Annotated in this window: 47 protein-coding genes and 1 pseudogene (2 of these 48 cut by a window edge); 43 read left to right on the forward strand and 5 right to left on the reverse strand. The window is 39.1% G+C overall.

Annotation, left to right across the window (positions count from 1 at the left end):
- The 18 genes from JK635_RS20065 to JK635_RS20150 all read left to right on the forward strand — a co-directional run.
- A protein-coding gene (locus JK635_RS20065; RefSeq protein WP_202655710.1) for an O-antigen ligase family protein crosses the window boundary here: on the forward strand, nt 1-232 show its 3' end. 1,097 nt of this gene lie to the left of the window's left edge; the window shows 232 of its 1,329 coding nt (coding positions 1,098-1,329); its start codon lies off the left edge, out of view; its stop codon occupies nt 230-232.
- Complete coding sequence (locus tag JK635_RS20070) at nt 229-1,542, forward strand: glycosyltransferase family 4 protein (protein ID WP_202655711.1); 1,314 nt, start codon at nt 229-231, stop codon at nt 1,540-1,542. Before JK635_RS20065 ends, JK635_RS20070 begins: the two co-directional genes overlap by 4 nt.
- Complete coding sequence (locus tag JK635_RS26170) at nt 1,539-2,702, forward strand: glycosyltransferase (RefSeq protein WP_202655712.1); 1,164 nt, start codon at nt 1,539-1,541, stop codon at nt 2,700-2,702. The genes JK635_RS20070 and JK635_RS26170 overlap by 4 nt, the downstream gene beginning before the upstream one ends.
- A 33-nt stretch (nt 2,703-2,735) precedes the next feature.
- Nucleotides 2,736-3,755 carry a glycosyltransferase gene (locus JK635_RS20080; RefSeq protein ID WP_202655713.1) on the forward strand — a complete coding sequence of 340 codons (1,020 nt, stop codon included), beginning with the start codon at nt 2,736-2,738 and terminating at the stop codon, nt 3,753-3,755.
- Complete coding sequence (locus tag JK635_RS20085) at nt 3,748-5,235, forward strand: lipopolysaccharide biosynthesis protein (protein WP_202655714.1); 1,488 nt, start codon at nt 3,748-3,750, stop codon at nt 5,233-5,235. The genes JK635_RS20080 and JK635_RS20085 overlap by 8 nt, the downstream gene beginning before the upstream one ends.
- Before the next feature lie 3 nt (nt 5,236-5,238).
- Nucleotides 5,239-5,760: a GNAT family N-acetyltransferase gene (locus tag JK635_RS20090; RefSeq protein ID WP_202655715.1), complete on the forward strand. Its 522-nt coding sequence runs from the start codon at nt 5,239-5,241 to the stop codon at nt 5,758-5,760.
- Between the two features lie 28 nt (nt 5,761-5,788).
- Nucleotides 5,789-6,700, forward strand: a complete 912-nt coding sequence (rfbA, locus tag JK635_RS20095; RefSeq protein WP_202655716.1) for a glucose-1-phosphate thymidylyltransferase RfbA — start codon at nt 5,789-5,791, stop codon at nt 6,698-6,700.
- Nucleotides 6,657-7,778, forward strand: a complete 1,122-nt coding sequence (locus JK635_RS20100) for a DegT/DnrJ/EryC1/StrS family aminotransferase (protein ID WP_235888254.1) — start codon at nt 6,657-6,659, stop codon at nt 7,776-7,778. Before rfbA ends, JK635_RS20100 begins: the two co-directional genes overlap by 44 nt.
- Nucleotides 7,735-8,775 carry a dTDP-glucose 4,6-dehydratase gene (gene rfbB / locus JK635_RS20105; RefSeq protein WP_202655717.1) on the forward strand — a complete coding sequence of 347 codons (1,041 nt, stop codon included), beginning with the start codon at nt 7,735-7,737 and terminating at the stop codon, nt 8,773-8,775. The genes JK635_RS20100 and rfbB overlap by 44 nt, the downstream gene beginning before the upstream one ends.
- A gap of 8 nt (nt 8,776-8,783) precedes the next feature.
- Nucleotides 8,784-10,526, forward strand: a complete 1,743-nt coding sequence (locus tag JK635_RS20110) for a M28 family peptidase (protein ID WP_202655718.1) — start codon at nt 8,784-8,786, stop codon at nt 10,524-10,526.
- Between the two features lie 30 nt (nt 10,527-10,556).
- Nucleotides 10,557-11,753 (forward strand): ATP-grasp domain-containing protein, encoded by a 1,197-nt coding sequence (locus tag JK635_RS20115; RefSeq protein WP_202655719.1) that lies wholly within the window; start codon nt 10,557-10,559, stop codon nt 11,751-11,753.
- A gap of 21 nt (nt 11,754-11,774) precedes the next feature.
- Entirely contained in the window at nt 11,775-13,106 is a 1,332-nt protein-coding gene (locus JK635_RS20120; RefSeq protein WP_235888255.1) for a type III PLP-dependent enzyme domain-containing protein, read from the forward strand.
- Nucleotides 13,107-13,143: 37 nt separating this feature from the next.
- Nucleotides 13,144-13,845, forward strand: a complete 702-nt coding sequence (locus JK635_RS20125) for a WbqC family protein (protein ID WP_202655720.1) — start codon at nt 13,144-13,146, stop codon at nt 13,843-13,845.
- Between the two features lie 91 nt (nt 13,846-13,936).
- Entirely contained in the window at nt 13,937-14,854 is a 918-nt protein-coding gene (locus JK635_RS20130) for a beta-1,6-N-acetylglucosaminyltransferase (RefSeq protein ID WP_202655721.1), read from the forward strand.
- Nucleotides 14,855-14,872: 18 nt separating this feature from the next.
- Nucleotides 14,873-16,123 carry a type III PLP-dependent enzyme domain-containing protein gene (locus tag JK635_RS20135; RefSeq protein ID WP_235888256.1) on the forward strand — a complete coding sequence of 417 codons (1,251 nt, stop codon included), beginning with the start codon at nt 14,873-14,875 and terminating at the stop codon, nt 16,121-16,123.
- 17 nt (nt 16,124-16,140) lie between these two features.
- Nucleotides 16,141-17,154: an ATP-grasp domain-containing protein gene (locus tag JK635_RS20140; protein WP_202655722.1), complete on the forward strand. Its 1,014-nt coding sequence runs from the start codon at nt 16,141-16,143 to the stop codon at nt 17,152-17,154.
- A 70-nt stretch (nt 17,155-17,224) separates the two neighbouring features.
- Entirely contained in the window at nt 17,225-18,301 is a 1,077-nt protein-coding gene (locus tag JK635_RS20145; protein ID WP_202655723.1) for a polysaccharide pyruvyl transferase family protein, read from the forward strand.
- Between the two features lie 23 nt (nt 18,302-18,324).
- Nucleotides 18,325-18,789 (forward strand): VanZ family protein, encoded by a 465-nt coding sequence (locus JK635_RS20150; RefSeq protein ID WP_202655724.1) that lies wholly within the window; start codon nt 18,325-18,327, stop codon nt 18,787-18,789.
- Between the two features lie 56 nt (nt 18,790-18,845).
- Here the strand turns inward: JK635_RS20150 and JK635_RS20155 are convergent, their stop codons facing one another.
- Nucleotides 18,846-19,898, reverse strand: a complete 1,053-nt coding sequence (locus JK635_RS20155) for a lactonase family protein (protein WP_235888257.1) — start codon at nt 19,896-19,898, stop codon at nt 18,846-18,848.
- Nucleotides 19,899-20,126: 228 nt separating this feature from the next.
- Between JK635_RS20155 and JK635_RS20160 the strand changes: the two genes are divergently transcribed.
- The gene (locus JK635_RS20160; RefSeq protein ID WP_202655725.1) at nt 20,127-20,831 is read left to right on the forward strand and encodes a DsbA family protein; all 705 of its coding nucleotides are present in this window, start codon (nt 20,127-20,129) and stop codon (nt 20,829-20,831) included.
- 1 nt (nt 20,832) lies between these two features.
- Complete coding sequence (locus JK635_RS20165) at nt 20,833-21,249, forward strand: disulfide oxidoreductase (RefSeq protein ID WP_202655726.1); 417 nt, start codon at nt 20,833-20,835, stop codon at nt 21,247-21,249.
- Between the two features lie 102 nt (nt 21,250-21,351).
- On the opposite strand, the gene JK635_RS20170 is transcribed toward JK635_RS20165, so the two are convergent.
- The gene (locus JK635_RS20170) at nt 21,352-22,209 is read right to left on the reverse strand and encodes an alpha/beta hydrolase (protein WP_202655727.1); all 858 of its coding nucleotides are present in this window, start codon (nt 22,207-22,209) and stop codon (nt 21,352-21,354) included.
- Nucleotides 22,210-22,283: 74 nt separating this feature from the next.
- Nucleotides 22,284-23,897 (reverse strand): PucR family transcriptional regulator, encoded by a 1,614-nt coding sequence (locus tag JK635_RS20175; RefSeq protein ID WP_202655728.1) that lies wholly within the window; start codon nt 23,895-23,897, stop codon nt 22,284-22,286.
- Nucleotides 23,898-24,109: 212 nt separating this feature from the next.
- Between JK635_RS20175 and fdrA the strand changes: the two are divergent.
- The 6 genes and pseudogenes from fdrA to JK635_RS20200 form a co-directional block, all read left to right on the forward strand.
- Nucleotides 24,110-25,834, forward strand: a pseudogene (fdrA, locus tag JK635_RS24465) (acyl-CoA synthetase FdrA); the annotation flags it as partial.
- Between the two features lie 63 nt (nt 25,835-25,897).
- Nucleotides 25,898-27,115, forward strand: a complete 1,218-nt coding sequence (locus JK635_RS24470) for a YlbE family protein (RefSeq protein ID WP_235888267.1) — start codon at nt 25,898-25,900, stop codon at nt 27,113-27,115.
- Complete coding sequence (locus JK635_RS20185) at nt 27,084-28,004, forward strand: oxamate carbamoyltransferase subunit AllH family protein (RefSeq protein ID WP_308077984.1); 921 nt, start codon at nt 27,084-27,086, stop codon at nt 28,002-28,004. Before JK635_RS24470 ends, JK635_RS20185 begins: the two co-directional genes overlap by 32 nt.
- Nucleotides 27,970-29,226: an MFS transporter gene (locus JK635_RS20190; protein WP_202655731.1), complete on the forward strand. Its 1,257-nt coding sequence runs from the start codon at nt 27,970-27,972 to the stop codon at nt 29,224-29,226. Before JK635_RS20185 ends, JK635_RS20190 begins: the two co-directional genes overlap by 35 nt.
- Before the next feature lie 46 nt (nt 29,227-29,272).
- Entirely contained in the window at nt 29,273-30,232 is a 960-nt protein-coding gene (gene arcC / locus JK635_RS20195) for a carbamate kinase (RefSeq protein WP_202655732.1), read from the forward strand.
- Nucleotides 30,233-30,412: 180 nt separating this feature from the next.
- On the forward strand, nt 30,413-31,678 hold the full coding sequence (locus JK635_RS20200; RefSeq protein WP_202655733.1) for a dicarboxylate/amino acid:cation symporter: 1,266 nt from the start codon (nt 30,413-30,415) through the stop codon (nt 31,676-31,678).
- A gap of 119 nt (nt 31,679-31,797) precedes the next feature.
- On the opposite strand, the gene JK635_RS20205 is transcribed toward JK635_RS20200, so the two are convergent.
- Nucleotides 31,798-32,244 (reverse strand): Dps family protein, encoded by a 447-nt coding sequence (locus JK635_RS20205; RefSeq protein WP_202655734.1) that lies wholly within the window; start codon nt 32,242-32,244, stop codon nt 31,798-31,800.
- A 462-nt stretch (nt 32,245-32,706) separates the two neighbouring features.
- On the opposite strand from JK635_RS20205, the gene JK635_RS20210 reads away from it, so the two are divergent.
- The 12 genes from JK635_RS20210 (at nt 32,707) to JK635_RS20265 (ending at nt 48,156) form a co-directional block, all read left to right on the forward strand.
- A complete protein-coding gene (locus JK635_RS20210; RefSeq protein ID WP_202655735.1) occupies nt 32,707-33,306 on the forward strand; it encodes a cell wall hydrolase in 600 nt (199 codons plus the stop codon).
- 353 nt (nt 33,307-33,659) lie between these two features.
- Nucleotides 33,660-35,015, forward strand: coding sequence for an APC family permease (locus JK635_RS20215; protein WP_374049111.1), 1,356 nt, complete (start codon nt 33,660-33,662; stop codon nt 35,013-35,015).
- Nucleotides 35,016-35,270: 255 nt separating this feature from the next.
- Complete coding sequence (locus JK635_RS20220; protein WP_202655737.1) at nt 35,271-36,557, forward strand: Glu/Leu/Phe/Val family dehydrogenase; 1,287 nt, start codon at nt 35,271-35,273, stop codon at nt 36,555-36,557.
- 22 nt (nt 36,558-36,579) lie between these two features.
- A complete protein-coding gene (locus tag JK635_RS20225; RefSeq protein ID WP_202655738.1) occupies nt 36,580-36,870 on the forward strand; it encodes an SAV0927 family protein in 291 nt (96 codons plus the stop codon).
- Nucleotide 36,871: 1 nt separating this feature from the next.
- Nucleotides 36,872-37,141: a biotin/lipoyl attachment domain-containing protein gene (locus JK635_RS20230; RefSeq protein ID WP_235888258.1), complete on the forward strand. Its 270-nt coding sequence runs from the start codon at nt 36,872-36,874 to the stop codon at nt 37,139-37,141.
- A 117-nt stretch (nt 37,142-37,258) separates the two neighbouring features.
- The gene (locus tag JK635_RS20235) at nt 37,259-39,385 is read left to right on the forward strand and encodes a sigma 54-interacting transcriptional regulator (protein ID WP_202655769.1); all 2,127 of its coding nucleotides are present in this window, start codon (nt 37,259-37,261) and stop codon (nt 39,383-39,385) included.
- 271 nt (nt 39,386-39,656) lie between these two features.
- Nucleotides 39,657-41,129, forward strand: a complete 1,473-nt coding sequence (locus JK635_RS20240) for an aldehyde dehydrogenase family protein (protein WP_202655770.1) — start codon at nt 39,657-39,659, stop codon at nt 41,127-41,129.
- A 50-nt stretch (nt 41,130-41,179) separates the two neighbouring features.
- Nucleotides 41,180-42,559 (forward strand): putrescine aminotransferase, encoded by a 1,380-nt coding sequence (locus JK635_RS20245; protein ID WP_202655771.1) that lies wholly within the window; start codon nt 41,180-41,182, stop codon nt 42,557-42,559.
- Nucleotides 42,560-42,657: 98 nt separating this feature from the next.
- The gene (gene gabT, locus JK635_RS20250) at nt 42,658-44,028 is read left to right on the forward strand and encodes a 4-aminobutyrate--2-oxoglutarate transaminase (RefSeq protein WP_202655739.1); all 1,371 of its coding nucleotides are present in this window, start codon (nt 42,658-42,660) and stop codon (nt 44,026-44,028) included.
- Nucleotides 44,029-44,032: 4 nt separating this feature from the next.
- Nucleotides 44,033-45,493, forward strand: a complete 1,461-nt coding sequence (locus JK635_RS20255; protein ID WP_202655740.1) for an NAD-dependent succinate-semialdehyde dehydrogenase — start codon at nt 44,033-44,035, stop codon at nt 45,491-45,493.
- Between the two features lie 141 nt (nt 45,494-45,634).
- Nucleotides 45,635-46,762: an HAD family hydrolase gene (locus JK635_RS20260; protein WP_202655741.1), complete on the forward strand. Its 1,128-nt coding sequence runs from the start codon at nt 45,635-45,637 to the stop codon at nt 46,760-46,762.
- A gap of 158 nt (nt 46,763-46,920) precedes the next feature.
- A complete protein-coding gene (locus JK635_RS20265; RefSeq protein WP_202655742.1) occupies nt 46,921-48,156 on the forward strand; it encodes a sensor domain-containing diguanylate cyclase in 1,236 nt (411 codons plus the stop codon).
- Between the two features lie 64 nt (nt 48,157-48,220).
- Here the strand turns inward: JK635_RS20265 and serA are convergent, their stop codons facing one another.
- Entirely contained in the window at nt 48,221-49,864 is a 1,644-nt protein-coding gene (serA, locus tag JK635_RS20270) for a phosphoglycerate dehydrogenase (protein WP_202655743.1), read from the reverse strand.
- 695 nt (nt 49,865-50,559) lie between these two features.
- Between serA and JK635_RS20275 the strand changes: the two genes are divergently transcribed.
- From JK635_RS20275 to JK635_RS20295, 5 genes are all read left to right on the forward strand, one after another.
- Nucleotides 50,560-51,852: a homoserine dehydrogenase gene (locus JK635_RS20275; protein ID WP_306792979.1), complete on the forward strand. Its 1,293-nt coding sequence runs from the start codon at nt 50,560-50,562 to the stop codon at nt 51,850-51,852.
- A gap of 2 nt (nt 51,853-51,854) precedes the next feature.
- On the forward strand, nt 51,855-52,928 hold the full coding sequence (gene thrC, locus JK635_RS20280; protein WP_202655773.1) for a threonine synthase: 1,074 nt from the start codon (nt 51,855-51,857) through the stop codon (nt 52,926-52,928).
- A complete protein-coding gene (gene thrB / locus JK635_RS20285; protein WP_202655744.1) occupies nt 52,915-53,850 on the forward strand; it encodes a homoserine kinase in 936 nt (311 codons plus the stop codon). The genes thrC and thrB overlap by 14 nt, the downstream gene beginning before the upstream one ends.
- Before the next feature lie 25 nt (nt 53,851-53,875).
- Complete coding sequence (gene serC, locus JK635_RS20290) at nt 53,876-54,970, forward strand: 3-phosphoserine/phosphohydroxythreonine transaminase (RefSeq protein WP_202655745.1); 1,095 nt, start codon at nt 53,876-53,878, stop codon at nt 54,968-54,970.
- A 209-nt stretch (nt 54,971-55,179) separates the two neighbouring features.
- Nucleotides 55,180-57,671: the 5' portion of a winged helix-turn-helix domain-containing protein gene (locus JK635_RS20295; protein WP_202655746.1), read on the forward strand. Its footprint extends 748 nt past the window's final position; the window shows 2,492 of its 3,240 coding nt (coding positions 1-2,492); its start codon is at nt 55,180-55,182; its stop codon lies beyond the right edge, outside the window.

A 57,671-nucleotide genomic window follows, 5' to 3' on the forward strand; every position in this document is an offset into this window, starting at 1 on the left:
ATTATTTGCAGCGATCTTTTTTAATTTCAAAAAACAATTAAAATTTTTTTCTAAACATCCCTATTACCGGTTTTTGTTGACGGCGCAAGCTTTATTTGTCCTCTTTGGATTTATCAATCCGATTACCTATATTTACCAAGTGGGATTTATTTTATTTGTTGTAGCACCAGCAGTTCCATTTTTACCGCAAGCATTTGTAAAAAGAAATTTAGAGAAAGGGAATAGGAAATGAAAATACTTTGGGTTACTAATATTCCTTTACCGGAGGCAAGTTTACTTATGAATGAAGAACCAGCCTCTTCCGGCGGTTGGTTAATAAATGCTGCGGATGCATTAGCAAGAGAAGAAAACATTAAACTCGAAATCGCCTTTCCTAAAACTGGAACTAAAAAGGTAGGTACATTAAAAGGTGAGAAAGTATGTTATTACTCATTTCCTTTTATTCATTATCGTAATCATCAATCGATAAAAGATAATACAAATCTGTTAAGAATTATTGATCAATCACAGCCAGATATTGTGCATATTTTTGGAACAGAATTTGCACATACTGCTTCGATGGTAAATGTATGTAGACAAAAAAGCAAAAAGTTTGTCATTTCTATTCAAGGTCTTGTATCAGAGATTGCAAAACAATATACAGTGGGACTACCGAGAAAAGTGCAGTACAAATTTACATTTAGGGATTTTATAAAACAAGATAGTATTAAACAGCAACAAAGGAAATTTGAAAAACGTGGAAAACACGAAATAGAGGCACTTCTGAAGGCTTCACATATTATTGGGCGTACCACATGGGATCGTGCGTGTACATCATACATTAACCAAAGTGCTGAATACCACCACTGTAATGAAACATTGCGAAGTGTTTTCTATCAACATCAATGGAATCTCAATAAATGTGAGAAATACTCCATTTTTTTTAGTCAAGGATCCTATCCAATTAAAGGATTACATTTTCTGCTTGAGGCTTTGCCGCTCATTCTAAATCGGTTTCCTGATACAAGGCTATATATTGGAGGTCCTGACATTACTAAGACGAATACATTGAAGGACAGATTTAAGATTTCCTCTTATGGAAAATACATTAAGGAATTGATAAAAAAATATCATTTACAAAATCATATCATATTTACTGGTATTTTAAATGCCGATCAAATGTGTGAACAGTATTTAAAATCTCATGTGTATGTATGCTCCTCTATGATAGAGAACAGCCCGAATTCTTTAGGTGAGGCGATGATTCTTGGAGTTCCATCTGTAGCAGCTGATGTTGGAGGGATAGCCGACTTATTAACTCATAAAAAAGATGGATTCATTTATCCTTCTAATGCGCCTTATATGATGGCTCATTATGTTAATGAAATATTTAGTAATAATCAACTTGCGCTAGAATTTTCGAAGAAAGCAAAAATAAAGGCTTCTATTATCTTTAACAAGGAGACAAACAATAGGGACTTATTGAGGATTTATCATCAAATTATCACTAATAATGCTGAAAGCTATGATAATGATCAATTAAAAGTGGGGTATTTGAAGTGAAAGTAACTTTTTTTTCCAACTTTTTAAACCATCATCAATTACCTTTATGTTTTGAAATGTATAGGTTGCTGGGGAATAATTTTAAATTTGTAGCAACTGAATATATTCATGAGGAACGATTGAAAATGGGTTACAAAGATATGAGTAATCAATATCCATTCACTTTAAATACTTATAAAAGCCACGAGGAATTTCTTAATGGATTAAAATTGGGAGATGAAAGTGATATTGTCATTATTGGTTCAGCACCGGACATTTTTATTAAAAATAGATTAAAAGAGAATAAAATAGTTTTTCGTTATAGTGAAAGAATATTTAAAAAAGGACAATGGCGAATTGTTAATTTAAGAAATACATTATCCCTAATAAAAAACCATACAAAATTTTCCGATAAGAATGTTTATATGTTATGTGCTAGCGCTTATACGGCAGCAGATTTCAACTTAGTTGGTGCTTATAGAAATAAAAGTTATAGATGGGGGTATTTCCCCGAGGCGAAAGAATATAATATTGAAGATTTACTATTAAGCAAGGAAAATATGCTTCCAAAGTTATTATGGGTAGGACGATTAATTAAGTGGAAGCACCCAGAATATGCAATCGAAGTAGCAGATAAACTAAAGCAACAAGGCTGGAAATTTACTTTGGATATTATAGGATCTGGAGAAATGGAAAGTGATATGAAGAAAATGATAAAAAGTAAAGGATTAGAGGATTGTATTAATCTACTAGGCAGTATGAGCCCAGATGAGGTAAGAATATATATGGAATCTGCAAATATCTTTGTATTTACTAGTGATTTTAATGAGGGGTGGGGGGCTGTACTGAATGAGGCAATGAATAGTGGTTGTGCCGTTATTGCCAGTCATTCAATTGGTTCAGCTCCATTTTTAATCAAAAATAATATAAATGGTTTAATTTATGAGAACGGAAATATCAATAGCCTATTAGAATGTGTTAGAAGGGTATTAGAGTCAAGTGAATTTCGCAAAGTATTGGGGGTAAATGCATATAATACCATTGTAAATGACTGGAACGCAAAAAAGGCAGCCGAAAGGTTTTTATATGTATCTGAAAACCTTTTAGCTGATAAAACTATCTTTTTTGATGACGGGATCTGTAGTAAGTCAGAAATATTAACTCAGAGATTTATTTATTAATTTTGGAAAGCTGTTAGTGGAGGTGAAAATACAATGGATATAAAAGTGAGTATTAACTGTATCACATATAATCATGAGAAATACATTGCAGATGCAATCGAAAGCTTTTTAATGCAGAAAACTAACTTCAAATATGAAATTCTTATTGGAGAAGATTGTAGTACTGATAACACTAAAAAAATTGTATCTGCATATGTAGAAAAATACCCGGATCTGATCAGATTGATAACATCTGAAAATAATGTAGGGGCGATGAAAAATTCACAAAGATTATTTGAGAATGCCAGGGGAAAATATATTGCTCTTTGTGAAGGTGATGATTTTTGGATTGATCCTTATAAGTTGCAGAAACAGATTGATTATATGGAGAGCAATCCTGAATGTACGATATGCTTCCATAACGCGGAGGTAAGAGATAAAAATAATGCTCCAATTGGAAAATTACATGTTCCTTGGTCAGTACATCAGCGGAAATATTATTATGGGAAAAATTACAGGTATTCAGCGGGAGAGATGGCACTACTGGACTTTATTCCAACTGCTTCAATCGTCTTTTTAAAGGAGTGCCTCAGTTCTCCACCTGATTGGATTAATCATTCTATAGTTGGAGATACCCCCTTGAGATTAATCGCTTCCAGTAAAGGATATGCTTTTTTTATAGATGAGGTCATGTCTGTTTATAGGCTTGGTGTAAATGGTTCGGAAACAGCAAGAGCAAATATTGAAAATATGGATAAAAAGAAATTAATTATCCGATTAAAAAAGCATATTGAGATTATAGATAACTTTAATGACTATACCAACTATCAATACGCTAATGAATTAAATAAAGCTAAAGTGTACTGGGAGGTGCCTTTATTATTACATACTCGTCAAATAGATAAATTGAAGAATCAAAAATATAAGGAGTATCTTAATAACTTAGGGTTCAAGGGTCTTACACACCTGTATCTCAGTTATTATTTCCCGAAGATTCATTCCAATATGACAAATTTAAAGCGGAAAATTAGAGGAATTTTTATAGAAGATGATTTGAGGGATACAAATGGTTAATCCAGAAACCTTAAAAGGAAAGACAATAAAAGGGGTGTTTTGGAGTTTTACAGATATTATGGCAAATCAGGGAGTACAATTTATAGTTTTAATGATTCTTGCTAGACAGTTACTCCCTGAGCATTTTGGAATTATTGGAATGATTACGATATTTATTTCCATATCCAATTCATTAATTGACAGTGGATTCACTCAAGCTTTGGTTCGAGAACAGGAGCCAACTCAAGAGGATTATTCCACTGCTTTTTATTTTAATCTCCTAATGGGGTTTATAATGTACGGAATTCTATTTTTTTCCGCAGGATTCATTAGTTTCTTTTTTAAAGAACCAAACCTCTCATCTATTATTAGAATACTTGCAATAGTAGTTATTATTAATTCTGTTACGATTATCCAAAGAGCAATCCTTATCAAAAAGGTTGATTTTAAGACACAAATGAAAATTAATATTATTTCTGGAATAAGTTCTGGAATTACAGCTATTATTTGTGCAGGGTTTGGATTAGGTGTGTGGAGTTTAGTTATTAAAACATTGTTAATGCAAAGTGTTACTTCCTTTCTGCTTTGGATTCATAATAAATGGAAACCATCCATAGTTTTTAATTTTAGTTCTTTCAAGCGCCTTTTTGGATTTGGATCAAAAATGATGATTTCTGGGATCATTGACACGATATATACGAATATTTATTATGTGATAATTGGAAAGTTCTATTCTTCTACTCAACTAGGTTATTATTCAAATGCTGTGAAATTAAGCGATGTGGCATCACAATCAATAACTTCTTCGATTCAACGAGTAACATATCCGGTTCTTAGTACTTTACAAAATGACCAAGAAAAATTGAAATTCGGCTATAAAAAGATAATGAAGGTCTCTGCTTTTATCAATTTTCCAGTAATGGCAGGATTGGCTGCAATTGCTGTCCCGTTAGTTAGTTTAATCTTAGGTGAAAAGTGGATACAATTGGTTCCATATTTCCAGCTATTATGTTTAGCATATATGCTTTATCCGTTTCATGTAATCAACTTAAATATTTTACAGGTTAAAGGGAGATCAGATTTATTTTTACTACTTGAAATAATAAAAAAAATAGTAACAACTATATTGATTGCACTTGCCATATTCCTACATTTAGGGATAATCGGTTTGATATGGGTGGCAATCATCAATTCATTTATTGCCCTTTTTATAAATTCCTTTTTCTCAGCAAAAGAAATATCTTATTCGATATCAAAACAAATTATTGATATACTTCCCCATTTTCTAATTTCTATATTTATGGGGGGAATAGTATACATCTTAGGAACTTTAATACAGGCTAATATAGCCATAAAACTAATTGTTCAAATAGGTTGTGGCGTATTATTGTATATCGCCTTTTGTTGGATGTTTAGGTTAAAAGAGCTCGAAATGGTGTTTCAGTTACTACTGCGGTTTTTCCAGAATCGAAAACAAAGATTAAAATCGGGAGGAATATAAAAAATGAAATTAATAAATAATAGTTTTCAAAAATATAAAGATATATTTCAGAAAAATGGATTAGATTTTATTTTACTTGATAAAGGAGAAAATGAAAAAGGCAGACTCGTAGCTTTTTTTAATAAACTTAATTCAGAATTTCTGTTTCCTATGGAACAACAAGAAGCTTTGAAGGTACACGTTATAAAATTACTAGATTATGCGTATAACTTTATTTTAGTCGATAAAGAAAATAATTGTGATGTAAGTCTTTTGTCCATTTATGCCAATGATTTTATTACAAAAACGGCTTTTGGGGGTAAAATTGGAATCTTGCCGTCATATCGTGGAGGGAGAACTGCATTTCATCTTGCTAACTTTTCGCTAGAGTTTGCTAAGGAATTGGGCATGGACTATTTTAGGGTCGAGGTAGATAAAAATAATACTCGCTGGCTGGCTTACTTGATGGAAAGGAAGAAATTCCAAATTGAAAGTGAAAACGACAATAATTCTTATATTCTTATTAGGGATTTAGAGGAAGTTTAATAAAAGTATTTTTTAAGAAGGTGATTTAATGAAGGGGATTATTTTAGCCGGTGGCAGTGGCACAAGACTTTATCCGATTACGCTTGCTGTGTCCAAACAACTGTTACCCATTTATGACAAGCCTATGATTTATTATCCGTTATCCGTTCTCATGCTTGCAGGAATTCGGGATATTTTGATTATTTCCACCCCAAAAGATGCACCCCTCTTTAAGAATTTATTAGGGGATGGTTCGAATTGGGGGATTTCACTTCAATACGCAGTACAAAAGCATCCGCGTGGTCTGGCGGATGCTTTTATTATTGGTGAAGAGTTTATCGGTAATGATAACGTATGCCTTATTTTGGGAGATAATATCTTCTATGGGCAAGGATTTACTCCTGTCCTGAAAAGAGCCGCCAGTATCAAAGACTGCGCGGTTGTGTTCGGTTACCAAGTGAAAGATCCGCAGCGTTTTGGTGTAGTAGAATTTGACCAAGAATTTAATGCCATATCGATTGAGGAAAAACCATCCCACCCAAGATCCAACTATGCAGTAACCGGTCTCTATTTCTACGATAACCATGTAGTGGAGATTGCCAAGAATGTCCAGCCATCTGTTCGGGGAGAACTTGAAATTACCGATATTAATAAAGAATATTTAAAACAAAAAAAGCTCAAGGTGGGGCTTCTCGGAAGAGGATTTGCCTGGCTTGATACGGGTACAGTTGAAAGTTTCTTAGCAGCAAGTCAGTTTGTCGAGACAATTGAGAAACGCCAAGGCTATAAAATTGCCTGTCTCGAGGAGATTAGCTATCGAAACCAGTGGATTTCTTCAGATGAGGTTTTGGCTAGAGCGATTCAGTATAAAAATGATTATGGCCATTACTTATATGACTTAGTGCATGGGAGGTTTCATGATGATTCCAGTTACACAGCCGTTTCTGCCTCCCAAGGATGAATATGATCACTTGATATCAAGGCTATGGGATTCCAAATGGCTAACCAATAATGGTGTCTATGTGAGACAATTAGAGGAGGAACTTGAAGAATATTTGAATGTTCCTTCTTGTTATTATGTAGGAAATGGCACGATTGCTCTTCAACTGGCCATTCAATCACTTAAATTGAAAAATGAAATTATCACTACTCCTTTTTCATTTGTGGCTACTACAACATCTATCCTGTGGGAAAATTGTGAGCCGGTATTTGTAGATATCGATCCCAATACATTATGTATCGATCCAAATAAGATCGAAGAGGCGATTACAAGTAACACAGAAGCAATCCTTGCCACTCATGTATATGGGATCCCTTGTGATGTTGAAAGAATTGAGGAAATTGCCAAAAAGCATCATCTAAAAGTAATTTATGACGCCGCACATGCTTTTGGTGTTCGTTATAAAGGAGAATCCTTGTTGCAGTTTGGTGATATTTCCACACTCAGTTTTCATGCAACCAAGCCCTTTCACACAGTAGAAGGCGGAGCCATTATCAATAATATGGGGGAAAGAGTTGATAACCAAATTGCGTTATTAAGAAGTTTCGGTTTTCGTGGTGATGATTATGTTACTGCCGGGATTAATGCGAAAAACTCAGAATTTCATGCTGCGATGGGTTTATGTAATTTGAAATATATCGATGACATTATCACAAACAGAAAGAAAACTTCAGAAACATACGATACATTATTAGAAAACAGGGTTGAAAGGCCATTTATTTCGGGGGATGTGCAATATAATTATGCTTACTATCCGGTTATTTTTGAAACGGAAGAGGAACTTCTTCATGCTAAGAGCCAATTAGAGAATAACGACATTGAATCCAGAAGATATTTCTACCCATCTTTAAATACAATGACATATTTAAAGAATACAATATCTTGTCCAATATCAGAAGACATGGCAAGAAGAATCTTATGTTTGCCCCTTTTTAGTGGATTAAATGATGAAGATGTTGAAAGAATAGCAAACATAATAATAGGAGAGAAGATCAATGAATTTGCTCATAACCGGCGGAGCCGGCTTCATCGGGTCTAACTTTGTTTCATATTTATTGGAGCAGCGAAAAGATATTCAGATTATAAATCTTGATCAATTAACTTACGCTGGGAGTCTTGATAATCTTAGGGAAGTGATCGACCATCCCCGCCATATCTTTGTGGAAGGCGATATTTGTAATCGCACCCTCGTGGAAAGGCTGTTTGAAGAGTATCAAATTAAAGGGGTTATTCATTTTGCAGCAGAATCCCACGTGGATAATTCGATTAAGAACCCAACCTTTTTTGTAGAAACGAATGTACTTGGTACATCTATCTTGCTTGAAGCAGCACGCGAATTTTGGATGGATGGGGAGGGGATTTACAAATCTGATTTTGAGAATGCCCGGTTTCATCACATTTCCACTGATGAGGTTTACGGAAGCCTTGGGACGGAAGGGTACTTTACGGAAAATAGTCCATATGCTCCAAACAGTCCTTACTCAGCTAGCAAAGCGGCTAGTGATATGATGGTACGCAGTTATTTTCATACTTATGGTATGAATGTTGTTACAACCAATTGCTCGAATAATTACGGACCAAAGCAGCATGCAGAAAAATTAATTCCAACTATTATTCGTAAGGCGATCTCTCTTGAGGAAATCCCTATTTATGGGGATGGCCAGAATGTTCGTGATTGGTTATATGTCCTTGATCACTGCCGTGCGATTGAAAAGGTATTTTTTGAAGGGCAATCAGGTGAGACCTATCTAATCGGCGGCCATAATGAGAAAAGTAATACCGAGATCGCTCATATTATTTGTGAAATCCTTGATTCGTATCAACCAGTTCCCAAGAATCAAAAAGGGGTTACAAAATATGAGCAATTGATAAGGTTTGTAAAAGACCGACCTGGGCATGATTTTAGATACGCCATTAATGATAGAAAATTACGAGATAGTTTGGGCTTTCAGAATGAATACGAATTTGAAGAAGGTATCGCGAAGACCATAGACTATTTTCTCAAGCAAGTAAAGGATAGTAATCCATCGCTATAAAAGATGTGTTGGGGGAATTAAAAATCGAGCCAAATGTTAATCTACATGCAAAAAGAAAAACGATATTTACAAAGACTTTTGCTTTTATTTTACTCATCCTAATCATTTTACTATTTATTTGGATAAGCTTTTTGCCATTTCAACCACCCCAATTCCTTACTTCAAAACAGGCGGGGGAAGATCAATTCTCTGCTGAAAGAGCTAGGGAATATTTAAAAGAAATAGCCGTCAAGCCTCATCCACTTGGTTCGGAAGAACATGATCGGGTAAGAGATTATCTATTTAACACTTTAACTGATTTAGGGGTTTCTCCTGAAATTCAAGTAACAGAGGTGAAGACTCCCTTATGGGAAAATGGTTATGTAGGGAAATTAGAGAATATTGTTGCTCGAATACCTGGAAAAGATTCTTCAATGGCGATTATGATTTCGGCGCATTATGATTCTGTAGAAAACAGCCCGGGAGCTTCCGATAATGGTTCTGGAGTCGCTGCTATACTGGAAACAGTAGATATTTTATCGAGGTCTGCACAATTAAAAAACGATGTCATTATCCTTTTAACGGATGGAGAAGAACATGGGTTATTAGGAGCAAGAGCTTTTGTCAATAGGCATCCATGGGCGAAGGATGTTGCATTGATATTTAATTTTGATACTCGGGGGAATACAGGTCCTTCTATTATGTTTCAGATCAATGAAGGGAATGAACGCTTGATATCCGAATTTATTAAAGCAGTACCCCATCCTGTTACACATTCCTTTATTTCAGAGCTTTATACTTATATGCCTAATGATACGGATTTTACAATTTTTAATCAAGCAGGAATGTACGGGTTGAATTTTGGCTTGGTAAAGGGATTATCTAGTTATCATACATCTCTGGATACAGTAGAAAATATGGATTTAGATAGCCTTCAGCATACTGGTGATAATATGCTTCACTTAGTTCAGCATGTTGGTAACATGAATTTAGTACTGAAAAAGGATGGAAATAAAATATTTTTTAATTTAATTGGAAATGAAGTCATCACATATCCAGAAAATTGGGTACTTCCATTTATGATAGTGGTTATTATTACCTACTTTTTATCATTTATCCATGGACTCAAATCGAAACAGCTAACCCTTGGAGGAGTTAGTTTAGGGTTTTTCCTTTATGTAGCCGTGATGTTTATAGCATTTTATATAGGGAAAGGTATTTGGAATTTGATCGTTCAATATTTTCCGGAAAATGTTTGGAGTTTAGAGACAAATTTAAACGAAAGTAATCCGATTTTTATAAGTTCTATTTTTGTCCTGATTTCAATCATGATCGTTCTTTACCAATTGGCTGCAAAAAAAATCCAACCATATGATCTCACAATGGGTGCATACTTCTGTTGGCTTTTGTTGACGATTGTTACGAGTATCTTTTACAAAGAATCAAGTTATATTTTTATATGGCCTCTCTTAGCGGGGTTACTTGGTATGAATATATTAATGAGATTGAAAAATGAATATTCAATTAGCGGTTATGTTATCACTTTAGCATTCACTTTACCGGGTGTACTAATTGCTGTACCGGCACTATATTTAATATATATTGCATTTACCTTAAAGATTATACATGTATTATTGCCACTAACTACGTTGTTGGCAGCGTTTATAATTCCTATTTTAAGTACTTTTAAATTCAGATCAATCTTTGTATTTCCAATAATTTTGGTTACTATTGGTGTAAGTATTGTTGCTATAAGTGCTGTTTTTTATTAGACAATCAATAAATAGCTGGAGATGTTACGAATGAAAAAAGTTATGTTTCTTGGCGGGGCTATGATGCAATTACCGGCAATTAAATATGCGAAAAAACAAGGGTATTATACGATCCTTTGTGATTATTTAGCTGATAATCCAGGACAATATTATGCAAATGAATATTATTGTGTCAGTACAACGGACAAAGAAGCTGTTTTAGCCATCGCTATAGAGAAGGAGATTGATGGAGTGTTTGCTTACGTGTCAGACCCTGCTGCTCCTACAGCTGCATATGTAGCAAATCAGTTAAATCTTCCTTCTAATCCATATGAATCAGTCGTAATACTGACGAAAAAAGATTTATTTAGGAAGTTTTTACAAGATAATGGATTTAATTGTCCCAAGGCGGATAGTTTCAAAACATTAAAGGAAGCACGAGAAAAAATAAAAGAATTCCATTTTCCAATAATAGTAAAACCTGTTGATACCTCTGCAAGCAGAGGTATTTCTTTGGTTAAAAGTATTGAGGAGATCGAACAAGCTTTTTTAAATGCTATTTCTCAATCAAAAGAAAAGAAGGTAATTATCGAAGAATATATTGAAATGTCACATGATTATCAGATAGGTGGTGATGTTTTTGTTCTTGATGGGAAACTGGCATTTTGCGGGTTTCTAAATTGTCATCGAAATAAACAGTTAAATCCATTAATACCGATCGGTAAAAGCTATCCAGTAATGATAGAGGATGAAAAAGCAGAACTAATTCGCCAAGAATTACAAAGAATAATTGATCTATTAGATATAAAAATGGGGGCAATGAATATAGAGGCTGTATTCGGTAAAGATCATAAACCATATTTTATTGAAATCGGACCGAGAAATGGGGGAAATATGATCTCTAATCTGTTGGAATTGATTACTGGAATTGACTTCGTACAAGCTTCAGTAGAGTGTGCTATAGGTAATCATTCTATTAGGATGGATTTCGAACCAAAAGAAGAATACTACTCTTCTTATACACTCCATTCAGCAAAACAAGGTATTTTAACGGATATTACTTTTAGTAAAGCAATAGAGGAAAACATTATTTCTAAATATATATATAAAGATCAAGGAACAGCTATTGATATCTTTACTGCTGGAAATAAAGCATTAGGATTTGTCTTTTTGAAATTTGATAGTTTAGAAGAACAATTATATAAAATGGATCATATGAATCAATACATTACCGTTAATGTTTTATGAAATTTTAGGGAGGAGGATAAATTGAGTAGATCCTTGAAGGTTAATAATGCAAATAGCGGAAAAGCTATTTTAGAAAAAGAACTATATTCCTATGAGACTATCGAAAAATTAGCCGAGGAATATGGCTCTTCGTTTTATATTATGAATGTAAATACATTAATAGAAAATTACAAACAAATGTATCATGCTTTTAAAAGCAGATATGATCGTTTTATTATTGGCTATTCTTATAAAACAAATTATATTCCACTTCTATGCCAAGAAATGTATAAATTAGGCGCATATGCTGAGGTTGTATCAAGATTAGAATATGACTTTGCCATTAAAATAGGTGTGGATCCGAAAAAGATTATCTTTAATGGCCCATTAAAGAGTCAAGATGATATTAACTATGCTCTGAAAAATGAAAGCATTATTAATCTTGACTCATTTTATGAAATTGACTTTGTAAAAAGCTATGCTTTTAATCATCCGAACAGCATAGTCAAAATTGGCTTAAGGGTAAACTTTGATATTACTGAAGATAGTATTACTCAGCTTGCAGACGGATTTGAAATGAGCCGATTTGGGATATGTGAAGAAAATGGTGATCTAAAGCGAGCAATCGATCTGTTGGAAAGTGTAACAAATATCAAAATTGTTGGTTTACATGGCCATTTTTCAACAACTGGAAGAAGAATAGAATCATATAAAAGAATCACTCAAGAATTGTGTCATTTTGTAAAAAAGTATAAATTGAACCATATCGAATATATTGATATTGGAGGTGGTATCTCAGGTAATGTTCCGAAATCGCTTAGAGAGTATTCCCCTACTTTTGATGAGTATGGAGAGGCAATCTGTGCCGTTATGAATCATGAATTTTCCCATTATGCTAATCCCCCTGCATTAATTTTGGAACCTGGAATATCGATGGTTGGCAATGTATTTGAATTTGTTTCAAAAGTTGTAGGGATTAAAAATATAAAAGAAAATTGTTTTGTTTTAGTGGACGGAAGTGTTCATAATATTAAGCCGACATTTAATAAAAAAAAACTGCCAATTAATTTTTTACGTCAGCATCATGAAGAAAAACAGGTAACGGAAAACTTTCACATAGTGGGGTATACATGTTTAGAAAAAGATTACCTGATATATGATGCGGTTGCCGAATTGCCTAAAATTGGTGATTACATTCTCTTTCAGAATGTTGGGGCATATACCATTGTCTACAATCCACCTTTTATAAAGGAACGCCCGGCTATTATTGGTATCGACAATCAGAAAATTTTTGAAGTTCGAAAAAAGGAAACGATTAAACAATTCTTTAATGAAGAGATATATTGCTTTGGGAAACAGGAAATTAGGTTGTAGAGTTAGTTTAGAGTGATAGGAGGTGTGTGAATCAATAATGAAAATAGCCATCATGCAGCCATATTTTCTTCCATATCTAGGGTATTGGCAACTAGTCAATGCAGCCGATTGCTTTGTTCTTTATGACAATATTCAATTTTCCAAAAGAGGATGGTTTCATAAAAATAATATATTAATGAATGGAGAAAAGAAGCTGTTTACCATCCCTTTAAAAAAAGACTCTGATTATCTAGATGTTAAGGAAAGATATTTATCGGATGATTCCGACAAGATGATAAGAAAGATCCTTGCACAAATTGAAAGCTCCTATGCTAAAGCACCCTTTTTTAATGAGGTCTTCCCTTTCATCAAGAAAATCTTTTTATACGATGATAAAAACTTATTTAACTATATTTACTTTTCAATAAATGAAATATTAAATTATTTAAATGTAGAAACACCACTCATTATTTCCAGTAAAATTGAAATTGACCATTCCTTAAAAGGGAAGGACAAAGTTATTAAGATTGTCGAAACATTGGGAGGGGATGAATATATCAATCCGATTGGTGGTGTAGATTTATATAGTAAACAGGAATTCGGGGAGGCCAATATTCAATTATCATTTTTAGAGTCGGATGTTCCAGTCTATCAACAATTTAAGCAAGACTTCGTTTCGCATTTATCAATTATAGATATTTTAATGTTTAATTCAAAGGAAAAAGTTATTTTAATGTTAGAAGAATATCAACTGAGATAGGTTATCAAATTGTGTGTTTATAGCATTCTTTTTACTTGGATGTTCGTTATTAAGAATATGGTGATGCTATTTTAAGTTAAGAAGGGATAAAATGGATCATAATCCACGTACTGCTTATATGTTACAAGTTCACAAGAATCCTGAACAAGTGAATGCATTTATTACCCAACTTGTTTCTGGAGGGCAGGCAGACGTATACGTTCATATTGATCAAAAAAGTTATAAAAAAATGCATGAAAAGATCCAAAAAGGACCAAATATAAAGATTTTACAAGAAAATGTATCATGCGAGTGGGGAGATATAAGCCAGATCGATGCTACTCTTCTATTATTGCAGGAAGTCATAAACTCCCATAATGAATATGATTATGTCTGTTTACGAAGTGGTCAGGACTTATTGGTGAAAAATGGATTTAAAGAATTCCTAAAGGATCAAAATGGCAAAATATTTATGAGCTACCGCCAATTGAATAGGGATAGTTTAGGTCTAATGAAGATAAATTGGCCTAAAGTAACGCGAAAAAGATATACGACCACGCATCCTATTCGAGTGTTTAGAAGAATCCTTTTGAGTTTATACGGTAAGGGGATCAATATTTATCCAAATCATCATAAATGGCCAAGGGAATTTTCATTTTACAAAGGATCGCAGTGGTTTACCATTCCTTTTGAAGTCGCAAAGTACATGATCGACTATTTGAATGAAAATGAATGGTATTATCAATTCTTTCAAAATACGTTAGTTCCTGATGAGAGCTTTTTTCATACACTTATTTTGAATTCACCGTATAAATCTCGTGTTGTAAATAATCATCTGTTTTATTTGAAATGGGGCGAAAGTTTAAGTGATCGTAATTCACCGCAGGATTTGACGTTTGAAGATCATAAATTAATCGATGAATCCAATCTTTACTTTGCGAGGAAATTCGATGAAACCATTGACAAATCAGTCATTGAATATTATGTCAAAAATATCAGGTTTGGAGGAAAATCAAAAATCAGTATATAAAAATGTAGTGAGGTTAGGATGAATATGAACTTTCTGCAAATTAGAGACCTTGAGCAGCAATTTGGGTCTCCCTTTTTTTTACTTGATGTCAATACATTAAGAAATAATCATAAAAAGATCGATGATGCATTTAGAAGCAGATATCCCCGGTTTATTATTGGATATTCCTATAAAACGAACTATTTACCATTCTTATGTAAAGAAATGAGAAGGTTAGGTGCTTATGCTGAAGTAGTATCTCGGTTAGAGTACGATTTAGCACTAAAAATTGGTGTAAACCCCGAAAATATTATCTTTAATGGACCATTAAAAACAGCAGAGGATGTTGAACTGGCTTTAGATAATGGAAGTTTATTAAATATCGATTCTCTTTATGAATTAGAATATATTAGGGACTATTGTATTGAAAACCAGTATAAAATGGTGAAAGTTGGATTAAGGGTAAATCTCAATATTTATAATAATAGTGAAACTAGAATTCAAGAGGGATATAAAATAAGCAGATTTGGCATATGTGTTTCTAATGGTAATTTTGAATATGCAATAAATAAACTGAACAAAATTAAGAATCTTAAAATTGTGGGATTACATGGCCATATTTCGACTAGTGAAAGGAAAGTTTCGACCTATAAACAGATAACGATGGAACTATGTAAATTGGCCCATGATTATATTGGAGATTCGCTAGAATATATTGATATCGGCGGAGGGATTTTTGGGGAACTTCCGGCATCATTTCATATTCAAGCTCCGAGTTTCGATGATTATGCAGAAGCCGTTAGTTCCGTCCTGAACCAAGAGTTTAGTGAAATTGAAAATAAGCCATATTTAATACTGGAACCAGGCATTTCTATGGTAGCAAATACCTTTACATTTATTTCAAAAGTGGTGGAAGTGAAGAAGGTTCAAGATAAGTATTTTGTCTTGATTGACGGTAGCGTCCACAATATTAGGCCTACTTTGCATAAGCGCAACTTGCCTATGGAGGTAGTGAAGCAGTATAACGAAACGACGCCAATTGAAACCTACAATGTTGTTGGATATACCTGTATGGAAAAGGATTATTTAGCACATAATGTCTTCGGGGAGCTGCCGGAAATAGGAGATTATATCCTTTTTGAAAATGTAGGTGCCTATACGATCGTATTTAATCCACCGTTTATCAAAGAAAGGCCGGGAATTGTGGCTGTTGATCACGGTGCTTTTTTTATTGTCAGAAGAAAAGAAACTCTGAATGAATTTGTTAACGAGAATCTATATGTATTCTAGAAATGTAGGGGTGTAAGATGAATATTTTAATATGTAGTGCAGGAAGAAGAGTCAAATTAGTAAAATATTTTAAAGAAGAGCTTAAGAAAGTTGGGGGAGAAGTTATTGCAGTCGATTGCGACGCATCAGCCCCGGCACTGCAATTCGCGGATATTGCCCATATAGTACCACGTATTACTGACAAGGGATATATAGCCCATATTATGGAGCTATGCCGAAAGTATAAGGTTGATGCCATGCTATGCCTGATTGACCCGGAATTAAGTTTATTAGCGGAACATAAGGAAGAGTTTGAACAAGAACATGTTAAAGTGATTGTATCTGATAAAGACGTGGTAAATATTTGCTTTGACAAATACTTAACCTATCAATTGCTACAAACACATGGACTTCCGGGAATACCGACCTATTTATCTATTGATGAAATAGTTGAGGAAATGGATCAACAGCGACTTGATTTTCCATTAATTATTAAACCAAGAAACGGCAGTGCCAGTTTAGGAATATCTATCGTACATTCGTATGCGGAACTAACTGCACTTTGGAAAGATCATGGTAATTTCATTGTCCAGCCATTCATTGAAGGAAATGAATATGGTGTAGATTGCTATATTGATATATTAAATGGCAAACCAACGAATATATTTTGCAAACAAAAAATAAAGATGAGGGCTGGGGAAACAGACAAATCCATTGCCATCCATGATCCTAATTTAGTGCAATTAATTGAAGAATTGCTGTGCATCTTACGCCCTATAGGTCCAATTGATATTGATTGTTTTAAAACGGATAAAGGCTATATGATTTCCGAAATCAATCCAAGATTTGGCGGAGGGTACCCCCACGCACATGAAGAGGGACAAAATTTTGTTACATGCATTGTGAACAATCTAATGGGAATACCTAATAAGGTTGAAATTGGTAACTATGAGCATGGTTCTGTCATGATCAAGTATGATGATGTTGTATTACTGAAATCAATCGATATGATGAAAGAACAAGGTAATTTCCAAAAGTCCTTTATTGAATAGAGGAGCAAGGGCCAATTGATTTTCACCATCTGGTAAAATTTTAAAAATCTATCAAGCCGGAGTGGTTAGTATGGTAAAAGCACTGGAGTTAGTCAGCTCTTTAAGTATAATCAGGAAAATACCTATTGGATGGAAATTAAAACTTCAATATTTAATATCGAAAAAACCAAGTTATCCATTATTATCTAAAAATGACTTAAAAGTAATTGTTACCCTTGCAGCTGATTATGGAAATCTAGGCGATATAGCTATTACTTATGCACAAACAAAATTTTTGAAAGAGCATTTTCCCGATCGTCAAATTATAACAGTGCATGTTAAAGATACTTACATGCTTAATATTCTGAAGAAATCAATTGGCCCAGATGATATTATTACGATTATAGGCGGAGGAAATATGGGAGATGTATATGAGAGTTATGAAGGCCGTAGACGCTATATCATTCATTTATTTCCCAATAATAAAATCATTTCATTTCCTCAATCCATTGATTTTAGAACAAAAAAGTCACTAAACAAAAGCGTAAAGATATATTCTAAACATCAAAATTTGCATATCTTTGCGAGGGAGACTAAATCATTTGAATTAATGAGGGCCAGTTTTATTAATAATTATCTTTATTTAGTTCCTGATATTGTTTTTTACCTTAATAAGGTTATGCCGACTTTCCACCGGGATGGGATTATCCTGTGTTTACGAAATGATATTGAGAGAAGTATTTCAAAAAATCAATGGGCTAGTCTTGTAACTTTGATAGAAGGAAAATATCAAAATATTCAATATTACGACACCTTTATCGGTGATTACCAAAAAGGTAAGGAGGATGTTGAATTAGATAATATATGGAGTGCTTTTAAAAAGGCTAAGGTAGTTGTTACCGACAGATTACATGGAATGATTTTTTGTGCAATTACTAACACTCCGTGCATTGTGTTACCAAATAGTAATCATAAGATTTCAAGTACGTATTATAAATGGTTAGATCATTTAAAGTTTATTATTTATATTGAGCATTTTGATGAAAAGCAAATAGTAGAACATATAGATTCTATTTATCATAACAATCCTGAGAATGGAAAGTTTAGTTTAAATCTAACTAGTAAGTTTAGATCGTTATCAAAGGTTCTAAAGAATGAAGAAACATAATGTAATGATTAAGGACGATTTAAATGCTATTAAAAATATACAGGTTTTTTATTTCATTGCTCCCTATTGCTTACATGGTAATTATTTGGCTGCAATCCAGCCATTTTAACCCAAATTCCATCGGAAATATATTAACGATGGTGAATAGTTCCATTATTTTAGTTATCGGCACACTGTTAGAGCTTGCCCATTTAATTGAATTTGGAATCCTTTATTTTTTCATTGTAGTGGTGTTTCTTTGTTATGGATCCTTAAATAAAAGGAAAGAATTTATAGCAATCATCATCTCAGTTTTGTATGGATTAACCGATGAAATCCATCAGATATTTGTTCCATTTAGATCATTTTCATTAATAGATCTGTTAAAAGATAGTATTGGAGTTTTGGCAATTTGGTTCCTTATTCATAAGATTTATTATGCAGGAAACGATACAAGATTTAGTTTATTTTTAAAAGGGATCTCAGCTGCCTTTAATAGTAAAAAATAAGCTTTCTATTTCTATTTGACGACAGGATAAGACGTCCTCTTATCCTGTCTCCCCATTTAGTCATGCAAAAACTTCACACAAACCGGTTGCGGCACGGCAATATCCGATTCCATCAAAGTCAGCCTCCCCGAGTCCTCGTCTCTGGCAAACAGCACAAGATTTCCCGACTCCTGATTGGCCGCCACGATAAATTTTTCGCTTGGATCCAAAGCAAAATCCCGCGGCCAATCGCCCTCAGTCGAAGTATTTTCGATAAAACTAAGCTCCCCTGTTCCTTGATTTACGCTGAAAACGGCAATGCTGTTATGGCCCCGGTTGCCGGCATAAACAAAGCGTCCGTCGGAAGAAATGTGAATCGCACTGCATTGGTTATTCTCTTTAAAGTCTTCCGGAATGGTGGAGATGTATTGTTTCTCGGAAAAACGCCCATTTTCATAGTCCAGCACAATAACCTCGGAGCTTAACTCTGTCAACAAATAGGCAAAGCGGACATTTGGGTGGAATTCTAAATGGCGCGGCCCGCTTCCAGCTTTTAATGGAAGCAATTTAACCTTTGTTAGTGTGGCATCATCATGAACCTGATAGGTAATTAACGCGTCGATGCCGAGATCAATCACTGCCAGGACCTTTCCATCCGGGGTGAATCTGGAATAATGACAGCGGGCCTTATCCTGTCTGGGATCTGGACCCCGGCCTTGATGCTTAATGGTCGATGCTGCCGGCAGAATCGAGCCATCATTTCTGTTAAGAAGATGTGATTCTACTATCCCCTTATGATAGTTAGCACTAAATAAGTATTGATTTTTATCATCTGCACTTATGTAACATGGTGGTGCTCCCGGCGATAGTTGTTGATTAATGAAACTTAATTCTCCGGTTTCATTGATCGAAAAGGCTGCCACGCCCCCGTTTTCTCCATCTTTCACGATTGAATAAAGAAAGCGATTATCGCTGCTGATGGCTAAATAAGTAGGGTTTCCCAGCTCCGCCGCGACTTTAATATCTTCAATCTTTTTTTCATCCGTATTTAACGTAAAGCAATATATCCCCTTGCTTTCTCCTTTTGTATAGGTTCCAATATAACCCTTATATTTATGTATTTCCGTCATTTTTAAGCTCCTTTAGCAAATTTAGTCGTCTTATTATAACAAAAACGGTTAGTTTTTATGAAAAGGAATGCATAGCAAAGATAAATCAGTTATACTGACAGAAAGAAATAGGATGATGCACTCTTTTATTGGCAATATTGAAAGAGTTGGGTATTATTTAAACTGTATGGGACTATATTTTGTGCCTTATTTTCTGTACATATAACCGTTCGGAAAAGGAGTTTGAACATGGTAAATAAAAAAAATACAAAGCAGAGAGCGAAATCCTCATCTAAATTTGTTTTTTGGATGATCGGGTTAGTGGCTGTTTGCCTGTTGGCGTTTATTTTTATTAGTAACATGAATGATAAACCGGAAACCGCAAAAACAAAGACCAATGAGATCGATTATGCAAATCAGCCCTATCTTGGTGAAAAGTCTGCACCGGTATCGATAGTTGAATTTGGTGATTATAAATGCCCAAGCTGCAAAGATTTTGCCGAAAATGTTGTACCAATGATCCAGAAAGAACTGATCGATACGGGAAAGGCCAAGTTTTATTTTATGAATGATTCGTTTATCAATGTTGACTCGAAGCGATCGGCGCAATTCGCCGAAGCTGTTTTTCAAGAGCTGGGTAACGATACATTCTGGAAATTCCATGAGCTTCTATATAAAAAGCAGCCCGATCCAAAATACGAAAAGACCGATGTCTTTACGGAGCAATTTTTAATCGATACGTTAAAAGAAGTGGCTAGTGAACAGGAAACAGCGAGGGCAGTAAAAAATTTTAAAGCCAAGAAATCGATGAATGCCTGGAAAAAAGATATGGACTATGTTGATAAGTTAGGGGTGACGGGGACCCCAACCCTATTTATAAACGGCAAGATGTTTACTGGCAAAACAATCGATGATTTGAAAGATATGGTAGAAAAAGCAGCAAAGGAGAAGTAATATGAATAAATCCCTGCTTCTTTCTTGGATTGCTGCGATCATTGCAACGCTCGGCAGTCTGTATTTTAGTGAGGTCATGCACTTTATTCCGTGTACGTTATGCTGGTACCAGCGGATTTTCATGTACCCATTGGCGATTATTTTAGCAATAGCCGTATACCGCAATGATACCGGTATTTATAAATATGTACTACCACTATCAGTGATCGGTATGCTGATTTCGGGATATCATATTTTGCTGCAAAAGGTTCCGGCGTTGCAACCATTTGAAATGTGCAAATACGGTGTACCTTGTTCAAGAGATTATCTTAACTGGCTTGGGTTTATTACGATCCCGATGTTAGCCTTTACAGCATTTACGATAATTACTGTATGCATGATCATGATTGCCCGCAGCCATAAGCAAGAATCTCATTAATAGCTATTGAAAAAATACCACGGTTGTTGAAAACCGTGGTATTTTAATCGTAAAAAACATTAATTCATCGGGGTCTTACATATGATGGCAGTCAGGTAATGTTCAGCTCACCGTTTGATTTCCTAGGAAATCGAGGATGCGTTTATACAGTTCTTGTGACTCAGGTAAATGGGTGTTCCGGTCATAGTCATGTTCGAGGCCGTGGACGGTATATAGCTCGTTTTCTGGTATCCATTTTGCCATGGTGGATGTGATTTGATAGGGCACATCTTGATCGTCCGTACTGGCTGACAAGAAGGTCGGTGGCAATTGTCTTACATCTTCTTCCGAAAGCGAGTAATTTTCCAGCGAGTCATTTTCATTCAGCAAAGAATAGACCCATTTGCCCGTTTGCCGGTAGTAAACATAGAGCGAATACCTTTTTTCAATTGGTCCCGCGGTTATCGGTTCATTTCCAATTAGATTCTTTATTGTTGTGTACTGGAATTTCGGGAATTTTAAATAATGACGATTTGCCGCCTTTAATGATCCATTCATTAAAGAATAATAGCCATATAAACAAATGATCGCTTTTGGGCGCTTGGCAAGATGGCCTTTGGTCAATAATAAACTGAGATAAGCCCCGCTTGACCGGCCAAATAATATAAAATCGGTTGATTGAAGATCTAATGCAGCGGCGCCCTGTTGTAAAAACCAATTTACCCCGCTGGCAGCACACATAACAATATCCTTCAATTTCGTTTCAGGTGCCAGCGGATAATCGATGGCGAGAAAATCATATCCGTTATCAATGAATTGGCGGAGATAAGCTTCCGGTAAATCCAGCCGGTTCCCATAAACAAGCCCGCCGCCATGAATATAAATGATCGTTTGTTCTTTGCGGTTAGTTGGCGCTTTGGTAAAAGTCGCCTCTAAGGGAAGACTGCCCAAGCTGCCATATGGAATGGTTGTTGATTGCATTGCATTTTACTCCTTTTGCTGTGTATCGTTTTTTGCTTGTACTTATCCATGATAATTCGATTGCTAGTAAAAAATCACTTCAAAAACTCCAACACCCGTAATCCAATGTTGATTAGTAAGAGTTCTTCCGGGTCATTCAAATGGATATTAGCGATTTCCACAGCCCGTTCAATTCGATATTTTGCCGTTTTTGGATGAATGTACAACACATCGGCAGTTGCTGTGAAGTTTTGGTTATGGTCCAAAAATACCTTTAAGGTCCGGTTCAGTTCCGGATTGACTTGTTCTATTTTCCGGATATTATCAGGAATAAAGGAGTCCAACTCATTGATTTTACCTGCTTCCAAAAATAAACGGTAAATACCTAAATCATGATAGGAGACAATTTTATTCCACTTACCTCCCTTCCTCAACAGCTTCAAAATATTATTTGCCTGCCTGTTGGCAACGGGTAAATCACGGCAGTTGACTTTACTGCTAATACTTATATTTTTCGGCTGGTTTGCAAATAGAGACCTTCCGGCAAGGGAACGTACCCCCGAAGTAATCTGTTCCTTAAATGTCAACTCATCATCATCATTGGCAATGATAAAAATGATTTTGCCTTTTTTGATTAAGGAAACATACTTTTTCCAAAATTTATTGATACATTTTGAAAATTCAAGGGCGATGGTAGTACTTTCTTTCCATTTGCCTTCACTCACTTTTAAATGATCATCAATATCAAGAGTGACAATGGTAAACAAGTCAGATTCGTTAAAACGAAGATAATCTAAAATCTCCAACATTTCATCATCTGAATGATAACGTCCCAAAATGAGGTCATTGATCAGCTCATTAATATGATTTAAATGAAGCTGTTCCAAAGCATAATTTTTGATCAGCTCCATTTGCAGAAAGTTGACAGTATTTTCAAGCACCATAAAGTTTTCCGCACTCATTCTGCTGTTAAAGCAATGTATAATCAATTGATATGAATCAGTGCCCAAAGAGGGGACCTCAACAACCAGCTGTGATTGGGGAGCCTCTTTTTCAATGCAGGTATAGCTTACCAAGCGCTGGATGTATTCATAGCTTGTATATTTTTTTTTCGGCAGTGTGGTTGTTCTAATGACTTGGAAATCATCCAGTGTCGGGTCGGTGCTGCAGAATGCGGGCTGAAGATTTTTGGATAAACTGACATGCATGCCGATCATCTTGTGTAAATAATCGATGATATCCTTAGGTTTCGGTTCGTCAAGCGCCATTTTAGTATATTGCTGATTTATATCATAATAATAGTCCAAAAGAATCTTATTCTTATTGATCAACGTTTCCATGACTTTGGTGATAATTTCCTCATATTTTGTTTTTTTTGGAATTTTTATCAATGGGATATTGTACTTGTTACATTCTTCAATAAAGTTATCAGGAATCAGTTGAACGAGGCGCTCCATCTTGACAATAATGGCAGCGATACCGATTTTGTATACCTTGGCGAAAAACTCCTTTGTCTGGGCATCGGAAAAATCCCTTAGTGCGAAAAAGCTTGTTAAAATAATTTCTCCAGATTTTCCCCAATGCTCGATGTCTGGTGCTTCCATTACCATAATTCCCGTAACTTCTCTTTGCAAGCCGTTTGTTCCGGCAATCAGCTTCGAATTTTGAAAAATATCAAATTCGATTGTATCTTGAACGGTTAATGGCATCTTTCTCTCTCCTTGTATTTCCCTGAGTTGTTATCCAAAACGGTGAAAACTCTATTTATCAAAAATATATAATTATTTCAAAATAACAATATCATAGATTCGCATTATCCACAACGGATAAAAATATGCTCAATATTTATCTTTTTTCACAAATGAAATCACTTTCTCACGGGATTATACTTTAAGTATCAAAGAAAGGAGATAAAAAAATAATGCTATACACAATTATAAAAGCAAATAGCTACCAGGATTCCATCAACCTAATGCTGTTGACCAATGCTGTAAACGCATTAGAGGGCGTCAATAAGAGCCAGATTATGATGGGAACTGATGCCAACAAAGATATCTTCAAAAACTCAGGTTTGTTGACACCGGAAGCTGAGGCCGCGAGTCCGAGTGACATGGTAATTGTCGTTGATACAGATGATAAAACAGTTGTCGACCAGGTATTAGCAGAAACAGAACGGTTTCTGAATGACTTGTCCGTAAAAAACAATCAAAGTGAAAATGTTAAAAGTGTTAAAAATTGGAATGCGGCACTTGAAGCGCTGCCAGATGCCAATTTGGCGCTTGTTTCCATTCCGGGCGAATACGCAGCCGACGAAATTGAAAAAGCGTTGGACCATAATTTACATGTATTCTCCTTCAGCGACAACGTTTCCCTTGAAGATGAAGTAAGGCTGAAAAAGAAGGCACATGAAAAAGGACTGTTATTAATGGGTCCTGACTGCGGAACAGGAATCATTTCTGGCATCCCGATGGCATTTACAAACGTGGTAAATCAAGGAAACATCGGGATTGTTGGAGCAAGTGGAACCGGCATTCAAGAAGTTACCGCGATGATTGATAAATTAGGCGGCGGTGTGGTTCATGCTATCGGCACCGGTGGACGGGACTTAAGTGATAAAGTGGGCGCTATTACGGTAATGGATGCCATTGTCGGCTTAGAACATCATGATCCAACAGAGGTAATTGTTGTCATCTCCAAACCACCGGCACCGGCAGTCAGAGATAAAGTCGTACAATTGCTCCAAGATGTATCTAAGCCAGTCGTAGCCATCTTCCTTGGCGAAAAACCAGATCATCATGAAGGAAATGTGTACTTGGCCCATACATTGGAAGAAACGGCAAGAATGGCTGTCGATTTAGCAAATGGTGAAAAGGTAAAAGCAAATTACTATGAACCTGTCAGCTTTGAAGTAAAAGAGCCTCTTGCTGAGGGAAAAACAGCAAAAGGTCTCTACTCCGGCGGAACCCTTGCAGCCGAAGCAGCCATGCTGATTTCCGAAGCATTGGATTTAGGTGGCCTTATCAAAGAGGAAGGCTACATTTTAAAAGCAAACGGATTCGAAGTCATGGACCTCGGGGATGATATCTATACCCAAGGCAAGCCGCACCCAATGATTGATCCTGATGTAAGAATTAACAAAATTAAAGAGTATGCAAAGGATCCGGCAACCGGTGTTATCTTACTTGATTGTGTGCTCGGTTATGGATGCCATCCGGACATGGCAAATGCATTGGCACCAACCATTAAAGAAGCGATTGCAACAGCCAAGGCTGACGGAAGAGAGTTGTATTTTGTCGGAACGGTCGTAGGAACCAAACAAGACCCGCAGGACTACAATCAAGCTGTTAGAACGTTAGAAGAAGCCGGCGTCATTGTCGAAAAAAGCAATGCCAAGGCCGTTCAGCTGGCACTGAAATTCATGGGTAAAGAAATGGTGGAGGCAGATAAAGAAGTCATTCCGTACACGAAAGAACGGAATCCGCTGCCAAAATTAAGTGCAGCTGTTGATGAACTGTTAAATTCTATGCCTCGTGTCATTAATATTGGTCTTGAAAGTTTCACTGAGCCAATTATTAAATATGGCGGCGAAACGGCTCAATTTAGCTGGAAGCCAATGGCTGGCGGCAATAAAAAATTAATTAAGATCTTGAATGCATTAAGTAAACGGGAAGACGAAATTAAGGTCTGGAATGAAGAAGTAATTGAAAGAATGAAAAACTCACAGCCATTTTTACTGGATGTTGTTCCGGCAAAATCCGTCATTCCGGAATTAAACGGCAAAGTATTGCTTCATGCAGGCCCGCCAATTACTTGGAATGAGATGACAGGTCCAATGCAAGGATCCTGTATCGGAGCTTCGCTTTTTGAAGGATGGGCACAAACGGAAGAAGAGGCCGTGAAGCTGCTTGAATCCGGTGAAGTATCCTTTATGCCATGCCACCATGTTCACGCTGTTGGTCCAATGGGCGGAATCACTTCAGCCAATATGCCTGTGTTGGTAGTCGAGAATAAAATTGACGGCACAAGAGCTTATTGTACCATGAATGAAGGCATTGGTAAGGTGTTACGTTTTGGCGCCTACTCCAAAGAAGTGATTGACCGCTTAACTTGGATGAAGGATGTTTTAGGTCCTGTTTTGAGCCAGGCATTAAAACAAAAAGACGGCGGCATCAACCTAAATGTTATTATCGCTAAAGCCATTACCATGGGGGATGAATTCCACCAAAGAAATATTGCGGCATCCCTTGTCTTCTTAAAAGAAGTGGCACCGTTAATCCTTCAATTAGATATTGAGGAAAGCAAGAAACAGGAAGTAGTTCAATTCCTGGCAGATACCGACCAATTCTTCTTAAATATCATGATGGCAACGGGCAAATCAATCGTTGACTATGCTAGAAAATTTGATAAAGGTACTGTTGTGACAACCATGACGAGAAACGGCAAAAACTTCGGTATTCGCATCAGCGGCATGGGTGACCAATGGTTTACCGCACCGGTTAACACACCAAAAGGATTGTACTTTACCGGATTCTCTGAAGAAGACGGAAACCCTGATATCGGCGACAGCGCGATTACTGAAACGGTCGGAGTTGGCGGCATGGCGATGGTCGCAGCACCAGGGGTAACCCGGTTTGTCGGTGCCGGCGGCTTTGATGATGCTTTAAATGTATCTAATGAAATGGCAGAAATTTGCATTTCACATAACCCGAACTTTAGTATTCCAACATGGGACTTCAAAGGAAGCTGTTTAGGGATTGATATGAGGAAGGTTGTGGAAACAGGTATTACGCCAATTATCAATACCGGTATCGCCCACAAAAAAGCTGGACTTGGACAAGTTGGTGCTGGAACCGTAAGAGCTCCATTGGCTTGCTTTGAAAAAGCTTTGGAAGCATATGCCGAGAAATTGGGAATTGTTGTTGACTAATAAACCTTGCCCTTTAGTCGTGGAATATGGGACAAAAAGTAATTTTTTGTCCCTAATCCTGACTAGACCTTTACGGGGAGAAATCCACAGTGTATTTCAAACAAGTTTCAACATCCGGATTCAGCATTCCTTGATTCACATCGGGGCACTGGGAACTCCTTTATCTGCCTTTGGCATCAATATACCCCAATCGGTGCTGCAAAAATTCCTGGTAAAACTAAAGGCAGGCATGCCGATCATTTATCAAGCAGGATACTTGCAGATGGATACAGCCGATCAGCCATTTATCATCCGGCTTGACAAGCTTTCAAGCATTGATTTAAACGTGAAGCCGTTACGGATTAGGAAAGAATGGTTGGAAGAAAACGAGATCATAAAGGCAATAAAGAAAATAGATTTTGTTCAAATGACAGGGATTATTCAGGTAAAACAGGACTCTGCTATGTTGGAAAGGCTAACCAATGCGGCCCCCACCGACACGAAGATAGCTGCAGAGTGCATTGCCCATTTTTTTGGCAGAGGAATTGGTCTTACACCAAGCGGTGATGATTTTCTCTCGGGGCTTTTAATGGTGGAGGCTTTCTTTACTGATCATGCCGTTTGGAAGAATACATTAAAACGGTTTTTAAAAAACCATATGACCACAGATGTCAGTTATAGTTATTACGATTGCCTTTTAAATGGCTATGTCAGCGAGAATTTTAAGAACTTATTTTGTAATATATCCATCCAAGTTGATAAAACCAAAGCAAAAAGGCTGATAAAAAATGTTACAAACTATGGGCATACATCTGGTTATGACACTTTATTTGGGATTTTGACGGCTCTACATCAAAATTATTGGAGGATTGTTCATGGAAAACACAGCAAAAAAGAACCAAGCTGTTGAAGTTTCAAACCAGTATTGGTGGAAAGTTGTTATCTTGTTCACAATTGGCTGGGCATTAATGTATGCTGACCGCACGATTTTGAATCCAGTTCAAAACATTATTGGTGAACAATTTGACTTAAGCAATTCACAGATTGGTTTAATCAATAGCATTTTCTTCCTTACCTATGCGATTACGCAAATTCCTGGGGGGATTATCGGCGATAAATTTGGAAGAAAAATGATTATCTCAGTAGGTTTTATATTATTCGGTTTAACAACGGGTTTAACCGGTTTGGCAGGGACCTTTGGGATCTTTATGATTTGGCGGGCACTTACTGGTATTGGTGAAGGATTCTATTACGGACCGCAATACGCTTTGTCAACAGAATCGATTCCAACGAAGAATCTGACTTTAGGTACGGCGATTATTAACAGTGGTCAGGCCTTGGGTATCTCAGGCGGTTATCTGTTGTCCAGTAAATTAGTCCTTGCAGAAGGCGGACACTGGAGCCAGCCGTTTTACATCATGGCGATTCCAACGGTTATTGTCGGAATTTTATTCTACGTTATATTGCATGAAAAAGTTATTCGCCCTGAGGATAAGGGGAAAGACAGTAGTACGAAAACGAATGAACCAAAACAAAAAGTATCCCTGGGGTCTATTTTTAAAAATAGGAATTTACTGTTTATCTTCATAATGTGTTTCTGTTCCTTGTATGGCTTTTTCGTTGTAACTACTTGGCTTCCGCAATTCTTACAAGTAGAAAGAGGCTATGCCGGAACGGAAGTAGGATTCATTTCCTCATTGGTTCCTTGGGCTTCGATTCCAGGTGCGATTATTTTTGCAAGGCTTTCGGATAAATTAAAGAAATCGAAACTATTTATCTTTATTCTCGTTCCATTAGCCGCCATTTCCATTATTGCAATTGCAAATGTTCAAAATCGCACAGCACTGATCATTGCATTAATTTGTTACGGTTTATTCGGTAAGTTGGCACTTGACCCGATTATGGTTGCCTTTGTATCGAAACATGCACCAAAAATGGCCTTATCAACTGCTTTAAGTGCTTATAATTTTATCGGCATGTGCAGTTCCATCTTGGCGCCATATTTTACCGGTTGGTTCGCTGATATAGTCGGATCCATGGAAATTAGCTTCTATATTTCAGGCGCTCTGTTAATTATTGGAATGATATTCATACTGTTTACGAAAGAAAAACCTGACAAAGCAGCAGCGTAAAAATGGAAGTTTTACAGAAAAGGAACAATGGAAGAGGAGTATAAAAATGGGAAAAAGAATTGTCGTAGCATTAGGTGGAAATGCGATTTTAACAGATGATCCAACGGCGCAGGGACAACAAAACGTTTTGCGAGAAACCGCCGAAAAATTAGTTACATTAGTAAAACAGGGACATCAATTAGTGATTGCTCACGGGAATGGCCCGCAAGTCGGCAACTTGCTTAATCAGCAGCTGGCGGCTAATTCTGAAAAAAACCCGGCATTGCCACTGGATACTTGTGTGGCTATGACACAAGGGAGTATCGGCTACTGGGTACAAAATGCGATGAATGATATTTTAATAAAGGAAAACATTCAAAAGCAGGCAGTTTCAGTCGTTACTCAATGCTTGGTCAATCAAGACGATCCAGCATTTCAAAACCCTTCAAAGCCGGTTGGTCCATTCCTAACTGAGGAAGAAGCAAAAGCTGCCTCCGAAAAAGATGGGGCCCATTATAAAGAAGATGCCGGCAGAGGCTGGAGAAAGGTCGTTCCATCACCAAAGCCGGAGGAAATTCTTGAATACCCGATGGTAAAGAATCTAATTGACAACGGCTTTATCACGATCTCCGCAGGAGGCGGCGGGATCCCGGTAATTGCTACGGAAGATGGATATAAAGGGGTAGAGGCAGTGATCGATAAAGACTTTGCAGCTGCCAAGCTGGCGGAAATGCTGAATGCCGACTACTTTATTATCCTTACTGGTGTGGACAATGTGTATATTAATTTTGGTAAGGAAAATCAGAAAAAGCTTGAACAAGTCCATATTTCCGAATTAAAAGAATATATCAGCCAGAATCAGTTTGCCGCCGGTAGCATGCTGCCGAAAGTGCAAGCAGTCATTCAATTCCTGGAAAAGAGGCCGTTTGCCCAAGCGGTTATTACTTCACTCGATAATCTGGAAAACTTATTGACAGGAACGGTTGTCTCCAATTCAAGTTTAAAGGCAGTCAACCAAAACGCATAAGTAAAGTTGGATTAAATGCAGGACAAGTTGATTATTTACGATTATATGGTGTGAACCGGCTTTATTGGTCTGGGGAGAATATCAGTCTGCCCCAGACCCTTTATTCCCCTCCGATGGCGTTCCCCAGGTAAAATCATCAACATGTCCGGGTCAAGAGTAGAAAAGCTAGGAGAGGTACACATGGATAACATCAAAAAAATGAACATGACCACTCAGATTATTATAGCTACTATATTGGGCGTGCTTGTTGGTGTACTGTTTGGGGAACGAATGACGGCAATAAATGTCATTGGAAATATTTTTCTGAGGCTGATCCAAATGTCCATTGTCTTATTAGTAATGGGACAAATTATAGAAGCTGTCGGCAACCTAAACCCCAAACAATTGGGAAGGCTCGGCCTCAAAACGGTCATCGTATTCATGGTGTCTTCGCTATTGGCAGCTTTCTTCGGTACGCTGATGGGGGTTTTTTTTCAGCCGGGAAAAGGAATTGATTTCAGTCTAATAACGGGTAAAAAGGTTCCTAAACTGGGTGCTTCCAGTTCACTCCAGGATACCATTTTAAATTTCTTCCCGAATAATATCATCCACTCCATGGCACAAGGGATGATTGTTCAAGTCATCGTGTTTGCTGTCCTTTTTGGCTTGGCGATAAGTTTCGTAAGGCTGGAGAATCCGGACAATAAATTATTGCAAATCACAATCGATTTCAACTCTGTTGTGTTAAAGATGATCAGTTTCATTATGAAATTTGCCCCGATCGGCATCTTTTTTATCCTTGCTTCTACAGTTGGCAAAATGGGAATAAAAGTATTATTGCCATTAGGAAAATATCTGGCTGTTTATGGTCTTTCGACACTTCTCTTTTTGTTCATATGGATCATAGTGGTGGCATTGTACTGTCATGTCCGTCCTGCCCGGTTAATAAAAAATATGATGCAAATGTCAATGATGGCTCTGGCAACAACATCCTCTGCAATCACATTACCTGTTGAGTTGAAGGATGCTCAAGAGAAATTGGGTATCAAAGAGAAAGTGGCAAAATTGGTGCTTCCGCTGGGAATGTCCTTGAACAGCAATGGTTCAGCGATGCATATGGCGATCACCCTAGTGACAATCTCACAAATTTACGGTTATTCTCATTCGGCAGGCGGTTATTTTTACATCGTTGTTCTATCTACCTTGGCTTCTTTGGCAAATGCCGTTGTGCCAGGTGCCGGTTTGGTTTCCCTGTCCATTGTCATCCCGCAAATGGGACTGCCGATGCAAAGCATTGCCTTGTTTGCCGGTGTAGATTGGTTCGTCGGCATGCTGCGGACCATCCTCAATGTAGATTCCGATGTATTTAGCGCCTTAATTGTTGCCAAAGGAGAAAAAGCCATAGACTACGCTATATTTAATCGAGACAGTCAAAGCGTAAAATTAGAAATGACAAAGATCCGTTAGGAAGCATGGGGAGCGTACCCATGCTTATTTGTTTCATTAGTTTACTCATTCGAACTGTGCCCCCATATAACAATAAGCCCAACCAGTAAAAGTTGGGCTTTCGCAACGTGTTTCTTCTATTATATTGCTTTGCCAAGAAAGGCAGTTAACATCCAGACATGCTTTTCCAATCCGGAATGAATGGCCAGCAGCATATCACCAGTCGTTTCATCATGCAGCTCATCGGCACGGCTCATTCCTTCTTTTAATTCGCCAATGATGATTGAAAAGTCATTAATAATGGATTGTACCATTTCAGTGGCCGATTCATTTCCCGTTGCTTCCTGGATAGAGGAAATTTCCAGGCATTCTTTCATTGTCGCAACAGGGCTTCCACCAATTGCCAACAGCCGTTCGGCCAATTCATCTACATGGGTTCCGGCTTCATTATAAAATTCCTCGAATTTAGCGTGTAAAGTGAAGAACTGATCACCTTTCACATACCAATGGTAATTATGTAATTTGACATACATAACAGACCAATTAGCGACTTGTTTGTTCAATACGTCCACTAATTGTTTATCCATCAATAAAGCCTCCTTTTTTAGCTAATAGGGATAAAATTTGTACAAATTTTATCCTTTCCTATACCGCTTAAATTCAACTACGCCTCATGAACCGTCCTTACGGATTCGCCAGTTGGCGAGTTTTCATTTAATACATATATATTTTACCCGAGTTGAGGTGAAAATCTTCGGTCAATTTTGTGAAAAAGTTGTCGATATTGTGAAATTAAGTGGAGTTTTTTGGATTTACAATGTTACTTTTTTGTAATCGTTTGTAATATTGTATCCTTCTCCAACCAACTGTGGATAATACCGGAAATAAAACACGATCGGGTAAAATTTCCAACCTGTATGAAAACATTATCATAATAGGAGATAAATCATCTTTTTTATAGTTACCATATTTTGGGTAATGATTAGCAATGTTACAACTGATAGCCTTATAGATAGATAAGCCGAGCAACTATCTAGGAGGTTATGAACATGAAAAAATTAAAAAAGCTAGTTATTTCAGCAGGATTAATTTTATCAATGTCGGCATTTACGCTGAACGGAACAACGGAAGCAGCAACAACACATAAGGTTCAGTCTGGAGAAACGTTTTGGAAGATTGCCGTAAAATATGGAGTACCAGTTAAAAGTCTTTTAACGGCTAACCATAAAACTGGCAGTCTGTTATATCCAGGAGAAAATCTAGTAATCCCAAATTCTTCGGTTACAGCGGCTGAAAAAGACTTAATGGCACGACTTGTTCATGCTGAAGCTAAGGGAGAACCATATGCCGGTAAGGTTGCCGTTGCCACCGTTATTCTTAATCGTGTAGCCAGCCCGGATTTTCCGAATACGATAAGCGGGGTAATCTATGATAAAGAAAATGGCCACTATGCGTTTACACCGGTAATGAATGGTGCGATTAAACAACCTGCTGATGCCGCATCAAAGAAAGCTGTCAATGAAGCATTGGCATTTAGAGGCCAAGGCAGTGGATCCCTCTTTTTCTATAATCCAAAAACTGCGGTCAGCAAATGGGTTGCCACGCGCCAAGTAACAGTAAAAATCGGCAACCATGTCTTTGCAAAATAATCATTTACTCTTAGAATCTCAAAAATCATAGCATTTTATCCAAAAAGCAGCGAATCCAAAAACGGATGATCGCTGCTTTTTTTGCATGTCTGAATATGTTCTTAAGGAACAAAGTTGTTATGCAGCTACGAGTAACTTATGCAAAATGACATAAATATTAACTGAATAATTTAAAATTTCACTGAAATGGATAGTGTAATTTTGGCATGAAAATTGCAATTATTTAAAATAATTAATCAACTCATTCCTAAAGGAGATGATCAGCCTGTTATAAGGAATTGTATGTAAGAGCACTCCAGTAAATAAATGTAAGGGATTTCATTCGAAAGATAAACAATTGGGGGATGATAAAATTGGGCACAAATACTTCGTTAAAACGGTCATTAGGGTTATGGGCAATTGTTGGACTAGGTTTAGGATATATGACACCAACAGTCGTATTCGATACGTTTGGAATTGTATCAGAAGAAACGAATGGTGTTGTTCCGCTTGCCTATCTTACAGCACTGCTGGTGATGTTGCTGACAGCCATCAGTTACGGAAAAATGGTCAAAGTTTTTCCAAGTGCAGGTTCGGCATATACGTATACAAGAGAAACCATGAGTCCGCACCTTGGTTTTTTGGTCGGTTGGGCAGCACTGCTTGATTATATCCTGCTGCCGATGGTAAATGCCTTAATTATTCGGATTTATATGGTTTCGGTGTTTCCGGATGTCCCGGCCTGGATTTGGGTAATCAGCTATGTGGCTGTGGTAACGGCCATTAATGTTTGGAGTATGGGGAAAACCTCTAATTTAAATTCCTTACTGGTTGTTTTTGAAATTGTCTTAATCGGGGCATTTATTGTTTTGGCATTTATTAAGCTTTCGCAGGGAATGGGACAAGGTACTATTTTTACAGCTGAACCACTGTTTCATTCAAATGTTCATTTGGGAGCAGTTTTAACAGGAGCAACGGTAGTTTGTTTCTCGTTTATCGGTTTTGACGCGGTAACGATGTATGCCGAGGAAGCCATTGATGAAAAAACATTGCCGCGGGCGATTATGTTGACGGTGCTGATCGGCGGCGCGATCTTTTTTGTTGCCGGTTATTTTGCCCAGTCGCTGTTTCCAGATGTATCTGGTTTTAAAGTAACAGATGACACACTGCCGGAAATTGGCTTGTATGTAGGGGGAACCATTTTCAAACTTATATTCCTTTCCGGTGCTTTTGCGGCAACCGTAGCTTCCGGACTTGCCTCTCACGCCAGTGTATCACGGCTTTTGTATGTAATGGGACGTAATGGGGTCCTGCCAAAGCGGTTTTTTGGTTATGTCCACCCAAAATTCCGGACACCGGCTTTTAACGTGATCATTGTTGGTCTTGTTTCACTTCTGGCGATTGCACCAAGCTTGGAATTGATTTCATCCTTTATTAACTTTGGAGCGTTAATTGCCTTTACCTTTGTAAACTTATCGGTCATTGCTTATTTTATTTTCCGGAAAAAAAGATATAAAACCGGGAAAGATATATTTTCCTACTTGATTATGCCGATTCTCGGGGCCGGCTCAACCGGTATTCTGTGGGTAAACCTTCAGGCTGATGCTCTTATCGGAGGAATCGTCTGGGTTATCATCGGGTTTCTCTATCTGCTTATCCAAACCAGATTCTTTAAAGTCAATATGGCTGATTTTGCATTTGAGGATGCTGATCGAAATACAACATTATAATGGATACAGGAGGAGCAAAACTGCTCTTCCTTTTTTGGTTACTAAGAAGGCATAAGTTTAACTACGCCTCATGCCAGCCGGTAAGCTTTCATTTTCAATAATATTATTCAATTTTGCATAATAAAGTCATTTCTTCATAATGTTTTTATTCACTTTTGCAACAATGACTGAAAAATACACCGAGAATCTCCTTTTCTAGGTGTTGGCACGGAACTTGCTTAGTGTTTTTATAACAACTATAAATGAGGTGTTAACATGGCAATCGACTCACTTGATGTCAAAAAGAAAGAAGTTTTACCGGAGGACAATGCCTTAATCGAGTTCCAGGAAACGCTTAAAGAAGCGGTTGAAATTTTACATTATCCGGAACAGGTTTATGAATTTCTAAGGAAACCGATGAGATTTTTGGAAGTAAGTATTCCGGTTCGAATGGATAATGGACAAACGCAAATTTTCCAAGGGTTCCGGGCCCAGCATAACGATGCAACCGGACCGACAAAAGGAGGGATTCGCTTTCATCCGGATGTGACAGCGGATGAGGTGAAAGCGCTGGCCGGCTGGATGAGTCTGAAGTGCGGTGTGACCGATTTGCCGTACGGCGGGGCCAAAGGAGGAATTATCTGCGATCCGCGAAAAATGAGTCAGGATGAGCTGGAACGACTAAGCAGAGGCTATGTCAGAGCAGTCAGTCAACTGGTTGGACCGACGAAGGATATTCCGGCACCGGATATGTATACAAATTCGCAAATCATGGCTTGGATGCTCGATGAATATGATCATATTAGGGAATTTGACTCACCAGGCTTTATTACCGGCAAGCCGATTACCCTTGGCGGTTCGAAGGGCAGGGAAACGGCTACATCTAAAGGGGTTTTATATACATTACAGCGGGTTTGCGAATTAAGAAAATTGGAGTTAAAAGACACCCGTGTTATCATTCAAGGATTTGGTAATGTTGGCAGCTATCTAGCAAAATATTTATATGAACTTGGAGCAAAAGTCATTGGAATTGGTGATGTGCTAGGCGCGTTATATGATGAAAATGGTTTGGATATTCCGTACTTATTAGAAAATCGAGACTCCTTCGGGATCGTCTCAAACCGTTTTGATGACGCTATCAGTAATCAGGAGCTATTGGAAAAAGAGTGCGACATATTAATTCCAGCAGCTATATCCGGCGTTATTAATCAGCATAATGCAGATAGAATCAAATGTCAGATTGTCATTGAGGCGGCAAATGGCCCTACAACGAAGGACGCGCTAACCATATTGGATGAACGGGGCATTCTTGTTGTTCCAGATATATTGGCCAATTCCGGCGGTGTGATTGTGTCTTATTTTGAGTGGTGCCAAAACAATCAGGGCTTCTATTGGACAGAGACAGAAGTGGATACCCGGCTTAAAGAAAAAATGAATACAAGCTTTGAAAATGTTTATCATACGGCAAAAAAATACGGTGTCAATATGAAGATTGCCGCTTATATTGAAGGAATACAAAAGTTAGCAGAAGCTTCCAGGCTGAGAGGATGGTTAAAATATTGATCTTATAAGGGGGAATAAATGAATGAATCTTGAAATCTTATCAGAATTAAAAGAACACCAGCTGCTGCGCTATTTTTGCCTTATTTCCAATAATCACCGTTATGATTTAACGGTTGGCTATTCCGAACATTTTTTTGGAAAAGCAATGGTAACGTCGATTCAGACAGGAAAGATGGTGCTGCTCTGTAAGGCTGATATAAATGAAGATATCTACTGGGCTGACAGGCTGGGAATTCAACAGGAAGATATTGCTGAATTCAAGGATTTCTTTGGAATGGTATTACAAAAAAGTCCCTTTCAGGAGCAATATTAAAATGAGGTTAGAAGGTGATTATATGTGTTTTGGTGTTCTCCTCAGCCCTTGTTATGGAAAAATAGCGACGATTCCGATTAAAGATTCTGATCGAATTTACGAGTGGGAACCATTATTTACAATCAGGCGAGAAGATGGCTCCTACGAAATTGTTCAAACCTCCTTGAGCGGAAGAATTGAATCAATTGAAGTGCAGGAAGGCGAAACCGTCATTCCTGGAATGGTCCTGGCCTATGTAAAAGAAGATTTATTTGTAACCGGTAGTGACTAATAAAAAGTTGAGAGGATGTGGTGCTTGAGCCATATCTTCTTTTTTTTAGTATACTATTTATAAGATTCAGAAAAGTGGTAAGATAAACTTGATATGTGCAAAGGGGGAGTCATAATGATGTATTCCGTTAAAAAGGAAAAGATTAAACCGATTATTTCTGTTGCCATAGATGAGGGTAAGGATGTATTATGCTCTACTTTGAAGAACCTCAAAGAACCATTTGTCTTTTTGAAAAAAGAAGATCAAATATTTGCTTATGCAGCATGGAATAAACCTTTGCAGGTGGCGCTCGAAAAACACGACTATTCCCCTGAGGTATTGGTTGAACACGCTAAATCAATTGATAGTATTTGTTGCCTAAGGGAACAGATTTCCTTTACGGATTTATTTCAAATTATTGGGGAACCGTTTGCGCTAGTCAGGGCCGAGGATGGCAGTCCGCAAGGCTACATAAGCCGGGAGGATGCACTGGCAGAGCTTTTTAAACAGGAAAATAAAGGTGTTGACCTGCTCAAAATTCTCCTCACTTCCATTCCAATGGGGATATTTATATTAGATAAAGAAAAGCAAATTATTAATTGTAATGAGTCCGGTTTAAAAATGATAAAATCAACTGCTGACAAAGTTTTAAACGCTCCAGGGGAAAGGATTTTTAGCAAAAAACATCTTAGCAAGGTCTTTTCCAGCGGTAAAACGCTTCTTAATCACCTTGAAATTACTAATGGAGTAGGAGTACTTGTTGATTATAGTCCAATTTTAGGTTACGACCAGCAGGTTGAAGGGGCGGTTATCGTTGTTCAGGATTTACCAATGGTGGAAGAGATGGCCATGGAAATTGAATATATTAAGGATTTAAATAAAGACTTAAATGCCATTCTATCCAGTATTTATGATGAAATTCTTGTGGTAAATGCAAAAGGCGAACTCATCCGCTATAGCGAAAATATCATTCAAGACTTTTGGCAGGTGGACTTGAAGGAGTTGATTGGAAAAAACGTCCTTGACCTTGAAGATCAGGGGCTCTTTACGCCATCTGTGACCAGACTTGTGATTGAAAAGCAGAAAAAGGTATCGGTTGTTCAGGAAACAAAAAGCGGCCGAAAAATCCTTGCAGTCGGCAATCCCGTGTTTAATGAAAAACAGGAATTGGAACGGATTATTATTGCCTCACGCGATATTACCGAGACCACAAAGTTAAAAAGTGAATTGCAGGAAATGAAGAAAATCTCGGAGCAATATAAAAAGGAGTTAGATGATTTTAAAAGCAAGGACCGGTTCTTAAAAAAGTTGATATACTGCAGTCCAAAGATGGAAAAAATTATGAATCAGGTTCAAAAGATTGCTGAGTTTTCCTCGACAGTACTGTTATATGGTGAATCGGGGGTCGGAAAAGAGGTTATTGCTCAAGCGATCCATCATTTAGGCAACCGTTCGCATAAGCCATTTTTAAAATTGAATTGTGGTGCGATACCGGAAAATTTATTGGAAAGCGAATTATTTGGTTATGCCAAGGGCGCATTTACCGGTGCTGATAAGAATGGTAAAGACGGCTACTTCAAACAGGCGGACGGGGGAATTTTGTTTCTCGATGAAATTGGTGAAATGCCGATGCATCTCCAGGTGAAATTATTGCGAGTGCTTCAGGAGCAGGAAGTGATTCCGGTCGGAAGTACGACTCCGATTAAAGTGGATGTGCAAATTATTGCGGCAACCAATAAAAATTTGGCGAAAATGGTTGAAGCCGGTACTTTTCGCCAAGATTTATACTATCGCTTAAATGTTATTCCAATTCAAATTCCGCCGCTTCGGGAGCGGACGGAAGATATTTCCTTGCTCGCATTTCACTTTTTGCAGCAGTTGAATGAAAAATATAATCGTAACTATCATTTAACGCCTGATGCTATCAATGTCCTTGAATTTTATTCATGGCCGGGAAACGTGCGCGAGCTGCAAAATATTATCGAAAGGCTAGTGGTCACTGCTGACCATCCTGCCATTGACGCTGAGTTTGTTAGTCAATTTTTATCATTAGGCTATGAAAATAAGAAAATGAAGCCGGTCATTACGAGAGTGATTCCATTACAGGAAGCGCTGGACCATGTTGAAGAGCAGCTGATCGTCATGGCGATGAATCAATACAAAACGACAACAAAGGCTGCCAAGGCATTGGGAATCAGTCAATCGTCCGTAAGTCGGAAATATCAAAAAATCTTAAGTGAAAAAAATATGAAGGTTGAAATGTGAGACATTTATCCCGCCTTAACGGGCAGTAGGCCCCCCACTGATGGAAGTTTCACTTTGTCATGACAAAAAAGCTGTTTGGATACTCGGATCTGAAACAGCTTTTTTAATATTCTGTTTTCTATGCAAATGGAAATACCTCTATGCGAATATGAATAGGTTTTCTGGGCGATCCCCCGTCGCTTGCGCTTTTCTAATTGGCACGGTTCTTGCATCTATAAATAAGTGAGGAATCTAAAAGGAGGAATTGGATATGGTTGAGGTAAAAAATCGTGTGATTAATCTTAAAATGTATATCGATGGCGAATGGAAGGATGCCGAAAATCAAGAAACACGCCCTGTCATAAATCCTGCTACCGGAGAAGTAATTGCCCATGCTCCTGAAGGAACGGTTGCAGATGCCCGCGCGGCCATTTATGCGGCCCGAAAAGCTTTCGAAGCCGGTGTTTGGTCCGGATTATCAGCACAGGAAAGAGCCTCCTATTTATTGAAAATTGCCGATAAAATTGATGAATATGCCGATGAATTAACCGAACTTGAAACGATGGATAACGGAAAACCATTGAGAGAAGCAGGATTCGACGTTGCCGATGCGGCTGCCTGCTTCCGCTATTATGCAGGCTTGATTAAAGCACCGGATGGTTATACTTACCATGTAGCCGACCCGATGCAGGCAATGGTCGTTCGGGAACCGGTCGGTGTCTGCGGACTGATCGTTCCCTGGAACTATCCATTATTGATGAGTGTATGGAAGCTTGCGCCAGCGCTTGCGGCAGGTAATACCGTCGTCTATAAACCATCAGAGGTTACTCCGGTTACGCCGATGAAACTGTTTGAAATTTTTGAAGAGGTTGGTTTACCAAAAGGTGCAGCCAATATGGTTATGGGTGCCGGCCCAGTGGTTGGTCATGAAATCGCCTCCCATCCGGAAGTTGATATGGTTTCCTTTACCGGCGGTACAAAAACAGGAAAACATATCATGAGAACGGCTGCCGATACGATGAAAAAAGTTTCCTTGGAGTTAGGCGGAAAATCGCCAAATATCATTTTTGCTGATGCTGATTTTGAAGTCGCGGTTGATTATGCATTATTCGGGATTTTTTCTGGAGCCGGTCAGGTTTGTTCTGCAGGTTCAAGAATTCTGGTTGAAGAAAGCATTTATGATAAATTTGTGGCCCGCTTTGTAGAAAGAGCGAAAAAAATCAAGGTCGGACCGGGTAATGACCCAGCGACCGAAATGGGCCCGCTTGTCAGTGCCCAGCATTTAGAAAAAGTACTTCATTATATTGAGCTTGGTAAACAAGAAGGGGCAACGGTCGCCTGCGGCGGAAACCGTATCGTCAAAAGTGGCTTGGAAAAGGGGTATTTTGTTGAGCCGACTGTATTTGTTGATGTCAAGCAAGACATGCGAATCGTTCAGGAGGAAATCTTTGGCCCTGTTTGTGTCATTCAGAAGTTTAAGGATGAAGCGGAAGCCATCAAGCTTGCCAACGGCACTGTTTATGGACTGGCAGGAGGAGTTTTCTCCAATGATGGAGCAAAAGCCTTGCGGGTGATTAAAAGCTTGCGCGCCGGAATTACTTGGATCAATTCCTACCATCCTACTTATAATGAGGCGCCATGGGGCGGTTATAAGCAAAGTGGAATCGGCCGCAGCCTAGGCACATTTGGTCTTGAGGAATTCCAGGAAATTAAACAAATTAATATCAATTTACAAGTTGAGCCTGTAGGCTGGTTTGAAAACTAAAAAAGTAATGTAAACACAATTAATATTTTACAAAAATAGGAGAGATTATGATGAGTATTGATGTAACAAGAGAATCAAAGAGTGAAAAGCTGCAAAATGTAAGTAAGTATATTGAGAAGGTTTTAAGTTTAGTAGAAAAGGAACAAATAACTGAAGAGGATGCTGCCTGGATTACGAAGGAAACGGTTGACGGCTTCCGTGAGTATGTCAATCCAGGGTTCCTGGAATACCGCAAAACCGTAACTGAAGGTGGTCAATTTGCCGCTGTTGAATGGTCGGATAATGGCGCCTGCTTTAAGGATGTAAATGGCAAAGAATACATTGACTGTCTTGGTGGTTTTGGCATTTATAATGTCGGCCATCGCAATCCGAAGGTTGTAAAAGCTGTGACGGATCAGCTTCTGAAGCACCAGGCACTTCACAGTCAGGATTTGCTTGACCCGCTGCGTGCGATGCTGGCAAAAATTTTAGCAGAAATCACCCCAGGGGATTTAAAATATGCCTTTTTCACTAACAGTGGAACGGAAAGTGTTGAAGCAGCATTGAAGCTGGCAAAAATGTATAGTGAGCGGACGACATTTATTTCAACAACTCGGGCATTTCACGGAAAAAGTCTGGGATCATTATCCGGTACGGCAAAAGGGATGTTCCGTAAGCCATTCCTGCCATTAATTCCAGGCTTCCGTCATGTCCAGTACGGCGATATCGAGATGATGCGTAAGACATTTGAAACCTGTGCGCTTGTTGGTGAAGATGTGGCGGCCGTCATCCTTGAGCCAATTCAAGGAGAAGGGGGCATTATCCTGCCACCTGAAGGATACTTAAAACAAGTTCGCGAGCTTTGTGATGAGTTTGGTGCCCTGTTGATTTTTGATGAAGTGCAAACTGGGATGGGCCGGACTGGAAAAATGTTTGCCGCCGAATTGTACGATGTCGTGCCGGATATTATCTGTCTAGCCAAAGCATTTGGCGGGGGCGTTATGCCGGCCGGAGCCGTTGTAGCGAAAGAGGAAGTATTCAAAAGTTGGTTCCCAAATCCATTTATGCATACCACCACCTTTGGCGGCAATCCGCTGGCTTGTGCTGCCGCAATTGCGACAATTGGCGTCTTAATCGATGAGAAATTGCCGGAAAGAGCAGCGGTTGTAGGTGAGTATTTCCTAAATGAATTGAAAAAAGCAGCGGTCGGTCATGAAGACAAAGTCCAGGAAATCCGCGGTCAAGGTTTAATGATTGGGATCGAGTTCCACAAGGACGAAATCGGTTATGAAGTATCAAAAGGAATGTTTGATAATGGTGTTCTAGTAGCCGGCACGCTGATTAATTCAAAAACAATCCGAATTGAGCCAGCATTAACCATTAGCTATGAAGAGGTTGATAAAGTGGTCAGCACCTTCAAGAAGGTATTGGAGAACGTGAAAGAAGTATAATTAGGAAAATTTTTCATCAAAGCAATCGGTCCAGTACCGATTGCTTTCATTCCTACTAAAATAAAAAAATCAAAATATATATATAAGGGGAGTTAAAATTGGACGATCACATTGTAAAACAGCAAACAGCCATTCCAGGGCCAAAATCTTTAGAAATATTAGAGCGGAGAAATAAGTATGTGCCAAAGGGCATTAGCAATAATTGCCACTCCTTTGTAAAAAAAGCGGAAGGAGCCGTTGTTGAAGATGTCGATGGCAATATCTATATCGATTTTGCTGGTGCGATTGGAACACTGAATGTCGGCCACTCCCATCCAAAAGTGGTTAAAGCGATTCAAGAACAGGCAAGCCAGTTCGTACATACCGGATTTAATGTCATGATGTATGAATCCTATATCGAACTTGCTGAAAGACTTTGTAAGCTTGCGCCAGGCGAGTTTGCCAAAAAAGCAGCCTTTTTTAACAGCGGGGCCGAAGCAGTTGAAAATGCCGTAAAAATTGCCCGCAAATACACGAAACGCCAAGGAATTATTTCGTTTACAAGAGGTTTCCACGGCAGAACTTTAATGACCATGACGATGACCAGTAAAGTTAAGCCTTACAAATATGAGTTTGGCCCTTTTGCCCCGGAGGTGTACAAAGCGCCTTATCCATATGTTTACCGCCGGCCGGAAGGAATCAGCGAACAGCAATACAGTGAAATGATGATTGACCAGTTTAAACAATTTTTAATCGCTGAAGTTGCCCCGGAAACAATTGCTGCGGTAGTGATGGAACCGGTTCAAGGAGAAGGCGGCTTTATCGTGCCTGATATCGCTTTTGTTCAAAGAATTAGAGAAATCTGTACGCAGTATGGCATCCTTTTTGTTGCGGATGAAATTCAAGCAGGCTTTGCCCGGACCGGAAAATATTTTTCCATTGAGCATTTTGGTGTTGTCCCTGATTTAATCACGATATCCAAATCAATGGGGGCCGGGGTGCCAATTAGCGGGGTCATTGGCCGGGCAGAAATTATGGATGCAGCTGCATCCGGTGAGATCGGCGGGACATATTCCGGAAGTCCGCTGGGCTGTCAGGCTGCACTGGCGGTGCTAGATATTATTGAAAGTGAAAAACTTAATGAACGTGCAGCCATGCTGGGTGACAGGATTATCGACAAAATGAAGCAGCTAAGCACTCGCTTTGATTGCATTGGTGATGTCCGCGGTCTTGGGGCAATGTGTGCGATGGAAATCGTAAAAGATAAACTTACGAAAACTCCTGATAAAGAAGGAGTCGCAAAACTGGTAAAAGCAGCCGGTGAAAGAGGGCTGATGATCTTAAGTGCCGGGATTTACGGAAACGTCATCCGTCTGTTGATGCCAATTACGATCACGGATGAACAGCTCGAAGAAGGTTTCCAAATACTTGAAGAAGCCTTTGCCGACGTTTATCATAATAATGAATCTACTGTTTTAGCTGGGAGGTAAGAAAATGAGTGTCGTAAATCAAGAGTATCAAATTTATCCAATGTATCTTGATGGAAAATGGGTCGGCAATGATTATGAGATTTTCACTGAAGTGATTAATCCAGCAACGAAAGAGGTAGTAGGGGCAATCCCGACCGGAGGCAGTTTAGAAGCAAAACTAGCTGTAGATGCAGCCCATCGTGCTTTTAAAACGTGGTCGAAAAAAACAGCAGAAGAGCGCTCCCGTCTTTTAATGAAATGGCATCAATTGATCGATGAAAATAAACTGGAGATTGCTAGAATCATGACTACAGAACAAGGTAAGCCGTTAAAAGAGGCCCTTGGTGAGGTTGTCTATGCCAATAGTTTCATCTCCTGGTATGCCGAGGAAGCCAAACGTGTTTACGGTGAAACGATTCCGGCGTCGTTCCCTAATAAACGAATCCTGGTCCGTAAAGAACCAGTAGGGGTTGTTGCTGCTATTACACCTTGGAACTTCCCGGCGGCGATGATTACGAGAAAGGTTGGTCCAGCACTTGCAGCAGGCTGTACCTGTGTCGTAAAACCAGCAAACCAAACACCTCTGACAGCCTTGAAAATGGCGGAGTTGGCCCATGAAGCGGGAATCCCAAGCGGTGTGTTAAATGTGATTACCGGTAAGTCTTCAGAAATTGGTGATGTTTGGCTCAAGGATCCGCGCGTAACCAAGATTACCTTCACTGGTTCAACAGAGGTAGGGAAGACATTGATGCGCGGGGCAGCGGAAAATGTTAAAAAGGTTTCCCTTGAGCTCGGCGGCAATGCTCCATTTATTGTCATGGATGATGCCAACTTGCAAAAAGCGGCTGTTGGTCTCGTGCAATCCAAATTCCGTAACGCTGGTCAAACCTGTATTTGCACAAACCGGGTTTACGTCCAAGAAGGAGTGGCTGAGGAATTTACCAAGCTTTTTCAAGCAGAATTAGCGAAGCTAAAGGTTGGCAATGGACTTGAAGAAGGGGTAGACATCGGTCCATTAATCGATCAGGCTGCTTATAAAAAGGTCGAAACACTTGTCAATGATGCTGTTAAACAAGGTGGTAAGGTCGTTTACACTGGTGCCAAGCCGGAAGAAGAGAATGGCTATTTCTATGCTCCAACGATCATCACGAATATTGATGACAATATGGAGTGCATGAAGGATGAAATCTTTGGACCGCTTGCCCCAATTTCAACGTTTAAAACGGAAGAGGAAGTCATCGAGCGGGCGAATAATTCTCGTTACGGTTTGGCTGCTTATGTCTATACAGAAAATTTAAGCCGTTCATTTAGAATCACGGAGCAGCTGGAGTATGGAATTGTTGGTCTGAATGATGCGCTGCCATCGGTTGCCCAAGCCCCATTTGGCGGCTACAAGGAAAGTGGAATCGGCCGTGAAGGCGGTCATTTCGGCATTGAGGAGTTTTTGGAAGTAAAATATATTTCTATAGGATTGGATTTAGAATAAGTAATCATAGAAAAAGCCGCCAGCTGTGAAAGCTGCGGCTTTTCCTGCTTTCTGATTTTTAAGTTAATTTACTTTAACTCTAATGATTAGCTGTGTTACGATAGATTGAAATGAATGGTCATTGGAAGTGGGGGCAACGCTTTGATTAAAACAATTTTGTTTGATGTAGACGGAGTATTATTAAGTGAAGAACGTTATTTTGATGCTTCGGCATTAACGGTTTGGGAAATGCTGATGAGTCCCAATTACCTGGGCCTTTCCCCTGAAAAATTTGTTACCAACCCAAGTGATGCTGAAATAAAAAAAATAAGAGATACAGTTTTTCAACATGACGAAGTGCTAAAATGGCAAAAATCACGCGGCCTCAATGCCAATTGGGACATGATCTATCTATCCTTCAGCCATCAACTCATTCACCTGTTGTCACAAATTAAAGACTATGAGAATGAAAGCATCAGCAAATGGTGTCAGGCACCTATCGATCGGGAAGTATTAGTGGAGATTGGCAAAGTCCTTAGCCGCTATGAGGTGAAATTGGATTTTGGCTTGTTTGTGGCGGAGTTTAAACGCTCACAGGCGGAGAAGCAGGAACTGCTGGGCTATTTGAATGAGCTGGCGAGGGAAAAGCTGGGAGTTAATGCTGCTATTTTCGAAAAAGGGGAGCTTTGGTCTGTATGCCAGCATGTCTGCCAGGAATGGTATGTCGGCGATGAACATGTCTTTGCTTCTACCGGCAGAGCCTCGGTGCAAACAGGTAAACAGGGATTCTTGGCGAAGGAAACCACTCTCGCTCCAAAGGAAAAAATTGCTGAGCTGTTTCAGTTTCTGACCTCAAGAGGATGCACAATCGGAATTGGAACCGGCAGACCGGAACTGGAAGTCATCCAACCGTTTCAACACCTCAATTGGCTTCAATATTTTGAAGAACAGCGAATTGTAACAGCTGATGATATTTTGAAAGCGGAACAAGAACTTACCGGTTTGTCATCGTTATCAAAGCCACATCCGTTTACCTACATCATGGGGCTTAAAGGAAAAGGCATAACCGCAGAAGAATGTTTAGCTACTGCACTGCCAATCGAGCAGGGCGAAACGGTGCTGATTGTCGGCGACTCCTTAGCCGATCTGTTAGCCGCCAGACAAATGGGCTGTCAGTTTGCCGCGATATTAACAGGCCTGTCGGGAAAGGCTGCCAGAGCAGAATTTGAACAATATCAGGCAGATTATATCTTTGATTCTGTCTTGGATGTATCTACTGTTTTAAGATAATTTTGGCTAACAAATATTTCAAATATGGTAAAATATTTAATAGATTAAGAGATAGAAGGTGAGGATTTATCAAAATAAATATCAACTCCCTTGGAAGATTAGGAAATCGCCATTTATCTTCTATCATCGTTTCCGCATTTATTATTGTTCTTTTGGTCATGATTAGTATTGGGAGTATTCGCTACTCTCTTAATGTTAATATTCAAGGCCAACGAGCATTAGATAGTATTGAAACTTCATCCAATCATTTATTTAAAGCGCTAATCGACCAAGAAACGGGACAAAGAGGCTATAACTTAACCAAGGATGCTGACTTCTTGGAACCGTATTGGCAAGGGGCTAAAGAGTTCTCAGAAAGTTCAGAAGCGCTTTTACAAAAAACAAAGGAGTTTCCGGATTTACATGCTGAGGCCCAAAAGATTGTAGAAAAAGGGCAATATTGGCATGATCATTATGGTGCAGCTTTGGTTGTGCAGACTCAAAAAGGGAATCAACCAAGTGTTCAAATATTAAATGAAGGTAAAAAGGCAATTGATGATTTCCGCCGTTCTACTAAGAATTTTTCCGATAAAATCGAGGGACAGAGAAGCATTGTAAGAAATTTAATGAAGACAAGGATAAATTTCACTCTCGCCGCCTTAATGATCAGTATTTTTGTGATTATCGTTATCGATTTATTGATAAATATCAAGCTCTTAAAGTCGCTCATTAAACCGATTATTGAGCTGAGCAATTGCGTTAAATCTTATACAGAGCATGACTTTTCCAAAGGTATTCCATCTTATCGAAAAAATGATGAAATGTTTGAGCTGATAAAGAATGTTGATTTCATGCGAATGGAATTGTCGAATAGTATCACCTCATTAAAGTCGCAAGTGAATATTGATGAATTGACTGGTTTATACAATCGGCGGCATTTTAATGAATTTATTGAGAAAGAATGGGAATTAGCAAAGGAAAACTCGGAAAATTTCTCCTTAATCCTTTTTGATATCGATTACTATAAAAACTATAACGATACATATGGGCACTTAGCGGGTGATGACTGTTTGAAAATAATTTCAGAGCGGTTACAAGACCTTAATCATGCCCCCCCCAATTGTATTGCCAGATATGGCGGAGAGGAGTTTGGTATTATCCTGCTTCAACGGACAGAACAAGAGGTACTGGCATTGGCCGAAGAAATAAGAAATGCGATATTGGATTTAAAAATTCCCCATCAAGGTTCCCCGATTGCTGATTATGTAACGATAAGCCTCGGTGCTGCCTCCATTAAACCGACGGGAGATATGAAGCCAAATGAGATCATTTCCATGGCGGATAAGGCTTTATATGCATCGAAACAAAAGGGACGTAATCAAGTAACTTATTATACAAAACAATTTTCTTATTAATATTGCAAAACACGCCCGGAAACCAACGGTCCGAGCGTGTTTTGTATTTTTTTGACTGGTTTAATTAAATGGTCTCAACCTTTTGCGGCTCGATGCGTCCGGGTTCAAAGGAATCGACATTGGTTAACTCAAGCAACTGGGCTTCCTCCAAGCCATCAATAAGGGTCAGCTCATGGAGAATTTCGGTGCCTAATGTTTTATCAAGGGTTAACACCATAATCGCCTCTCCGCCGACTTCTGTCCGGCCTACCTGCATGGTACCGATGTTAATTTGATAGTCTCCTAGTAAGGAGCCTACTTTTCCAATCATTCCCGGTACGTCATGGTGTTTAATATATAATAGGTATTTTTCCGGTTTAACATCAATACGGTAATCGTTGATCTTGACCACCCTTGCCCCGTAGCCATTTAACACAGTTGCTCCAATCCGCGCCGATTGAAATCCCTGGGAAACAGACAGTTCCATATAATTGGCGAAGCCTTTATTAGTGGCATTTTTTTGCACATTATAGGAAACACCCTGTTCTTTTAAAAGATGCAGAACGTTGATGAGATTGACAGAATCGCTCAAGTGATAGGATAGGATACCTTTTAGCATCGTCCGTGTTAACAACTCGGTATCTTCGTCAATTAAATCACCGTAGTAATTGATGGTGATTTTTTCAGGTGCCTGCTTATTCAGTAATTGAATCACCAGCTGGCCGATTTGGTCGCCCAGCAGTAAGTACGGTTGCAGTTTGGCTTGGGTTTCCCCTGACATTTGCGGCATATTCACAGCATGCTGAATTGATTGTGTTTCAAAAATATCGATAATTTCCGCGCTGACCTCCTGGGCCACTTTTTCTTGAGCCTCCACTGTTGAAGCCCCAAGATGCGGTGTCACAATGATATTCGGGTTTTGCAGTAATTCAGGATCGGCAACTGGTTCTTTTTCAAATACATCCAAGGCTGCCCCTGCTACATGGCCGGATGCGATTGCCCGTACTAATGCCTTCTCGTCAATAATACCGCCGCGGGCGCAGTTAACGAAGCGGACTCCTTTTTTTGTTTTTGCCAAAAATGCATCATTAATAATACCTCTTGTATCATTGGTCAGCGGGGTATGAACGGTAATAAAATCAGACTCGGCAGCAATTAAATCCAGGCTTGCTTTGGTAATTCCCAGCTTTTTCGCCCGCTCTTCTGTTAAATAGGGGTCAAACCCCAAAATAGTCATGCCAAAGCTTTTAGCCCGCTTGGCGACTTCTGTCCCAATTTTCCCCATGCCGACTACACCAAGTGTTTTCTTGTACAATTCCACACCTTTAAATGAATTGCGGTCCCATTCGCCTGAAGTGGTTTTTTGATGGGCTTGCGGGATCTTGCGTGCCAGTGCCAGCATCATCGCCAGTGTGTGTTCTGTTGCCGCGATCGTATTGGCGCCAGGGGCGTTAATAACAATGATTCCTTTTTTGGTTGCGGCATTGACATCGATATTATCGACGCCTACTCCTGCCCTGGCGATTACCCGCAGGCGGTCTGCTGCCTGCAGCAGCTCCTCCGTTACCTTTGTTTGGCTGCGGACGATCAGGGCATCGTAATCACCAATCATCCTTTTTAATTCGGCTGTTGGCAGTGTTGGCTGCCGATCGACGGTAAAATGGGGATGATCTAGCAGACTCTTTAAACCTGTTTGGCTAATCCCGTCTGTGACAAGTACTTTAAACATTCCAAATATACCTCCTGAGATCTTTTTTCGCTAATCCATAAGTCCATCTTTTCATACAAATAATTTAACGAGATTTCAATTTTGAGGTGGAAATATCAACATCCTTTTAACCTTAATTTATAAAAAAACGTCCCTCATAACAGACACAATGGTCGTGTTATGAGGGACGTGAATGTACGTGGTGCCACCCTCTTTTGCCGCCGGGGAAGTCCTGCGACCTTATACATGTAACGGTTTTAACCGGGCTTGCCTACGAATAAGTGTTCAGCAGCCAGTTCAGAAGTGCTGGGCAATTCGTTAAGCTTCAGCAAAGGTGCGCTGTTCGCTTATCAATTAAAAAAAGGCACCGGTTCACAGCGGCCACCGGCTCTCTGAAGCCATTTTTTAATGCCGTCTTCATCATTACTGATCATTTGTTGGATTAAACGAAATATAATAAAATTTCAAAATCATTTAATATAGCCATATTCTACATGTCAACTTCTGTAAAGTAAAGGGATAAAGCAGAAAAAAATCTAAACATTTTTCAGGAAAAATTTTAACTGATGACAAGAATTCAACAACGGTGCAAGGGTAAGCGATTACAGTAGATGACCAAAAAAACATATCTATTGTAAAAAGATTCAGTGAATAATATAATGTCTACAACAGAAATACATTTGTTCACTGTGGGAGGACACTATGTGGAGGGAGATATGATGAAAGCTATCTCAATAGGTTTACTGGGGTTAGGGACAGTCGGTACGGGGGTTGTCCAAATTATCAAAAATCACCAAGACAAATTAATGCACCAAGTAGGCTGCCCAGTGGTTATTAAAAATATCCTTGTCCAAAATGTACATAAGAAGCGGCCAATTGAAATAGATTCTGAACTGTTGACTTCAAGTGCTGATGATATTCTATTAGATCAAGAGATCGATGTCGTCATTGAAGTAATGGGTGGAATTGATGAGACGAAAGATTATTTAATTACAGCGCTCCGACAGGGAAAACATGTCGTGACTGCCAATAAAGATTTAATGGCCCTGCATGGTTCAGAACTGTTAACGGTTGCTTCAGAATATGGCTGCGACCTTTTTTACGAAGCCAGTGTCGGCGGCGGTATTCCGATTTTAAGGGGCTTGGTTGATGGGCTGGCATCTGATCGAATCACGCAAATGATGGGGATTGTTAATGGGACGACCAATTATATTTTAACCAAAATGAGCAATGAAGGCAGATCGTATGAAGAGGTTCTGAAAGAAGCGCAGGAACTGGGATTTGCAGAAGCCGATCCGACTTCAGATGTGGAGGGCTTGGATGCCGCTCGAAAGATGACGATCTTAGCGACCTTGGGTTTTTCAATGCATATTGACTTGGACGATGTTCAGGTAAGCGGGATCACAAGTGTTACGGAAGAAGATATCGCCTATGGCAAAAAATTGGGCTATACGATGAAGTTAATTGGCTATGCCCATCGCGAAGGTGAAAAAGTCGAGGTTAGTGTCGCGCCGACCTTCTTGTCTAATAATCATCCGCTTGCTGCGGTCCAAAATGAGTATAATGCCGTATATGTATACGGTGAGGCAGTGGGAGAAACGATGTTTTATGGTCCGGGTGCGGGCAGTCTGCCAACCGCATCAGCCGTTGTTTCGGATTTGGTTGCTGTTATCAAGAATCTGCGGATTGGCGTGAATGGTAAAAGCGCGGTCACACCGCAATACCCGAAACAATTAAAGGAAGACAGTGAGAAGTTTTCGAAGTATTTCTTACGGATTCATGTCCAGGATGAGGTCGGCGTTTTTGCGGAAATTACGACCATATTTGCAAAACACGGGGTAAGCTTTGAAGAAATCCTGCAGCTGCCGATTAAGAAACATGAAACTTCTGAAATAATTTTGGTAACGCATCATGCTTCATTAACAAGTTATCAGCAGATTTTACAAGAATTACATGATTTACAAGCAGTCAAGGAAGTAAAAAGCACATATAGGGTAGTGAGGAAATAATGATGAAAAGATGGCCAGGATTACTAGAAGCGTATAAAGAGTACTTATCAATCAATGAGAGGACCCCAAAACTGACTTTAAATGAGGGGAATACACCGCTAATTAAGCTTGAAAGGCTGTCCGAGGAATGGGGCGTAGGGCTTTATGTGAAAGTGGAGGGGGCCAATCCAACCGGATCGTTTAAAGACCGGGGCATGGTGATGGCGGTTGCCAAAGCGGTAGAAGAAGGCAGCAAAACCGTTATTTGTGCTTCAACCGGAAATACATCCGCCGCCGCCGCTGCCTATGCAGCTCGTGCCGGAATTAATTGCATCGTTGTCATCCCGGAAGGAAAAATTGCCTTGGGAAAACTGGCGCAAGCGATGATGTACGGAGCGGAAATTATCTCCATTGAGGGGAACTTTGACCAAGCGTTACAAATGGTTCGCAATATTAGCAAAGTGGAACCCATTACTCTTGTGAATTCAGTGAACCCTTACAGACTGGAAGGACAGAAGACAGCTGCTTTTGAGGTATGCGACCAGCTGGGCTCAGCACCGGATATCCTCGCGATTCCAGTCGGAAATGCCGGTAATATCAGCGCCTATTGGAAAGGGTTTAAAGAATACAACGACAAAAAAGAGACAGGACTGCCAAGAATGTTTGGCTTTGAAGCGGCCGGTGCTGCCGCACTTGTCCATAACCGCGTATTTGAAAATCCGGAAACAATTGCTACGGCCATCCGGATCGGGAATCCGGCAAGCTGGAATTTAGCTGTAAATGCAGTCCAGGAATCGGATGGACAGTTTGATGAGGTCACCGATGAAGAAATCGTCGCCGCCTATAAAAAATTAGCCTCCACTGACGGTGTTTTTGCAGAACCGGCATCCTGCGCCTCCATCGCAGGAGTTTATAAAAGTATTCAAAATGGAAAAATCGCCAAGGGAACAACAATTGTTGCTGTTCTTACAGGCAATGGCTTAAAGGATCCGGACACGGCGATTAAAAGCAGCCTTGTGACACCAACTCAATTGCCAAATGACGAAAAGGCGGTTGCAGAACATATTCGAGGGGTTGTAAGTGATGCCTCTAAATAATCGAATGCGAATCAGGGTCCCTGCCAGCACGGCCAATCTTGGTCCGGGATTTGACTCCATCGGCTTGGCAGTTAATCTGTATTTGACACTGGAAGTGGAGCAAAGTAACCAGTGGGAGTTTTATTCCGCAAACCAAGAGCTGGCAGATCTTCCAAATGACGAGCAGCATTTTATCGCCCAAGTGGCCATCGGGGTAGCGAAAAAGTATGGGAAAGAAATGTCTCCATACAAGGTGAAAGTCGCAAGTGAAATTCCCTTGGCCCGCGGTCTCGGTTCCAGCGCCTCCGCGATTGTCGCGGGAATTGAGCTGGCCGATATTGCCTGTGAGCTGGCATTAACTAGAGAAGATAAGCTATTATTGGCAACGGAATTAGAGGGCCATCCAGATAATGTCGGGGCGTCTATTTACGGAGGTTTAGTCGTCGGCAGCTATCAGCAGAATGAGGTTGATATGCTGTCATTTACCAATCTTCCTTTTGAGGCGGTTGTGGTTATTCCCAAAGAGACATTATTAACAAAGGATTCCCGTGATGTACTCCCTAAAGAGTTTTCACGCAGTGAGGCGATTGCAGCGTCTTCAACAGCCAACCTATTGGTTGCCGCTTTATTAAGCGAAAATTGGCAACTGGCAGGTAAAATGATGGAGAGGGATCGTTTTCATCAGCCCTATCGCCGTCCACTTATTCCTTTTTATCAGGCTGTGGAGAATGCGGCCAAGAAAAATGGGGCATTCGGAACTGCCTTAAGCGGGGCCGGTCCTACTGTGATCTGTTTTACCGAAAAAGCCAAAGGAAGAAAGCTGGCGCACAGCCTGCAGCAGCTTTTTTCCGAAATGTCGGTAAAACTATTAAGCATCGATTATTTTGGAAGTCTGGTAGAAGACTGCGAACCCAATTCCTTTCAAACGAAGAAGCTTGTATAAAATGTTATAAACAGGAGTGAAAGAAATGAATGTACAAGTGACACGCGCCTACAACTTTAATGCGGGTCCATCTGCCCTTCCCCTGGAGGTTTTAGAAAAAGCCCAGCAGGAATTCCTTGATTTTCGCGGTACCGGTATGTCTGTAATGGAATTAAGCCATCGCAGTAAGGAATATGAGGAGGTACATAATCAAGCCAAGGCCTCCTTGAAAGAACTGCTGTCGATACCTGATCATTATCAGATTCTATTTCTCCAAGGCGGTGCAAGTCTGCAGTTTTCAATGATTCCAATGAACTTCTTAAAATCGGAACAAAAAGCAGGCTATGTTTTAACCGGTTCGTGGTCTGAAAAAGCCTTTAAAGAAGCTGAAGTTTTTGGGAATCCTTATGAAGCTGCGAGCACAAAAGACGATCATTACCGCCGGATTCCTTTGCAAAATGAGCTTCAGTACAATGCTGATGATGCCTACCTGCATCTGACATCTAATAACACTATTTACGGTACCGAGTGGAAAGACTTTCCTGCTGTCGATGTGCCACTAATTGGAGATATGTCGAGCGATATTCTGTCACGGCCTATCGATATCAGCAAATTTGCGCTTATCTATGCCGGTGCCCAGAAAAACCTCGGACCTTCAGGTGTAACAGTTGTCATTATCCGTGACGATTTGATCGAAAAAGCAAATAATGATATTCCGACGATGTTAAAATACAGCACTCATGCAAAAAATAATTCGTTATACAACACACCTCCGACCTTTGGCATCTACATGCTTGGGGAGGTTCTCAACTGGGTAAAGGGCATTGGCGGCATTACTGAAATAGCCAGAAGAAACGAAGAAAAGGCAAAATTACTTTATGATGCAATTGATGAAAGTAACGGATTTTACATCGGACATGCGGAAAAGGACAGCCGTTCGCTGATGAATGTCACCTTCCGTGTGAAAGATGAAGTGTTAGAAAAGAAATTTTTGGCTGAAGCGAAACAAGCAGGCTTTGTTGGGGTAAATGGTCACCGTTCTGTCGGCGGCTGCCGCGCTTCCATCTACAATGCGGTTCCCTATGAAGCCTGCCGGGCATTCCGTGACTTCATGAAACAATTCCAACAAGTAAATGGCTAATAATCGATAAGAACTGAATGAATCGGAAAAAACTGCCCGTCCTATTTTTTGCTGGACGGGCAGTTTCTTCGTTTAAAATACGCCCCGCTGAATAAATAGGTTGCAAAAGCAGCTCTTAAGCTCTTTTTCTTATTGTTGCTCGTACACGACTCAGCTGTAATATGATAAAATAGTGTAAAAATTGGAAATATTGGGAGATGGACAAATCTATGAAGCTTCCAATCATTCAAACAAAGCTGCGGGTTCCGGCTGTTAAAGAAAATTTTATTAGACGGGCAAGGCTGACACAAAAAATGAAGAAGATAGCTGAATATCCTTTAACAATCATCCATTCTGGTGCCGGTTTTGGTAAGAGCACGGCGCTGGCATTATTTATTACGGATGAAAAATTACCCGGCTGCTGGTACTCCATTTCATCCATGGATGATGATGTCCTTCCGTTTCTTTGGCATATTATTCACTCGGTACGCAGCGTTGCTCCTGAGTTTGGTAAGGAATTATCTGCGTATATTGAAACCATCGATCACTATATTCGCGAGGAAGAAATTGGTTTATTATGCTCCTTGTTTATTAATGAAATCAATGAGCTGGATGCGGATGTGACATTAATTTTGGATGATTTTCATCAAATTGAACATTCCTATACCATCAACAGCTGGATGGAAAAACTGCTGGAACATATCCCACCAAATTTACATTTGGTTATTTCCAGCAGAAGTCGTCCGGTATGGAAGTATTTAACGAAAATGAAAGTTTGCGGACAGTTTCTAGAGATTACCAGAGAAGACTTAATCCTGACAATGGACGAAATGGAACTGCTAATGACCGATCTTTATGGGTTAACAGTGGAATCCAGCCATGTACAAACGATTTATCAGCTGACCGAGGGTTGGGTTATCGCCATTTGTATGATTGCCCAGCAAATCCCATTAAAAAAGGACATTGCCGATATTTTTGAACATTCCTCACAGTCCCTGCAAGACTTTTTTCAGTATCTTGTCATGGAAGTGTTTTCAAAACAGCCTCCCATTGTTCAGCAGTTCCTCGAACAGGCCTCGATCTTTGAAGAAATAGAAGAAGCCATGTGTGAAGAAGTAATCGGCCTTCACGGAGCCGCTAAAATGTTGGAACAGTTGAAAGATAGAAATTTATTTATTCAAAAAGTAGGCGGAACGCATTATCGTTTTCATGCTCTATTTAAAGAGTTTCTCGAAAACCTATTGAAAAATAATCAACCGGAAAACTATTATCTGCTTCATGAACGATGTGCCCGCTACTTTGAGAAAAGACAACTATGGGAGGAAGCGCTCCATCATTATAAAAAGATTGAACACAATCAAGCGATTGCCGCGATCTTACAAGAACAAGGCTTGAAAATGCTGGAAGGAGGGAAATTGGAAAGCCTTTCTGATCAACTAACGATGATTCCTGAGGCGAATATGGATATATACTACCCACTTTGGTACTTGAAGGCGGAAATCCATCGCTACCGTTCCCAATATCAACAAGCAGAGAATTGCTATCATCGGTCTTTTTGCGGTGCCGAGAAAAAGCAGGATCATCTCGGAATGAGTATGGCATTAGAAGGAAAGGCAAAAATTTATCTCGATACGATTCAACCGCATCAGGCGGAACGGATTTTATACGAGGCGATCACCCATCGGGAAAAAAGCAGAGCTTCTGATGAAGAAAAAGGCAGACTCTATCAATTGTTATCGGAAAATTTATTAAATGCCGGGAAAGCTTCGGAAGCAGAAAAATGGATTCAAAAAACGAAGGCGATCGATCTTGATGGAAATTTGGAAGCAAGACTGTATTTACGAACCGGCCGGTTTGAGGAAGCAAAGAGACTGCTTTACCGGAAAAAGGAGCAGTTTAACGCGACAAATTTCACATCACTGCCGCAAGCTCACCGGGAAACAGATGTTTTGCTATCTTTGATCGAAGCTTTTACCGGAAATGGGTTGAGAGCAAAAGAGCTTGCAGAGAAAGGGATTCAACAAGGGATCACGCAGAAAGCTCCGTTTGTTGAAGCCTGTGGCTGGATGCGGCTGGGTCATGCCGTGCAAATTTTAAATAAATATGACTCCCGGTTGGCCGAAAACTGCTATCAGACCGCATTGGAAATTATGGACCAGCTGCATGTGGATAGAGGAAAGGCAGAGCCTTTAATGGGCCTTTGTCTTTTATACGGGATCAGGGGAGAGTTGGAACGCGCCTTGGATGTTGGAAATAAGGCATTGCTGGAAACAGAGAAGGTGAACGATGTTTGGCTTTCTGCGTTAATTACCTTGGGAATGGGGATCACCTGCATTTATAATGAACGATTAACAAAAGCCCATCATTTTTTGAAAAAAACCGATTCCCTTTTCCAGCATTGTGAGGATTCCTATGGACAGATGCTGAGTAAATTTTGGTTGTCCTATCTATTCTTTCTTGAAAAAAAGGAGGAGCTTTTTAAGCAAACGATCGATGAATTTTTAACACTAGTGCAAAATCATGAATATGAATTCTTCTTTTACCATCAAGCGATTTTTAGCCCGCGGGATTTACAAGTTATCGTGCCTTTACTTATTACCTGTTTGAAAGTGGAAATTCAAACACCATTTGTCAGAAAAACATTGGAGAATCTGGGGGTCAGCACTCTTGACTCGCATCCAGGCTACTCGCTTCGCGTGCAAACGTTGGGCCAATTCCGGCT

Origin of the sequence: Neobacillus paridis (assembly GCF_016765675.1) — a bacterium.
Classification (GTDB): domain Bacteria; phylum Bacillota; class Bacilli; order Bacillales; family Cytobacillaceae; genus Neobacillus; species Neobacillus paridis.

Excerpts from the sequence above, each read along its gene's own strand:
- rfbA (WP_202655716.1), top strand. The coding sequence starts at position 5,789 with ATGAAGGGGATTATTTTAGCCGGTGGCAGTGGCACAAGACTTTATCCG.
- JK635_RS20080 (WP_202655713.1), top strand. The coding sequence starts at position 2,736 with ATGGATATAAAAGTGAGTATTAACTGTATCACATATAATCATGAGAAA.
- JK635_RS20205 (WP_202655734.1), bottom strand. The coding sequence starts at position 32,244 with ATGGATAAACAATTAGTGGACGTATTGAACAAACAAGTCGCTAATTGG.
- serC (WP_202655745.1), top strand. The coding sequence starts at position 53,876 with ATGAATGTACAAGTGACACGCGCCTACAACTTTAATGCGGGTCCATCT.
- JK635_RS20175 (WP_202655728.1), bottom strand. The coding sequence starts at position 23,897 with ATGCCATTAACCGTTCAAGATACAATCGAATTTGATATTTTTCAAAAT.
- arcC (WP_202655732.1), top strand. The coding sequence starts at position 29,273 with ATGGGAAAAAGAATTGTCGTAGCATTAGGTGGAAATGCGATTTTAACA.
- serA (WP_202655743.1), bottom strand. The coding sequence starts at position 49,864 with ATGTTTAAAGTACTTGTCACAGACGGGATTAGCCAAACAGGTTTAAAG.
- JK635_RS20185 (WP_308077984.1), top strand. The coding sequence starts at position 27,084 with ATGCCGAGAAATTGGGAATTGTTGTTGACTAATAAACCTTGCCCTTTA.
- JK635_RS20165 (WP_202655726.1), top strand. The coding sequence starts at position 20,833 with ATGAATAAATCCCTGCTTCTTTCTTGGATTGCTGCGATCATTGCAACG.
- thrC (WP_202655773.1), top strand. The coding sequence starts at position 51,855 with ATGAAAAGATGGCCAGGATTACTAGAAGCGTATAAAGAGTACTTATCA.
- JK635_RS24470 (WP_235888267.1), top strand. The coding sequence starts at position 25,898 with ATGAAAAACTCACAGCCATTTTTACTGGATGTTGTTCCGGCAAAATCC.
- JK635_RS20230 (WP_235888258.1), top strand. The coding sequence starts at position 36,872 with ATGAGGTTAGAAGGTGATTATATGTGTTTTGGTGTTCTCCTCAGCCCT.
- JK635_RS20150 (WP_202655724.1), top strand. The coding sequence starts at position 18,325 with ATGCTATTAAAAATATACAGGTTTTTTATTTCATTGCTCCCTATTGCT.
- JK635_RS20245 (WP_202655771.1), top strand. The coding sequence starts at position 41,180 with ATGAGTATTGATGTAACAAGAGAATCAAAGAGTGAAAAGCTGCAAAAT.
- JK635_RS20190 (WP_202655731.1), top strand. The coding sequence starts at position 27,970 with ATGGAAAACACAGCAAAAAAGAACCAAGCTGTTGAAGTTTCAAACCAG.
- JK635_RS20255 (WP_202655740.1), top strand. The coding sequence starts at position 44,033 with ATGAGTGTCGTAAATCAAGAGTATCAAATTTATCCAATGTATCTTGAT.
- JK635_RS20210 (WP_202655735.1), top strand. The coding sequence starts at position 32,707 with ATGAAAAAATTAAAAAAGCTAGTTATTTCAGCAGGATTAATTTTATCA.
- JK635_RS20125 (WP_202655720.1), top strand. The coding sequence starts at position 13,144 with ATGAAAATAGCCATCATGCAGCCATATTTTCTTCCATATCTAGGGTAT.
- JK635_RS20155 (WP_235888257.1), bottom strand. The coding sequence starts at position 19,898 with ATGACGGAAATACATAAATATAAGGGTTATATTGGAACCTATACAAAA.
- JK635_RS20135 (WP_235888256.1), top strand. The coding sequence starts at position 14,873 with ATGAATATGAACTTTCTGCAAATTAGAGACCTTGAGCAGCAATTTGGG.
- JK635_RS20115 (WP_202655719.1), top strand. The coding sequence starts at position 10,557 with ATGAAAAAAGTTATGTTTCTTGGCGGGGCTATGATGCAATTACCGGCA.
- JK635_RS20220 (WP_202655737.1), top strand. The coding sequence starts at position 35,271 with ATGGCAATCGACTCACTTGATGTCAAAAAGAAAGAAGTTTTACCGGAG.
- JK635_RS20070 (WP_202655711.1), top strand. The coding sequence starts at position 229 with ATGAAAATACTTTGGGTTACTAATATTCCTTTACCGGAGGCAAGTTTA.
- JK635_RS20090 (WP_202655715.1), top strand. The coding sequence starts at position 5,239 with ATGAAATTAATAAATAATAGTTTTCAAAAATATAAAGATATATTTCAG.
- JK635_RS20145 (WP_202655723.1), top strand. The coding sequence starts at position 17,225 with ATGGTAAAAGCACTGGAGTTAGTCAGCTCTTTAAGTATAATCAGGAAA.
- JK635_RS20140 (WP_202655722.1), top strand. The coding sequence starts at position 16,141 with ATGAATATTTTAATATGTAGTGCAGGAAGAAGAGTCAAATTAGTAAAA.
- thrB (WP_202655744.1), top strand. The coding sequence starts at position 52,915 with ATGCCTCTAAATAATCGAATGCGAATCAGGGTCCCTGCCAGCACGGCC.
- JK635_RS20275 (WP_306792979.1), top strand. The coding sequence starts at position 50,560 with ATGATGAAAGCTATCTCAATAGGTTTACTGGGGTTAGGGACAGTCGGT.
- JK635_RS20235 (WP_202655769.1), top strand. The coding sequence starts at position 37,259 with ATGTATTCCGTTAAAAAGGAAAAGATTAAACCGATTATTTCTGTTGCC.
- JK635_RS20100 (WP_235888254.1), top strand. The coding sequence starts at position 6,657 with ATGATGATTCCAGTTACACAGCCGTTTCTGCCTCCCAAGGATGAATAT.
- JK635_RS20085 (WP_202655714.1), top strand. The coding sequence starts at position 3,748 with ATGGTTAATCCAGAAACCTTAAAAGGAAAGACAATAAAAGGGGTGTTT.
- JK635_RS20200 (WP_202655733.1), top strand. The coding sequence starts at position 30,413 with ATGGATAACATCAAAAAAATGAACATGACCACTCAGATTATTATAGCT.
- JK635_RS20265 (WP_202655742.1), top strand. The coding sequence starts at position 46,921 with ATGATTAGTATTGGGAGTATTCGCTACTCTCTTAATGTTAATATTCAA.
- JK635_RS20170 (WP_202655727.1), bottom strand. The coding sequence starts at position 22,209 with ATGCAATCAACAACCATTCCATATGGCAGCTTGGGCAGTCTTCCCTTA.
- rfbB (WP_202655717.1), top strand. The coding sequence starts at position 7,735 with ATGAATTTGCTCATAACCGGCGGAGCCGGCTTCATCGGGTCTAACTTT.
- JK635_RS20160 (WP_202655725.1), top strand. The coding sequence starts at position 20,127 with ATGGTAAATAAAAAAAATACAAAGCAGAGAGCGAAATCCTCATCTAAA.
- JK635_RS20130 (WP_202655721.1), top strand. The coding sequence starts at position 13,937 with ATGGATCATAATCCACGTACTGCTTATATGTTACAAGTTCACAAGAAT.
- JK635_RS20225 (WP_202655738.1), top strand. The coding sequence starts at position 36,580 with ATGAATCTTGAAATCTTATCAGAATTAAAAGAACACCAGCTGCTGCGC.